The organism is Cellulophaga geojensis KL-A, from assembly GCF_000568425.1.
GTDB lineage: Bacteria > Bacteroidota > Bacteroidia > Flavobacteriales > Flavobacteriaceae > Cellulophaga > Cellulophaga lytica.
The window spans coordinates 1-57,082 of record NZ_ARZX01000018.1; the positions used below are offsets into that span (position 1 = coordinate 1).

Annotated in this window: 66 protein-coding genes (1 of these 66 cut by a window edge); 29 read left to right on the top strand and 37 right to left on the bottom strand. The window is 31.4% G+C overall.

Features of this window, described 5'->3' with window-relative positions; genetic code table 11:
• Positions 1 to 161: 161 nt before the first annotated feature.
• Complete coding sequence (locus tag KLA_RS12795; RefSeq protein WP_034646281.1) at positions 162 to 677, top strand: shikimate kinase; 516 nt, start codon at positions 162 to 164, stop codon at positions 675 to 677.
• On the opposite strand, the gene KLA_RS12800 is transcribed toward KLA_RS12795, so the two are convergent.
• Entirely contained in the window at positions 669 to 1,166 is a 498-nt protein-coding gene (locus KLA_RS12800; RefSeq protein WP_034646282.1) for a phosphoribosyltransferase domain-containing protein, read from the bottom strand. The genes KLA_RS12795 and KLA_RS12800 overlap by 9 nt on opposite strands.
• A gap of 49 nt (positions 1,167 to 1,215) precedes the next feature.
• Positions 1,216 to 1,599 (bottom strand): RNA-binding S4 domain-containing protein, encoded by a 384-nt coding sequence (locus KLA_RS12805; protein ID WP_034646361.1) that lies wholly within the window; start codon positions 1,597 to 1,599, stop codon positions 1,216 to 1,218.
• Between the two features lie 78 nt (positions 1,600 to 1,677).
• Here KLA_RS12805 and KLA_RS12810 point away from each other — a divergent pair, with 78 nt between their 5' ends.
• The gene (locus KLA_RS12810) at positions 1,678 to 2,652 is read left to right on the top strand and encodes an FKBP-type peptidyl-prolyl cis-trans isomerase (protein WP_034646283.1); all 975 of its coding nucleotides are present in this window, start codon (positions 1,678 to 1,680) and stop codon (positions 2,650 to 2,652) included.
• A gap of 72 nt (positions 2,653 to 2,724) precedes the next feature.
• Here the strand turns inward: KLA_RS12810 and KLA_RS12815 are convergent, their stop codons facing one another.
• From KLA_RS12815 to KLA_RS12825, 3 genes are all read right to left on the bottom strand, one after another.
• Positions 2,725 to 3,309: a porin family protein gene (locus KLA_RS12815; protein WP_034646284.1), complete on the bottom strand. Its 585-nt coding sequence runs from the start codon at positions 3,307 to 3,309 to the stop codon at positions 2,725 to 2,727.
• Positions 3,310 to 3,414: 105 nt separating this feature from the next.
• Complete coding sequence (locus KLA_RS12820) at positions 3,415 to 4,368, bottom strand: transketolase family protein (RefSeq protein WP_034646285.1); 954 nt, start codon at positions 4,366 to 4,368, stop codon at positions 3,415 to 3,417.
• Between the two features lie 51 nt (positions 4,369 to 4,419).
• Positions 4,420 to 5,265, bottom strand: coding sequence for a transketolase (locus KLA_RS12825; protein ID WP_034646286.1), 846 nt, complete (start codon positions 5,263 to 5,265; stop codon positions 4,420 to 4,422).
• A 170-nt stretch (positions 5,266 to 5,435) separates the two neighbouring features.
• Between KLA_RS12825 and tgt the strand changes: the two genes are divergently transcribed.
• The 11 genes from tgt (at position 5,436) to pyrF (ending at position 15,399) form a co-directional block, all read left to right on the top strand.
• On the top strand, positions 5,436 to 6,566 hold the full coding sequence (gene tgt / locus KLA_RS12830; protein ID WP_034646287.1) for a tRNA guanosine(34) transglycosylase Tgt: 1,131 nt from the start codon (positions 5,436 to 5,438) through the stop codon (positions 6,564 to 6,566).
• A 3-nt stretch (positions 6,567 to 6,569) separates the two neighbouring features.
• The gene (locus KLA_RS12835; protein WP_034646288.1) at positions 6,570 to 7,649 is read left to right on the top strand and encodes an LptF/LptG family permease; all 1,080 of its coding nucleotides are present in this window, start codon (positions 6,570 to 6,572) and stop codon (positions 7,647 to 7,649) included.
• On the top strand, positions 7,636 to 8,550 hold the full coding sequence (locus KLA_RS12840) for a DMT family transporter (RefSeq protein ID WP_013619978.1): 915 nt from the start codon (positions 7,636 to 7,638) through the stop codon (positions 8,548 to 8,550). Before KLA_RS12835 ends, KLA_RS12840 begins: the two co-directional genes overlap by 14 nt.
• Positions 8,551 to 8,646: 96 nt before the next feature.
• Positions 8,647 to 9,825 carry an AIR synthase related protein gene (locus KLA_RS12845; RefSeq protein ID WP_034646289.1) on the top strand — a complete coding sequence of 393 codons (1,179 nt, stop codon included), beginning with the start codon at positions 8,647 to 8,649 and terminating at the stop codon, positions 9,823 to 9,825.
• Positions 9,826 to 9,875: 50 nt separating this feature from the next.
• Complete coding sequence (locus KLA_RS12850) at positions 9,876 to 10,316, top strand: ubiquinol-cytochrome c reductase iron-sulfur subunit (RefSeq protein ID WP_034646290.1); 441 nt, start codon at positions 9,876 to 9,878, stop codon at positions 10,314 to 10,316.
• Positions 10,317 to 10,345: 29 nt separating this feature from the next.
• The gene (locus KLA_RS12855) at positions 10,346 to 10,780 is read left to right on the top strand and encodes a thioredoxin family protein (protein ID WP_034646291.1); all 435 of its coding nucleotides are present in this window, start codon (positions 10,346 to 10,348) and stop codon (positions 10,778 to 10,780) included.
• Entirely contained in the window at positions 10,777 to 11,769 is a 993-nt protein-coding gene (locus tag KLA_RS12860; RefSeq protein ID WP_034646292.1) for an FAD:protein FMN transferase, read from the top strand. The genes KLA_RS12855 and KLA_RS12860 overlap by 4 nt, the downstream gene beginning before the upstream one ends.
• 9 nt (positions 11,770 to 11,778) lie before the next feature.
• Entirely contained in the window at positions 11,779 to 11,988 is a 210-nt protein-coding gene (locus KLA_RS12865; protein WP_013619973.1) for a DUF4266 domain-containing protein, read from the top strand.
• A gap of 11 nt (positions 11,989 to 11,999) precedes the next feature.
• Complete coding sequence (locus KLA_RS12870) at positions 12,000 to 13,280, top strand: DUF3570 domain-containing protein (RefSeq protein WP_034646293.1); 1,281 nt, start codon at positions 12,000 to 12,002, stop codon at positions 13,278 to 13,280.
• A 90-nt stretch (positions 13,281 to 13,370) separates the two neighbouring features.
• A complete protein-coding gene (prfA, locus tag KLA_RS12875; protein WP_013619971.1) occupies positions 13,371 to 14,447 on the top strand; it encodes a peptide chain release factor 1 in 1,077 nt (358 codons plus the stop codon).
• A 130-nt stretch (positions 14,448 to 14,577) separates the two neighbouring features.
• A complete protein-coding gene (pyrF, locus tag KLA_RS12880; protein WP_034646294.1) occupies positions 14,578 to 15,399 on the top strand; it encodes an orotidine-5'-phosphate decarboxylase in 822 nt (273 codons plus the stop codon).
• Here pyrF and KLA_RS12885 read toward each other — a convergent pair.
• Positions 15,391 to 15,585, bottom strand: coding sequence for a hypothetical protein (locus KLA_RS12885; RefSeq protein WP_034646295.1), 195 nt, complete (start codon positions 15,583 to 15,585; stop codon positions 15,391 to 15,393). The two genes, pyrF and KLA_RS12885, sit on opposite strands and share 9 nt — an antisense overlap.
• 199 nt (positions 15,586 to 15,784) lie before the next feature.
• Between KLA_RS12885 and KLA_RS12890 the strand changes: the two genes are divergently transcribed.
• The gene (locus KLA_RS12890) at positions 15,785 to 16,564 is read left to right on the top strand and encodes an alpha/beta fold hydrolase (RefSeq protein WP_034646296.1); all 780 of its coding nucleotides are present in this window, start codon (positions 15,785 to 15,787) and stop codon (positions 16,562 to 16,564) included.
• A 217-nt stretch (positions 16,565 to 16,781) separates the two neighbouring features.
• On the opposite strand, the gene KLA_RS12895 is transcribed toward KLA_RS12890, so the two are convergent.
• From KLA_RS12895 to KLA_RS12985, 19 genes are all read right to left on the bottom strand, one after another.
• A complete protein-coding gene (locus KLA_RS12895; RefSeq protein ID WP_013619967.1) occupies positions 16,782 to 17,486 on the bottom strand; it encodes a DUF4197 domain-containing protein in 705 nt (234 codons plus the stop codon).
• A 94-nt stretch (positions 17,487 to 17,580) separates the two neighbouring features.
• A complete protein-coding gene (locus tag KLA_RS12900) occupies positions 17,581 to 18,183 on the bottom strand; it encodes a short chain dehydrogenase (RefSeq protein WP_013619966.1) in 603 nt (200 codons plus the stop codon).
• Positions 18,184 to 18,215: 32 nt separating this feature from the next.
• Complete coding sequence (locus KLA_RS12905) at positions 18,216 to 18,464, bottom strand: hypothetical protein (protein ID WP_013619965.1); 249 nt, start codon at positions 18,462 to 18,464, stop codon at positions 18,216 to 18,218.
• A gap of 43 nt (positions 18,465 to 18,507) precedes the next feature.
• The gene (locus tag KLA_RS12910; RefSeq protein WP_013619964.1) at positions 18,508 to 18,810 is read right to left on the bottom strand and encodes an ArsR/SmtB family transcription factor; all 303 of its coding nucleotides are present in this window, start codon (positions 18,808 to 18,810) and stop codon (positions 18,508 to 18,510) included.
• Positions 18,811 to 18,871: 61 nt separating this feature from the next.
• A complete protein-coding gene (locus tag KLA_RS12915; RefSeq protein ID WP_034646297.1) occupies positions 18,872 to 19,762 on the bottom strand; it encodes a hypothetical protein in 891 nt (296 codons plus the stop codon).
• A 51-nt stretch (positions 19,763 to 19,813) separates the two neighbouring features.
• Positions 19,814 to 22,072: an FUSC family protein gene (locus KLA_RS12920; RefSeq protein WP_013619962.1), complete on the bottom strand. Its 2,259-nt coding sequence runs from the start codon at positions 22,070 to 22,072 to the stop codon at positions 19,814 to 19,816.
• An 85-nt stretch (positions 22,073 to 22,157) separates the two neighbouring features.
• A complete protein-coding gene (locus KLA_RS12925; RefSeq protein ID WP_013619961.1) occupies positions 22,158 to 22,922 on the bottom strand; it encodes an aspartate/glutamate racemase family protein in 765 nt (254 codons plus the stop codon).
• 59 nt (positions 22,923 to 22,981) lie between these two features.
• Positions 22,982 to 23,650 carry a haloacid dehalogenase type II gene (locus KLA_RS12930; protein WP_034646298.1) on the bottom strand — a complete coding sequence of 223 codons (669 nt, stop codon included), beginning with the start codon at positions 23,648 to 23,650 and terminating at the stop codon, positions 22,982 to 22,984.
• A 6-nt stretch (positions 23,651 to 23,656) separates the two neighbouring features.
• Complete coding sequence (locus KLA_RS12935; protein WP_034646299.1) at positions 23,657 to 24,736, bottom strand: L-dopachrome tautomerase-related protein; 1,080 nt, start codon at positions 24,734 to 24,736, stop codon at positions 23,657 to 23,659.
• A 3-nt stretch (positions 24,737 to 24,739) separates the two neighbouring features.
• Complete coding sequence (locus KLA_RS12940; protein ID WP_034646300.1) at positions 24,740 to 25,384, bottom strand: DsbA family oxidoreductase; 645 nt, start codon at positions 25,382 to 25,384, stop codon at positions 24,740 to 24,742.
• 3 nt (positions 25,385 to 25,387) lie between these two features.
• Positions 25,388 to 25,702, bottom strand: coding sequence for an EthD family reductase (locus tag KLA_RS12945; RefSeq protein WP_034646301.1), 315 nt, complete (start codon positions 25,700 to 25,702; stop codon positions 25,388 to 25,390).
• Between the two features lie 191 nt (positions 25,703 to 25,893).
• Positions 25,894 to 26,445, bottom strand: a complete 552-nt coding sequence (locus tag KLA_RS12950; RefSeq protein ID WP_034646302.1) for a carboxymuconolactone decarboxylase family protein — start codon at positions 26,443 to 26,445, stop codon at positions 25,894 to 25,896.
• A 77-nt stretch (positions 26,446 to 26,522) separates the two neighbouring features.
• A complete protein-coding gene (locus tag KLA_RS12955; RefSeq protein WP_034646303.1) occupies positions 26,523 to 27,086 on the bottom strand; it encodes a TetR/AcrR family transcriptional regulator in 564 nt (187 codons plus the stop codon).
• Positions 27,087 to 27,299: 213 nt separating this feature from the next.
• Positions 27,300 to 28,136, bottom strand: a complete 837-nt coding sequence (locus KLA_RS12960) for a phosphatase PAP2 family protein (protein WP_034646304.1) — start codon at positions 28,134 to 28,136, stop codon at positions 27,300 to 27,302.
• A gap of 162 nt (positions 28,137 to 28,298) precedes the next feature.
• Entirely contained in the window at positions 28,299 to 28,820 is a 522-nt protein-coding gene (locus KLA_RS12965; protein ID WP_034646305.1) for a GNAT family N-acetyltransferase, read from the bottom strand.
• 15 nt (positions 28,821 to 28,835) lie between these two features.
• A complete protein-coding gene (locus KLA_RS12970) occupies positions 28,836 to 29,813 on the bottom strand; it encodes a glycosyl transferase family 90 (protein WP_034646306.1) in 978 nt (325 codons plus the stop codon).
• A gap of 173 nt (positions 29,814 to 29,986) precedes the next feature.
• The gene (locus KLA_RS12975; RefSeq protein WP_034646307.1) at positions 29,987 to 30,454 is read right to left on the bottom strand and encodes a hypothetical protein; all 468 of its coding nucleotides are present in this window, start codon (positions 30,452 to 30,454) and stop codon (positions 29,987 to 29,989) included.
• Positions 30,455 to 31,198, bottom strand: a complete 744-nt coding sequence (locus KLA_RS12980) for a YoaK family protein (RefSeq protein ID WP_034646308.1) — start codon at positions 31,196 to 31,198, stop codon at positions 30,455 to 30,457. It abuts the gene before it with no gap.
• Between the two features lie 161 nt (positions 31,199 to 31,359).
• On the bottom strand, positions 31,360 to 31,872 hold the full coding sequence (locus KLA_RS12985; protein ID WP_034646309.1) for a VOC family protein: 513 nt from the start codon (positions 31,870 to 31,872) through the stop codon (positions 31,360 to 31,362).
• A gap of 157 nt (positions 31,873 to 32,029) precedes the next feature.
• Between KLA_RS12985 and KLA_RS12990 the strand changes: the two genes are divergently transcribed.
• Positions 32,030 to 32,314, top strand: coding sequence for a winged helix-turn-helix transcriptional regulator (locus tag KLA_RS12990; protein ID WP_051456107.1), 285 nt, complete (start codon positions 32,030 to 32,032; stop codon positions 32,312 to 32,314).
• Positions 32,315 to 32,323: 9 nt separating this feature from the next.
• Here KLA_RS12990 and KLA_RS12995 read toward each other — a convergent pair whose 3' ends face one another.
• The gene (locus tag KLA_RS12995; RefSeq protein ID WP_034646311.1) at positions 32,324 to 32,842 is read right to left on the bottom strand and encodes an NUDIX hydrolase; all 519 of its coding nucleotides are present in this window, start codon (positions 32,840 to 32,842) and stop codon (positions 32,324 to 32,326) included.
• 91 nt (positions 32,843 to 32,933) lie between these two features.
• Positions 32,934 to 33,965: a serine hydrolase domain-containing protein gene (locus KLA_RS13000; RefSeq protein ID WP_034646312.1), complete on the bottom strand. Its 1,032-nt coding sequence runs from the start codon at positions 33,963 to 33,965 to the stop codon at positions 32,934 to 32,936.
• Between the two features lie 382 nt (positions 33,966 to 34,347).
• Between KLA_RS13000 and KLA_RS13005 the strand changes: the two genes are divergently transcribed.
• The 7 genes from KLA_RS13005 (at position 34,348) to KLA_RS13040 (ending at position 40,583) form a co-directional block, all read left to right on the top strand.
• The gene (locus KLA_RS13005) at positions 34,348 to 35,232 is read left to right on the top strand and encodes a helix-turn-helix domain-containing protein (protein WP_235183575.1); all 885 of its coding nucleotides are present in this window, start codon (positions 34,348 to 34,350) and stop codon (positions 35,230 to 35,232) included.
• Positions 35,233 to 35,297: 65 nt separating this feature from the next.
• Complete coding sequence (locus KLA_RS13010) at positions 35,298 to 36,371, top strand: family 16 glycoside hydrolase (RefSeq protein ID WP_034646313.1); 1,074 nt, start codon at positions 35,298 to 35,300, stop codon at positions 36,369 to 36,371.
• 217 nt (positions 36,372 to 36,588) lie between these two features.
• Positions 36,589 to 37,314, top strand: a complete 726-nt coding sequence (locus tag KLA_RS13015) for a hypothetical protein (RefSeq protein ID WP_152536849.1) — start codon at positions 36,589 to 36,591, stop codon at positions 37,312 to 37,314.
• Between the two features lie 533 nt (positions 37,315 to 37,847).
• Positions 37,848 to 38,030 (top strand): hypothetical protein, encoded by a 183-nt coding sequence (locus tag KLA_RS13025; protein WP_034646316.1) that lies wholly within the window; start codon positions 37,848 to 37,850, stop codon positions 38,028 to 38,030.
• Between the two features lie 63 nt (positions 38,031 to 38,093).
• Complete coding sequence (map, locus tag KLA_RS13030; RefSeq protein ID WP_034646318.1) at positions 38,094 to 38,858, top strand: type I methionyl aminopeptidase; 765 nt, start codon at positions 38,094 to 38,096, stop codon at positions 38,856 to 38,858.
• Positions 38,859 to 39,036: 178 nt separating this feature from the next.
• Positions 39,037 to 39,933, top strand: a complete 897-nt coding sequence (locus KLA_RS17640; protein WP_051456108.1) for an energy transducer TonB — start codon at positions 39,037 to 39,039, stop codon at positions 39,931 to 39,933.
• A 200-nt stretch (positions 39,934 to 40,133) separates the two neighbouring features.
• Complete coding sequence (locus KLA_RS13040) at positions 40,134 to 40,583, top strand: hypothetical protein (RefSeq protein WP_152536850.1); 450 nt, start codon at positions 40,134 to 40,136, stop codon at positions 40,581 to 40,583.
• Between the two features lie 114 nt (positions 40,584 to 40,697).
• Here the strand turns inward: KLA_RS13040 and purU are convergent, their stop codons facing one another.
• Positions 40,698 to 41,543: a formyltetrahydrofolate deformylase gene (gene purU, locus KLA_RS13045; protein WP_034646320.1), complete on the bottom strand. Its 846-nt coding sequence runs from the start codon at positions 41,541 to 41,543 to the stop codon at positions 40,698 to 40,700.
• 144 nt (positions 41,544 to 41,687) lie between these two features.
• Between purU and KLA_RS13050 the strand changes: the two genes are divergently transcribed.
• Positions 41,688 to 45,137, top strand: a complete 3,450-nt coding sequence (locus KLA_RS13050) for a methylmalonyl-CoA mutase family protein (RefSeq protein ID WP_034646322.1) — start codon at positions 41,688 to 41,690, stop codon at positions 45,135 to 45,137.
• Positions 45,138 to 45,218: 81 nt separating this feature from the next.
• On the opposite strand, the gene KLA_RS13055 is transcribed toward KLA_RS13050, so the two are convergent.
• Positions 45,219 to 45,608, bottom strand: coding sequence for a hypothetical protein (locus KLA_RS13055; protein ID WP_034646324.1), 390 nt, complete (start codon positions 45,606 to 45,608; stop codon positions 45,219 to 45,221).
• 114 nt (positions 45,609 to 45,722) lie between these two features.
• Here KLA_RS13055 and KLA_RS13060 point away from each other — a divergent pair, with 114 nt between their 5' ends.
• The 3 genes from KLA_RS13060 (at position 45,723) to KLA_RS13070 (ending at position 48,606) form a co-directional block, all read left to right on the top strand.
• Entirely contained in the window at positions 45,723 to 46,175 is a 453-nt protein-coding gene (locus tag KLA_RS13060; RefSeq protein WP_034646326.1) for an Lrp/AsnC family transcriptional regulator, read from the top strand.
• Positions 46,176 to 46,246: 71 nt separating this feature from the next.
• Entirely contained in the window at positions 46,247 to 47,080 is an 834-nt protein-coding gene (locus tag KLA_RS13065; RefSeq protein WP_013619933.1) for a mechanosensitive ion channel family protein, read from the top strand.
• 116 nt (positions 47,081 to 47,196) lie between these two features.
• Entirely contained in the window at positions 47,197 to 48,606 is a 1,410-nt protein-coding gene (locus KLA_RS13070; RefSeq protein WP_034646328.1) for a hypothetical protein, read from the top strand.
• Here the strand turns inward: KLA_RS13070 and KLA_RS13075 are convergent.
• On the bottom strand, positions 48,596 to 49,357 hold the full coding sequence (locus tag KLA_RS13075) for a DJ-1/PfpI family protein (protein ID WP_034646329.1): 762 nt from the start codon (positions 49,355 to 49,357) through the stop codon (positions 48,596 to 48,598). The genes KLA_RS13070 and KLA_RS13075 overlap by 11 nt on opposite strands.
• Positions 49,354 to 50,556: an MDR family MFS transporter gene (locus KLA_RS13080; RefSeq protein WP_034646330.1), complete on the bottom strand. Its 1,203-nt coding sequence runs from the start codon at positions 50,554 to 50,556 to the stop codon at positions 49,354 to 49,356. The genes KLA_RS13075 and KLA_RS13080 overlap by 4 nt, the downstream gene beginning before the upstream one ends.
• A gap of 224 nt (positions 50,557 to 50,780) precedes the next feature.
• On the opposite strand from KLA_RS13080, the gene KLA_RS13085 reads away from it, so the two are divergent.
• Positions 50,781 to 51,431: a DUF1684 domain-containing protein gene (locus KLA_RS13085; protein ID WP_034646331.1), complete on the top strand. Its 651-nt coding sequence runs from the start codon at positions 50,781 to 50,783 to the stop codon at positions 51,429 to 51,431.
• Between the two features lie 70 nt (positions 51,432 to 51,501).
• On the opposite strand, the gene KLA_RS13090 is transcribed toward KLA_RS13085, so the two are convergent.
• From KLA_RS13090 to KLA_RS13110, 5 genes are all read right to left on the bottom strand, one after another.
• Positions 51,502 to 52,518 (bottom strand): outer membrane beta-barrel protein, encoded by a 1,017-nt coding sequence (locus KLA_RS13090; RefSeq protein WP_034646332.1) that lies wholly within the window; start codon positions 52,516 to 52,518, stop codon positions 51,502 to 51,504.
• 116 nt (positions 52,519 to 52,634) lie between these two features.
• Positions 52,635 to 53,915 carry an ammonium transporter gene (locus KLA_RS13095; protein WP_013619927.1) on the bottom strand — a complete coding sequence of 427 codons (1,281 nt, stop codon included), beginning with the start codon at positions 53,913 to 53,915 and terminating at the stop codon, positions 52,635 to 52,637.
• Positions 53,916 to 53,947: 32 nt separating this feature from the next.
• Positions 53,948 to 54,286 carry a P-II family nitrogen regulator gene (locus tag KLA_RS13100; protein WP_013619926.1) on the bottom strand — a complete coding sequence of 113 codons (339 nt, stop codon included), beginning with the start codon at positions 54,284 to 54,286 and terminating at the stop codon, positions 53,948 to 53,950.
• A 253-nt stretch (positions 54,287 to 54,539) separates the two neighbouring features.
• A complete protein-coding gene (gene crcB, locus KLA_RS13105; RefSeq protein WP_013619924.1) occupies positions 54,540 to 54,911 on the bottom strand; it encodes a fluoride efflux transporter CrcB in 372 nt (123 codons plus the stop codon).
• Between the two features lie 19 nt (positions 54,912 to 54,930).
• On the bottom strand, positions 54,931 to 55,110 hold the full coding sequence (locus KLA_RS13110; protein WP_013619923.1) for a hypothetical protein: 180 nt from the start codon (positions 55,108 to 55,110) through the stop codon (positions 54,931 to 54,933).
• 344 nt (positions 55,111 to 55,454) lie between these two features.
• On the opposite strand from KLA_RS13110, the gene KLA_RS13120 reads away from it, so the two are divergent.
• The gene (locus KLA_RS13120) at positions 55,455 to 55,841 is read left to right on the top strand and encodes a nucleoside triphosphate pyrophosphohydrolase family protein (RefSeq protein ID WP_034646333.1); all 387 of its coding nucleotides are present in this window, start codon (positions 55,455 to 55,457) and stop codon (positions 55,839 to 55,841) included.
• Between the two features lie 52 nt (positions 55,842 to 55,893).
• Here the strand turns inward: KLA_RS13120 and KLA_RS13125 are convergent, their stop codons facing one another.
• On the bottom strand, positions 55,894 to 56,964 hold the full coding sequence (locus KLA_RS13125) for a branched-chain amino acid aminotransferase (protein WP_013619920.1): 1,071 nt from the start codon (positions 56,962 to 56,964) through the stop codon (positions 55,894 to 55,896).
• Between the two features lie 107 nt (positions 56,965 to 57,071).
• On the opposite strand from KLA_RS13125, the gene KLA_RS13130 reads away from it, so the two are divergent.
• Positions 57,072 to 57,082, top strand: the 5' portion of a protein-coding gene (locus tag KLA_RS13130; protein WP_013619919.1) for a DUF4920 domain-containing protein. 493 nt of this gene lie beyond the right edge of the window; only the first 11 of its 504 coding nucleotides appear in the window; it begins with the start codon at positions 57,072 to 57,074; the stop codon falls past the right edge of the window.

A 57,082-nucleotide genomic window follows, 5' to 3' on the forward strand; every position in this document is an offset into this window, starting at 1 on the left:
CTACCAACTGAGCTACCAGGTCATTATTCCAGCAAAACAGCGTATTGTTGTTTGCGGGTGCAAATATATGACCTTTATTTAAATTCACAAGTACTTTTGTAAAATTTATTTTATTTTTTTTATTTCGATGTAAAATAGACCATCTTTGTATAAAAAAATAGATGCAAATAGTACTTGTTGGTTATATGGGGAGCGGAAAATCTACAGTAGGAAGAGAGCTTGCCAAGCGTTTGAAAATCAATTTTTTGGATTTGGACTCTTACATAGAAAAAAAGTATGAGATGTCTATTTCAGATCTTTTTTCTATAAAAGGAGAAATATTTTTTAGAAAAGCGGAAATTTTATGTTTAAACGAAATTTTTGCAACAAATGATGATTTTGTGCTCTCTACAGGGGGCGGAACACCTTGCTACGGAGACAATATTAATGTTATGACTAATAATACTAGTAATGTTTTTTATTTAAGCGTGCCAATACCAGAACTTATAAAGAGGTTAGTAAAAGAAAAAGAAAACAGACCTTTAATAGCAAACATACCAGAAAACGAACTGCCAGAGTTTATAGGAGCACATTTGTTTGAGCGTAGTTACTTTTACACAAAAGCTCACCATACTATATTAGTACAGCAAAAGAAAGCCGCTGAAGTGGTAAATGATATTGTAGAAAAGTTAGTTTAAGTACACAGCATCATCATTATCTTTAAATTCTACCTCTATATGTTCTTGTAAAGATGTAGATAAAGACAATCCTTTATAATCTGCTTTTACTGGATATTTTTTATGGTTTCTGTTTACCAAAACAGCCGTTTTTAATTGGCGTAAGGGTACTTTTAAAAAATGAAAAACACCGTATATTAAGGTTGTTCCGGAGTTTAAAACATCATCTATTAAAACAACAGATTTATTGGTGTATTCTTCTTTAGAAATAGAAGTTGTAACTCCGCTGTTTAGCGGGTTTTTTTTATCCATTTTTACTGTACACAATGTAATTTTAGCAGTGGTAATGTCTTGTAAAACAGCACTTAGTTTTTTTGCAAATTTTAATCCGCCACCATCTATACCAGCAATTACAATCTCTGTTTCTTCTACATTAGCCTCGTAAATTTGGTAAGCAATACGCTTAACTTTATGCTGAATTTGGTTGTGAGATAATATTTTGTTCTGCATTGTGTATTGTAATTTTATATAGTCAAAGATACTAAACACTTTTTAAGTGTTATTCCTCTTCAGTAGAATTTGTAGTTGTGTAATCATCAATTTCTCTACGGTCTTTTTTTGTAGGTCTTCCTGTGCCTTTTTTTCTATAATAGTCCTTAGAGTATTTAAGTAGTTCAGAGTGCTCAAAAGCTTCTTTAGGTGTAGTATCTTTACGGTACATATCTACTAATTTAGCGCCAACTCTGTTAGGTGGTACATCTAAAATAGTAAACTGGTAATTTATTTGGTTTTTACGTACCGTTATTTTGTCCATAGGAAAAACATCTCTAGACGGTTTTACCACTTTATCATTAACTTTAATGTGTCCTTTTTTACAGGCTTCAGTAGCAATATTTCTTGTTTTAAAATAACGTGTACACCATAAATATTTGTCTATCCTCATATTAACTCCAAATTCTTTGTTAACTACTTCTGCAAAAATAGTGGAAAATTGTATCTTGCGGCTCATAAATTAGAATAGATGAAATTTAAGAACGTTTTTTTAGTTGCTATACTGGCCATAATAGTATGGGCTTGTAATAGTGATGATAATGGCTTTTCTATAGAGCCACCAAAGGCATTAAGTGAAATAGTAGACCAAGATAAAGACTCTATAGTTAAATACTTAGAGACACACTTTTACAACTATGAAGATTTTCAAGATCCACCAGCAGATTTTGACTATAAAATTGTTTTAGGAGAAATTGAGGGGGAAAATGCAGATAAAACACCGTTAATTGATATGATGACGGCAGTTAAAACAACTGTACGCTCTGAAGAAATAGGATTAACTGATAATAAAGAAGTAGAACATACTTATTATTACCTTGTAGCAAGACAAGGGGTAGGAGCACAGGCTAACACAGCAGACTCTACTTATGTCCGTTATGAAGGTTTGTTGTTAGATAATACTGTTTTTGATGCGTCAACTGCTACTCCTAGATGGTTTGACCTAGCTACACTACAAGCTCCTCTTCAAGGAGCGCGCGGGTTTTCTTTGGGAACACAATTTTTAAAAGCAGGTAGGGCTATAACAGATGATGATATTAACGAAGATGGGACATTTGAAGTTAGTGATTATGGAGTAGGTATGATAATTTTTCCTTCTGCTTTGGGTTATTACAATAATGCTACTGGTTCTATATCTGCCTACAGTCCTTTAATTTTTAAAATTGATTTAATAGCAGTAAATAATGCAGACCATGATAATGATGGTATTCCTTCTTATATAGAAGATTTAAATGGAAATGGTTATTTGTTTGATGATAATACAGATGAAGTATCTGAAGATGGTTCTAGTTCTATAGCTACAACTCCAAACTATTTAGATGATGATGATGATAACGACGGGATATTAACTAGAGATGAAATTAGTGATGAAGATGGTAATATAATTTTACCTTACCCAGATGCTGATGGTGATGGTATTCCAAATTATTTAGATCCAAATAACTAATATAAAATTACGTCTATATAAAAAGCCCTAGAAATTAATTTCTAGGGCTTTTTGTTTGTTGTGTGTTAAAACTTATAGTTTTAGAGATAAACTTAAAATAAGTTGATCTGGCCTAGTGTCTATTCTGTCTTTTTGTACAGACGTAATATCAGCATTTATAATATCAACTTCATTATCGCTAAATCCTCTTTCATACCTAATGTCAACTCCTAATTTACCTAAGTTAACACCTATGCCTACGTTAAGGCCTACGGTAAAGTCGTTCTCTACATCACCAATAGTTATACCATCATAATCTGTATCTAAAATGTACTGAAAAGCAGGACCTGCAAATACGTTTAACGGACCAATTACCTTTGCGCCAACTAAAACAGGTAAGTCTAACTTATGCATTTTAAAATCTTCTGCATAACCAGATTTTAGAGATGTATACACTAATTCTGGTCTAAGATATAAATTGCCGCCAGTTTTTGCATAAAGTCCAATGTGGTAACCTACATTTTTATCAGGGTCATTATAAGCATCTTTTGCAGAGTCATAATAATCTCCATTACCACCATAGTTTAAACCTCCTTTAATACCAAAACCAGCATCAGTTTGGGCAAAAGTTGTTAAACTTGCCAAAGCCATTGTAATTACTAAAAGTGTTTTTTTCATTTTAAAAGTGTTTTAAACAATAAGAGAGCGACTGTAAAAAAACAATCACTCTCAATATGTTATTAATTAATATGTAAGTTAAGTATCAAAAACGATACCATTTTCTTACTTACGTTCTATAACTTTTAAAACGGCTTTTTCTATAGCTTTATTGTCTAAACCGTATTTTTCCATTAATTGTGCAGGAGTACCACTTTCACCAAAAGTATCGTTAGTACCAATAAACTCTTGCGGAGTTGGTTGGCTAGTTGCTAAAACACGAGCAACACTTTCTCCTAAACCGCCTAAAACATTATGTTCTTCTGCAGTTACAATACAGCCTGTTTTTTTAACAGAATTAATTATAGCATTAGCATCTAATGGTTTAATAGTGTGTATATTAATTACTTCTGCAGAAATCCCTTGACTCTCTAAGTTTTCGGCAGCAATTAAAGCTTCCCATACCAAGTGGCCAGTAGCAACAATAGTAACGTCTGTACCTTCTGTTAAATGTAGTGCTTTGCCTATTTCAAATTTTTGATCTACTGGAGTAAAGTTAGCTACTTTTGGTCTTCCAAAACGTAGGTAAACAGGACCTTCATAATCAGCAATAGCAATAGTAGCTGCTTTTGTTTGGTTGTAATCACAAGGGTTAATAACTACCATTCCTGGTAACATTTTCATTAAACCTATATCTTCTAAAATTTGGTGTGTTGCACCATCTTCACCTAAAGTTACCCCAGCATGCGAAGCACAAATTTTTACATTTTTACCAGAATAAGCAATAGACTGGCGTATTTGATCATAAACTCTTCCTGTAGAAAAGTTAGCAAAAGTACCTGTGAAAGGTATTTTTCCTCCAATGGTTAAACCTGCGGCAATCCCCATCATGTTAGCTTCTGCAATACCTATTTGAAAGAATCTCTCTGGATTTTCTTCAATGAATTTATCCATTTTAAGAGAACCAATTAAATCTGCACATAATGCAACAACGTTAGGATTTGATCTTCCTAATTCTGCTAAACCTGCACCAAAACCACTTCTAGTATCGTTTTTTCCTTGATCTGTGTATTTTTTCATATCCTTTATGATTTTTCTCTTTTGTATAAGAGAAGGTAGATTTAATTTTTATTAGTAGTCTCCTAAAGTTTCAGGGTTTTGTGCTAGTGCTGTCTCTAGTTGTTTATCACTAGGAGCTTTACCATGCCATGCGTGTGTGTGCATCATAAAATCTACACCATTACCCATAACTGTATGTAATAAAACACAAATTGGTTTTCCGTTACCTGTCATAGATTTAGCTTTTTTAAGACCAGCTATTACTGCTTCAAGGTTGTTTCCTTCTTCAACATCTAAAACATCCCATCCAAAAGCTTCAAATTTAGCTCTTACACTACCCATATTTAATACAGTGTCAGTAGAACCGTCAATTTGCTGACCATTTAAATCTATAGTAGAAATTAAATTATCAACCTTATTGGCAGAAGCATACATCATAGCTTCCCAATTTTGACCTTCTTGTAACTCACCATCACCGTGTAAACTATACACAATGTTGCTGTCTTTGTTTAGCTTTTTTGCAAGTGCTGCACCAATAGCTACAGACATTCCTTGTCCTAATGACCCAGATGCAATACGCACACCAGGTAAACCTTCATGTGTAGTTGGGTGTCCTTGTAGTCTAGAATTAATTAGTCTAAAAGTATTAAGCTCGTCTACTGGAAAGTATCCGCTACGTGCTAATACACTATAATAAACAGGAGAAATATGACCGTTAGATAAAAAGAAAAGGTCTTCACCTTTACCATCCATGTCAAATCCTTCATTTAGTTCCATTAATTCATTGTACAGGGCAACAAAAAATTCTGCACAACCCAAAGAACCACCTGGGTGGCCAGAGTTTACTTTGTGCACCATTCTTAAAATATCCCTTCTCACTTGCGTGGTCAAATCTTGTAATTCTTCCAGTCTTGGCATTTTATATGTTGTGTTAATTCGCGTGTAAAAATAAGTCCTATCTTTTGCGTGTACAAGGCTAGTTGTTATAATTTATTAACTACTTTACAATTAATACCTAACTTTATTTTTTTGTTAGCAATTTTTTGTAGATGAGTTGATTATATTTGCGGTCATAAATACTATAGTTTTTGAAATTTACATTAGAAAAAAAGGACCCACAGAGTAAGGCACGTGCTGCTACAATGGTAACAGATCATGGTGTTATAGAAACACCTATTTTTATGCCTGTAGGTACAGTTGCGTCTGTAAAAGGGGTTCATCAGAGAGAATTAAAAGAAGAAATAAATCCAGATATTATTTTAGGAAATACATATCATTTGTATTTACGTCCTAAACTGGATATACTTGAAGCAGCTGGTGGTTTGCATAAATTTATGGGCTGGGATCGTAATATTTTAACAGATAGTGGTGGTTACCAAGTATATTCTTTATCTGCTAATAGAAAAATAAAGGAAGAAGGTGTAAAGTTTAAATCTCATATAGATGGATCTTACCACTTTTTTACTCCAGAAAACGTAATGGAAATTCAGCGTACTATTGGTGCAGATATTATTATGGCTTTTGATGAGTGTACACCTTACCCTTGCGATTATAATTATGCAAAGCGCTCTATGCATATGACGCACCGTTGGTTAGACCGTTGTATGAACCACTTAGAAAAACTACCTTTTAAATACGGATACGAACAAACTTTTTTTCCTATTGTACAAGGTTCTACATATAAAGATTTACGTAAACAATCTGCTGAATATATTGCAAACGCAGGTGCAGAAGGAAATGCTATTGGTGGTTTGTCTGTAGGTGAGCCAGCTGAAGAAATGTACGCAATGACCGAGGTTGTTTGCGATATTTTACCAGAAGAAAAGCCAAGATATTTAATGGGTGTTGGTACACCAATTAATATTTTAGAAAATATTGCTTTAGGTGTAGATATGTTTGACTGTGTTATGCCAACACGTAATGCACGTAATGGTATGTTATTTACAGCACACGGTACTATTAATATTAAAAATAAGAAGTGGGAAGCAGATTTTTCTCCTATTGATGAAATGGGAATTACATTTGTAGATACTGAATATTCTAAAGCATACTTACGTCATTTGTTTGCTGCTAATGAATATTTAGGTAAACAAATTGCTACCATACATAACTTAGGTTTTTATTTATGGTTGACTCGTGAAGCTAGAAAGCATATTATTGCCGGAGATTTTACCGAATGGAAAAATATGATGGTAAAACAAATGGATAAAAGATTGTAATAGTTGAGTATATTAGATAAATACATATTAAAACGCTACCTGCTTACCTTTGCGGTAATGCTATTGTTATTTGTGCCAATTGGTGTAATGCTAGATTTGGCAGAAAAAATAGCTAAAATGGTACGTAATGAGGCCCCAACCTTAGAGATTTTAGAGTATTATATGAACTTTATTATCTATATAGGTAGTTTGTTATTTCCTATATTTTTGTTTTTATCTATCATCTTTTTTACATCTAAACTCGCCTCAAATACAGAAATTGTTGCAATATTAAGCTCTGGTGTTTCTTTTGGTAGGTTTTTAAGGCCTTATTTTATGGGTGCTACCATTATTGCAATACTAATGTTTGTAATGGCAATGTTTATTGTCCCCAAAGCCAGTTTAGACTATCATGAGTTTATATTTAAATACCTTAAAAAAGGTAAAAAGTTTCAGGAGACCACTAACATATATAATCAATTAAACGAAAACGAGTTTTTATATATCAGTAGTTTTGACCCTAACAGGCAGCTGGGTAGTAATTTTGTTTTAGAACATTTTGATAATGATGATAAATTAGCATACAAACTTACTGCATCTAGTATAAGGTGGATACCTAAAGATACCATATATAGGTTAACAGGTTTTACTTCTAGAACCGTTAAAGGGAATGTAGAGGTAATTGAAAAAAAGAGTAGGTTGGACACTATTTTTGATTTTAAAATAGATGATTTAACTCCTGTTAGTTATGTAGCAGAAACTAAAAATATTTTTGAGCTAAATAAGTTTATTGAAGACCAGCGTAAAAAAGGAGCATCTAACATAAATACGTATGTAATGGCTAAATACAAGCGTTGGGCTTTGCCAGTTAGTGCTTTTATATTAACACTAATAGCGGTATCTGTTTCTTCAATTAAGCGTAGAGGAGGTATGGGGCTTAATTTAGCATTTGGAATTGTAATTGCCTTTGTGTACATATTTTTTGATAGAGTTTTTGCTATTCTTGCAGAAAAGGCTGGTTTATCACCCTTAATAGCAATTATTATTCCTAACGCAATATTTGCAATCATTGGCTTATACTTGTTAAAAAATGCTAAGCGATAAATTTAAAAATTACCTGCATTTACATTTTATAGTTTTTGTTTGGGGCTTTACTGCTGTATTAGGTAAATTAATAACTATAGACGCGTTACCGTTAGTGTGGTATCGTATGTTATTTGCAGCTCTTTTTGTATTGCTGTTTATAGTAGTGCGTAAAAACAAATTACAAGTTAACCGCAAAACATTATTGTTATTGCTTGGTACAGGTGTAATTATAGCTTTGCATTGGGTAACTTTTTTTTCTTCTATAAAAGTGTCTAATGTCTCTGTAACCTTAGCAACCATATCATCTGGAGCTTTTTTTGCTGCTATACTAGAACCAATTTGGTACAAACGAAAAGTTATTTGGTACGAGATTATTTTTGGACTTATAGTTATTGGCGGTTTAGGACTAATATTTAATATTGATGCATCATACAAAGAAGGTATTGTACTAGCATTAATTTCAGCATTTTTAGCAACAGTTTTTTCTTTAATGAATGGTAAGCTTATTAAAGAACACAAGCCTTCAATTATTTCTTTTTATGAGCTTGGTGCTGGTGTAGTGTTTTTATCAATTTATATGCTTTTTCAAGGAAATTTTAGTCAAGTAAATTTTCAACTATCAGTGTCAGATTGGATTTACATTTTAATACTAGCTTCATTTTGTACTGCATATGCCTTTATTGCATCGGTTAAAATAATGAAATTTTTAAGTCCGTATACCGTAATGCTAACTACAAACTTAGAGCCTGTTTATGGTATTCTATTGGCATTTATAATTTTTGGAGATAGTGAAAAAATGGACCCTATGTTTTATTTAGGAGCATTTATCATTTTAATTACTGTTATAGCAAATGGTATTTTAAAAAACAGAACAGCCAAAAAGAATTTAAAAGCGGCTAATAAGCAAGTGGTTGTTTAACTTTTTTAGGTTATAAACTATTATTGTTGATATCTACCAAAGTTTATTGCTGCTAATTTTATGGATTACATTATTTTTGCCTCAAAGTAAAAAAGTATGAGTTCATCTAATAGCGAAAGGTATAACCAAAGAGGAGTTTCTGCATCTAAAGAAGATGTGCATAATGCCATTAAAAACATAGATAAAGGGCTTTTTCCTAAAGCTTTTTGTAAAATTGTTCCAGATTATTTAACTGGTGATAATGACTATTGTTTGGTAATGCATGCAGATGGTGCAGGTACTAAATCTTCGTTAGCATATATGTATTGGAAAGAAACAGGAGATATTTCTGTTTGGAAAGGCATAGCGCAAGATGCTTTAATAATGAATATTGATGATCTTATTTGTGTAGGTGCTACAGATAACATTATGTTGTCTTCTACCATAGGAAGAAATAAAAACTTAATTCCGGGTGAGGTTTTATCTGCTATTATTAATGGTACAGAAGAACTTATAACTGATTTAAAAGAACACGGTATTGTAATACACTCTACAGGCGGTGAAACTGCAGATGTAGGCGACTTGGTGCGTACTATAATTGTAGACTCTACCGTAACTGCTAGGCTTAATAAAAAGGATGTTATAGACAATGCTAATATTAAAGATGGTGATGTTATTGTAGGCTTAGAGTCTTTTGGACAAGCAACATACGAAACAGAGTATAATGGAGGTATGGGAAGTAACGGACTTACTTCTGCAAGACATGATGTGTTCTCTAAATACTTAGCAAAAAAATACCCAGAGAGTTTTGATGCTGCCGTACCTGAAGATTTGGTATATTCTGGTGCTGTTAAATTAACAGATAAAATAGAAAACTCTCCAATAGATGCAGGTAAACTGGTATTGTCACCAACTAGAACGTATGCGCCAATTATTAAAAAAATATTAGAAAAATACAATGCTACAGACATACATGGTATGGTACATTGTAGTGGAGGTGCGCAAACAAAAATTCTTCATTTTGTAGACAACTTACATATTGTAAAAGACAACCTTTTTCCGGTTCCTCCTTTATTTAAGCTAATACAAGAACAATCTAAAACAGATTGGAAAGAAATGTACCAAGTTTTTAACTGTGGTCACCGTATGGAATTGTACGTAAATCCTGCTGTAGCAGAAGATTTAATTGCTATTTCTAAAAGTTTTGGTGTAGCAGCTAAAATAGTAGGTAAAGTAGAGGCAAGTGCTACAAAAAAACTAACTATAACTAGTGAGTACGGAACTTTTGAGTATTAATTAACAACAATTTTCACCTTTTAACCGTTGTACTTATAAAACAACTTATTATGGAAAGAAAACAGTTTTTAAGAACTTTAGGTGTAGGTGCGGCTTTTGCTTTAACATTTCCTTGTTTAGGTGGGTGTTCTAGTGATAGCGAAGAAGGAGATAAAAAAGAAGTGCCAACAGGTGTAGATTTCACAGTAGACTTAGAGTCAGATGAAGCATCTAATCTGCAAACCAATGGCGGTTTTATTTTGAAGAATGATGTTGTTGTGGTTAAAAATTTAGAAGGTGAGTTTGTAGCTGCCAGTCAAATTTGTAGCCATGAGAGTTATGACCAAGTACGTTTTGCAAATGTAGATGGCGGTATTTTTTATTGTGATGTTCACCAATCTAGATTTAGTCAAACTGGTACGCCTTTAAACCAAGTAGATAGTAAAGCAGCAAAACCATTAAAAGTATACCAAACAACACTTACAGGTACTATGTTACGAGTATTTGAATAGTTTGGCAGTGTTTTTGGACTTAAAATAATATGAAAAATTTAGTTTTAGCATTATTCATTTTCTGTACATACACTAGTACGGCACAGGAGTGGAGTAGTAGTTTTAGCAGTGCAGTAGAAAAAGCCCATAAAGAAAATAAATTGGTTTTATTGGTTTTTTCTGGGTCAGACTGGTGTGCACCTTGTATAAAGCTAGATGCCGAGATTTGGCAATCGTCAGAATTTAAAGAATACGCAAAAAAAAGCTTAGTCCTTTACAAAGCAGACTTTCCTAGAAAAAAGAAAAATAAACTTTCTAAAGCTTTAAGCTTGGCAAACAAAGAGTTAGCAGATACATATAATCAGCAAGGTTATTTTCCGTTGGTTGTGTTGTTAGATGGCGACAAAAATATTTTAGAAAAATCAGGATATAAAAACATTTCTCCTTCAAAATATATAGCGCATTTAACTACTTTTGTTAAGTGAAAAAAATAATATTCCCCCTGTTTTGTTTTTTTGTATTGCTTACAGTTGCACAAGAAAAACACATAACTGCCCATAGAACTGTAAAATTAATGGGCAATAGATTTGATTTTACCATTGTTGCAAAAGAAACAGCAACAGCAAATGCTTATATAGATGAATGTATTGCAGAGGTAAAACGTATAGAGACAATAATATCTTCTTGGAACCCAAATTCCCAAACAACAAAAATTAATAAAAATGCAGGTATAGCTCCAGTAAAAGTTGCTCCAGAACTTTTTGGTTTAGTAGAGCGTGCCATACAAATATCTAAAGTAACAGATGGCGCTTTTGATATTACTTATGCAGCATTAGACAATGTTTGGAAATTTAATATAAATATGGAGTACTTGCCTACCAATGCACAAGTAGAAAAATCTATTGAAAAAGTAGGTTACCGCAACATTGTTTTAGATAAAGAAAAACAAACCATTTTTTTAGCAAAAAAAGGAATGAAAATAGGGTTTGGAGCTATTGGCAAAGGTTTTGCAGCAGATAAAGTAAAGGAATTAATGATAAGCAAAGGTGTTGTTGGTGGTATAATTAACGCATCTGGAGATTTAACTACTTGGGGAACGCAAGTTAGTGGCAAAAAATGGCTTGTAGGTATTAGTAACCCGTTAGATGCAGATAAAATATTTTCATGGCTACCAATTGTAGATTCTTCTGTGGCTACGTCTGGTAATTATGAAAAATACATCATTTTTAAAGGAGAAAAATATTCGCACATTATAGATCCTAGAACAGGTTGGCCATCTAAAGGAGTAAAAAGTGTTTCTGTTTTTGCAAAAAAAGCAGAATTGTGTGATGCCCTTGCAACATCAATATTTGTAATGGGAGTAGAAACAGGTATGTCTGTTATAGAGCAGTTAAACGGAGTAGAGGTTATTATTGTAGATAAAAATAACCAAATACATAAGAGTAAAGGCATAACCTTTCAAAATAATTATTAATTTTAGACTATGAGAAATTTAATACTTCTTTTTGGTTTAATAATTACTGCTACATCTTGCGTTACTGTAAAAGGGTATGATAAGGTATACCTTAATGATGACGAAATGATTCTTGCAGCAAAAAATATAGAACGTTATGAAACCAATTTTCAGGTGTATAGAGAGTCTGCTTCTGGTGCAAACGGAGGTAAAACAGGTGGTGGCTGTGGCTGTAATTAAAAAATAAAGTAATGCAAAAGGTTTTAATACCAATAGCTTTATTGTTTTCTGTTTTTATATACGGACAAGAAGAGGCTACTTACACAAAACGCGTTTTAGAAGATACAGAAGTAGATTTACTTTTTAGTTATTATGACCAAGATGGTAAAAATGCAGCAGTAACTGGTGGCGAGGGAACACAAGAGTTAACAGATGTAACCTCTACCATAGTAGTAAAAATGCCTTTAAATAATGATGATGTACTAACTGTAGATGTTGGTATATCTGCGTACACATCAGCTTCATCTAGTAATGTAAATCCTTTAGATGGTAATTTTAATAAGGCTGTAAATCCTTTTAATGCTTCTTCAGGAGCATCAAAAAGTGATAAATTAATACATATTAAAGCCAATTACGAGCATAGTTCCAAAGATCGTAATAAAATAATAGGAGCAAGTTTGTATGCAGCAAATGAGTATGATTACAGCTCCTTGGGATTGGGAGTAAATTATGCCTATTTGTTTAATGAAAAAAACACAGAACTATCTATCTCTGGTCAGGTGTATTTTGATACTTGGAAACCGCAATATCCGGTAGAATTAAGAGATGGTTTTTTTGATAGTAGAGTTACAGGTAACGGAACTTATAGTCCTAATTTTACAGCATTTACAGATAAAAATAGAAATACTTATTCAGTTTCTTTAGGCTTATCACAAATACTAGGTAAAAAAGTACAAGGATCATTATTTGCAGATGTTATTGTGCAAAGTGGTTTGTTAAGTACACCTTTTCAGCGTGTATATTTTGGAGACGTAAACGACTTTTTTATTGATGATTTTCAATTAGCTGATGATGTAGAAATTTTACCAGACAATAGAGTTAAAATTCCAATAGGTGGTCGTTTAAATTATTATGTAAACGATGCTTTAGTGGTACGTACATATTACCGTTATTATACAGATGATTGGGGAATTAATTCTAACACAGCAAGTGTAGAGCTGCCTATTAAGCTTAATACCGTTTTTACGTTGTACCCAACATATCGGTTTTACAACCAAACAGCTGCAGATTATTTTTATAAGAAAGAAGAAGCCTTATCTACACTAAATTATTATACGTCTGATTATGACTTAAGTAAATTTACAGCTCACCAGTACGGAGCAGGTTTACGTTACAAAGATATTTTTGCAAAACAACGTGTTTTTGGCTTTGGTTTAAAGGCTTTAGATGTTAGAGGTACAATGTATAATAGAGATAATGGTTTAGACTCTTTTATAGTTAGTTTAGGAGCAACATTTGTTAATGTTAACTAATAAATAGCTCTTTTTTCTTGTCAAGATAGTTTTGTTGTTTATAAATCTTTAAAAATATCGTAAATTCGCAGTCCAAGCGAAGCACGGATTATGATTGACAAATTAAATATAGTAAAACAACGTTTTGATGAGGTATCGGATTTAATTATCCAGCCAGATATTATATCAGATCAAAAACGCTATGTAGAGCTCAACAGAGAATACAAAGATCTTAAGAAGTTATGTGACAAAAGAGAACTTTATCTTGAGTTTACAAACAATATAGAAGAAGCTAACGAAATTATAGCAGACGGAAGTGATGCTGAAATGGTAGAAATGGCCAAAATGCAGCTTGAAGAAGCTAAAGCAGGTTTACCACCGTTAGAAGAAGAAATTAAACTATTGCTTATACCAAAAGATCCAGAAGATTCTAAAAATGTTGTGGTAGAGGTTAGGGCAGGTACTGGTGGAGATGAAGCTAGTATTTTTGCAGGAGATTTGTTTAGAATGTACACTAAGTACTGTGAGTCTAAAGGTTGGAAAACCAATGTTATAGATTTAAGTGATGGTACCAGTGGTGGTTATAAAGAAATTCAGTTTGAAGTTACCGGTGATGAGGTTTACGGTACATTAAAGTTTGAAGCTGGTGTACACCGTGTACAGCGTGTGCCACAAACCGAAACTCAAGGTAGAGTACACACAAGTGCAGCAACAGTAATGGTATTGCCTGAAGCTGAAGATTTTGATGTGCAAATAGATCCTAAAGATGTACGTATAGATTTCTTTTGTTCATCTGGTCCAGGTGGGCAGTCTGTAAACACAACATATTCTGCCGTACGTTTAACACACGTGCCAACAGGTTTAGTAGCACAATGTCAAGATCAAAAATCACAACATAAAAACAAAGAAAAAGCATTTAGAGTATTGCGTTCTAGATTGTATGATTTAGAATTGGCTAAAAAGCAAGAAGAAGATGCGGCTAAACGTAACTCACAGGTGAGTAGTGGAGACCGTTCTGCAAAAATTAGAACCTACAACTATCCGCAGGGTAGAGTTACAGATCATAGAATTGGTTTAACACTTTATGATTTGCAGAATATTATAAATGGTGATATTCAAAAAATTATTGATGAATTAAGACTAGTTGAAAATACAGAGAAACTAAAAGAAGCATCTGAAATTTTCTAGTAAAACATAATTCTAAAAACAAGAAGAGATTTTGTACGTTGATATATTGATGAATGAAGAAGTTCAGATTCAAAAAAAATCAATTACAAAATCTTTTTTTATACACTAAAGTCAAAAAAATAATACACAAATGACAACAGAGCAGTTAGTAGCGCAAATACATAAAAAGAAATCTTTTTTATGTATAGGGTTAGATGTAGACTTAGCTAAAATTCCTGAACACTTATTACAAGAGGAAGACCCTATTTTTACTTTTAACAAACAAATTATAGACGCTACACACCATTTATGTGTAGCTTACAAACCTAATACCGCTTTTTATGAAGCATATGGTATAAAAGGTTGGATGGCTTTAGAAAAAACAATTAAATATCTGAACACTAATTATCCAGAAATTTTTACAATTGCAGATGCTAAACGCGGAGATATTGGTAATACGTCTACAATGTATGCTAAAGCATTTTTTGAGGATTTAGCGTTTGATTCTGTTACTATTGCACCATATATGGGTAAAGACTCTGTAGAGCCTTTTTTAGCCTTTAAAAACAAACATACCATACTTTTGGCCTTAACATCTAATGCTGGTGCTTTTGATTACCAAACAAAGCTTGTAGACGGTAAAGAGTTGTATAAGCAAATTTTAGAGACCTCTAAAGCATATAAAGGAGCAGAAAATTTAATGTATGTTGTAGGAGCAACTAAAGCAGAATATTTATCAGAAATAAGACAAATAATACCAGAGAGTTTTTTACTTGTGCCAGGAGTAGGGGCACAAGGAGGTAACCTTGCTGATGTTTGTAAATATGGGATGAGTAGTAACGTAGGTTTACTTATAAACTCATCTAGAGGTATAATATATGCTGGCGCCGATTTAAATTTTGCCGATAGCGCAGCAGAAAAAGCATTAGAGTTACAACAGCAAATGCAGATAGAGTTAGAAAAACTAAGCTAGTTTTTCTAACGTTTTTCTAGTTTTAGAAGCTTTTACTTGTAAAAACTCAGCTAACTTAGTATTACTATTTCCTATTTGTGCAGCCATCTCAATAAAAGAGTTATATCTGCGTTCTAATAGAGAAACCATATTTTTTTCGTTAGTTAAAGGAGTAGTAGCACCTACTTTGCAATATTGATTTTTCATAGCTAATGTTTTGTTCTTTACAAAGATACGTTTCAATTAGCAGTTTTGGTTCACTAGAAATGGGGTGTATGGCTAATATATTGGTAATTTATCTTTTTTTTAACTTTAATTGCTTAAAATCCTAACATTGTGATACAGACAATACATATAATTCATATTTTTACGCACTTATTACATCATCAATCAATACAGAAATATATTGCTTAATTACACAACTTATAGGCACAAAACTTCAAAAAAATGGGTTACGTTTATACACGGAGCAGGAGGTAGTTCTTCAATCTGGTTTAAACAAGTAAGAGCATTTAAAAGCGAGTTTAATATTTTACTAATAGATCTAAGAGGTCACGGAGGATCTAAACATAGTTTTAAAGATGTGTATGATAAAAAATACACCTTTAATTTTTTAACTGAAGATATTGTACAAGTTTTAGAATTTGAAAAAGTTGAAAAATCACATTTTATTGGTATTTCTTTAGGAACCATTTTAATTAGAAACCTTGCTGAAAATTACCCAGAAAAGGTAGAGAGTATGGTTTTAGGCGGAGCTATTTTAAAATTAAACTTTAGATCACAGGTTTTAATGCGTTTAGGAACCATTTTTAAATCTGTAGTACCTTATTTATGGTTGTACAAGTTTTTTGCTTTTGTAATTATGCCAAATAAGAACCACAAAGAATCTAGATCTCTTTTTGTGCGTGAAGCAAAGAAATTGTACCAAAAAGAGTTTATACGTTGGTTTAAGTTAACTGCTGATATAAACCCATTATTGCGTTTTTTTAGAACTAAAGATATTAAGATACCTGCTTTGTATATTATGGGGCAAGAAGATTATATGTTTTTACCCTCTATAAAAAAAGTTGTACAACAGCATACAGCTTCAGAATTGGTAGTTATAGAAGATTGCGGACACGTTGTAAATGTAGAGCAGCCAGATGTTTTTAACGAAAAAGTAATAAACTATATAGCATCGTTTTAAATACAAACTACTGTAAAAAATAAAAACCGGTGCTCCCACCGGTTTTAAACTAACTAACTCAAAAAAATACTAACTCAATTTTTTTACAAAAATCGAAAATTTTGTAATATCCACGGTTAACTAAACATTAATAATAAGTTAGATAACGCGTTTCATATTTACATAACGTCCTTATTTTTAGATTATTGTAAAATTGTAATAAAAATTAGTAATATTTTTAATCTTGTAGGGCAAATACTTTTTTAAGAAGATCTGTAGACCTAGAAGATACCTTGTTTCTTATTTCTTTTTCTTCAACAGCAATCATTGTAAAAACACCTTCTAAAGCCTGTTGTGTAACGTAATCTGTTAAATCTGGATTTACAGGTTGTACCAATGGTATGTTGTTGTATTTAGTAATTAATTGTGTCCAAATTTTATCTGCACCAACTTTAGAAAAAGAGTTTTTAATTACAGGATTAAATTTATTGTATAGTGCAGTTTCTGTATTTGCAGTTAAATATTGTGTAGCGGCATTATCTGCACCAACTAAAATATTTTTAGCATCTGTAAAACTCATATTTGTTATAGCATTAACAAAAATAGGAGTAGCCTCACCAACAGCATCTTCTGCAGCTCTGTTAATAGCTTTTAAACCTTCATCTGCTAAGTTGCCTAACCCAATTTTACGTAAAGTGTTGTCTACTTTCTGTAATTCTTCTGGTAGTAATATTTTTACCAGTTCATTTTTATAATAGCCATCTTTTAGGGTAAGTTTGCTAACTTGTTTTTGTACGCCTTGGTTAAGTGCTGCGGTTAAGCCATTTGCAATTTCTTGGTTGCTTAAAACGGCACCACTTTGCGGTAATTGATTTACTACTTGTTGCAACTCTGCACAACTAACTAAGTTAAATAAAACAATTACCAATAGTAATTTTTTCATAATGTAATGGTTTGTGTTTATAAAATACCTTATTAGGTACTGCAAAAGTAGTAAAAGCCCCGAGTTTTTAAGCGTATTTAATTTTTTTTTAACCTTAATTATATAATCTTATTATTTCTCCGTTGCGTTTGCCTTTTACGCTTCTAACATAAGCGCCAATAAGCCTGTTCATTGATATTGGCATATTTCCTGGAAAAAAATCTTTATACTTTTCATATGCATCCTCTACAACATTAGCAGACACGGCATTAACTCTTATTCCGTTTTCTATTTCTAATGCAACGGCCATAACAAAACTATGTATAGCCCCATTAACCATTGCAGCACTAGTAGTTTTAGCTACAGGATCATCTGCTAAAATACCAGTAGTTAAAGTTATAGATCCATTTGTGGTTAAATAATCCTTGCCAATACGTACCAGGTTTACTTGTCCCATTAATTTACTATTTAGGCCTATATGGTAGTCTTCTTCAGTTAAATTATTAAAAGTGTCCCATTTGGCTTCGCCGGCAATAGATATAATTGCATTGAGTTTACCAGTTTTAGCAAACATTTTTTTTATAGATGTGCTATCTGCTATGTCTACTGTTAGATCTCCACTTGTTCTTCCTGCAACAAGTACTTCAGCTTCATTTTTAAAGTGGGCTGTTACTTTTTTTCCTATGGTACCATTACCACCAATAATTAAAATTTTCATATCAATATATTTTATAGTTAAACGTATAAGTTTTAAATGGTTTTTCTTCTATTTCGGTTTTTATAAATGGTTAATGTGGCAATTATACTCCACAATAAATTGGTTACAAAAGGCGGAATAGCATTGTAGTAATAGCAATTTATGGCAATAAATAGTCCGCCAATTAGGTTAAGGTATTTACCGTAATTTAAAAACTTTTTGTTTTCAATAAGTGTAAAGCCATATGCTATTATAATAAAAGCAGATCCAGACCAACCCAAAATATCAATAAGTGTTTTCATATTGTTACATCTAAATATGTCTATATATAAAGTAAAAAAAATACTAACTTATAAAACTAGTATACTCTTTAATAATTTTTTCGTTTCGTTTAAAATAAGACCATTTTCCGTGTTTGGTAACCACAAGCAATCCGCATTTTTCCATATTAGTTAAATAGGTAGAAATGGTAGATTGAGAAAGTCCAGATTTTTCTTGAATATATGTAACACAAACTCCATCATTAAAATGTTTTAAAGTTTCGTGTGGCGGAAAATTAGCTTCAGGTTTTTTTAACCACTCCATAATTTGAACTCTGGTTTGGTTAGATAAACATTTTCCTATTTCTGTTGCTAATTTAATATTCATACTTCAAATATATCTATAATTCTAGATATATAAAAACGTAAAAATCATATTAACTTATAATTTAACAAATAGGTTCCCAATAATTTGCGTGAAGTAGAAAATTTTTAAAATTAATAGCTTTTGGTTTATCGCCTTTTTCTTTTATAAAAAAGGAACCCTTTTCTTTGTTCCATCCTAAAATTATGTAGCTATGTTCTATAGTTAAATAAGTGTTGTAAATATTTTTTAGCTCGGTAAAAATAGCAGACAACTCCTTAGTACTACTAAAAGCTTTATTAGTAATGCTAGTTTTAATAACCTTTAAATCCTTTGGAGAAATACTATCTATAGCTCCAGAAATTAAATAAGTTATAGTTTCATTATTTTCAATACCAGTTACAATTTTTTTTATGTCAGATATAGATTTTGGTTCTGCTTTGTTTTGGCTGTAGCTATATACCCAAGCGCTTTTTTGTTTGGCGTTTAACCCAAAAGGAATAAGCTCTGGAGTTACTTTAGTATCTGTGCCCTTAATAGGAATAGTAAAATTAAGGTAAAAAGCAGGGTTTTTTAAAAAAGGAATTATTTGTGTTGATGAAAAAGAATTAAAGCCAAAACCTTTTGGTAATACTTCATTTAACTCTTGGTTTATTTTTACATTTTTGGTCCAACTGCAATCATTTTCATTAGTCTGTAGTAAAGTATAGTTGTTTTTATCATCTTTGTAAGCAGCAACTTTTGCACTACAATAACAACCACAAGTAGGGTATGTACCACAAACTTCTAGATATCCATTTTTGTTATCCTCTATAATTTCTAAATTATTTTTATCTTTTTCATCTAAGTCATTAAAATTTGAAAAACAGCTTTCTACGTTCTCCCAAAGCAATTTTTTTAACTCATTATTTTCTTGCGCCAAAATAGCATTAGAGAATAGTATAACGCAGCATATACTGAAAACAATTTTTTTCATATATCAATGTTTTGTGATTGTAATTTATTTAAAAATAGCAAATTAAAATCACTATTTAAAAACGTCTGTATATTTAGCTGTTACCTTGCTTAGATTTTCTGATAAGGTTTTAAGCCACACTAATTGGTTAGATATTAGGTGAGATTCTTGTAAATTTAGCAAAGTATCTTCATCAATTTCTGTTTTACCTGCCTCAATATCTTTATCTCTGGCCAAAGCTAAAGCATCAAAATCTTTTAATAGTTTTTGTTGCGCTTTGTTTACATGATGTTCTTCTTCATCTGCAGTAAAATTCACCTGCTCTAAAGTTAATGCAGAGTTTTTTAAAGAGTTATTAATGCTAAACACAATAATATCAAACTCTTTAGATGCAGGAGTAGTTTTATGGTTTAAAATATAGCTGCCTATAGATGCTATTGCAGATAACATTGTGTGGTTTAAGGTAACAATATCATAAATTAAAACAGATTGTTTTTGTTTAGATTTTGGGTCTTGAGTTAATCGTTGAAAAGCCGCATTTAAGTTGCTCATTGCTAAAAAGGCTTCTTTTCTATAAACTTTATATTCTAAAGAATTGTGTTCTTTATCATGATAGAGTTTTTTAGTGGCTTCCAAATAATCTCTATTACTAAGGATAACTTTTAATATAACAGTATCTAAATTTTTATACTCCCAACTAGGAAAAATAATATAGTTAGCAAATACTGCTATACCTGCACCAATAACGGTATCTATTACCCTATACTGAATTACAGAAAAAGCATTAGGATCTAATAATGCATATACAAAAACAATATTAAGAGTAATAAAAGCAGCGCCAGCTTTGTAACTTTGCTGTATTAATGAAAAAGCAAAGGTTAAAGATAGTACAGCCAAAACCATATAAACAATAGTGTTTTGTGTAATAAGTACTATTATAGTGGCAATTACGGCGCCAATAATAGTACCTATAATACGGTTTTTAGAGCGCTCTTTGGTTAAACCATAATTAGGTCTCATAATTACTATTATGGTAAGCACAATCCAATAGGCATTTTTAATATCTAAAATACTACCAATTACAAACCCAAAAATAATAGCTAATGATAATCTTAGTGCGTGCCTAAGCATAGGCGATTTTAAGCTAAAGTGTTGTAAAAGAATATTAAACTTATATTCCTGTAGCGTTAAAAACTGTTTAGATTCTTGTGTTTTTAGTAAAACTTTTGATACATTTTCTGAATTATTTAAAACACGTCTAATAGCTTTAATTTCGGCTAAAAGTTGTTTTTGGTAATCATGCAAGTTGCGCAATGTAATAGCACCATCTCTTGCTTTTGGTAGTTTTACTTCTTCTATATAAGCATTAATAGATTTGTTACATTCTTTAAGTGTTTTATTGAGTAAAGAAATATCTGGTAATTCTCCTTTTTTTAGTAATAATTCTGATAAAGCAATAAGGTGGTTACCCATTACTTTATTCATTTTTTTAAACGATTTTAGATGGTGTTTTTGTAGCTCAAAAAGAGAATCTATTTTAGAATAATCTAAATTATTGGCTAAAGCGAGCTCAAAAATATCTACCAGAGAAATAAAAATAAGTAGTCTTTTTTCATTAGATAAAGACCTACCAGAACGCTTACGATCCTTTAATAGTAATTCCCTTAGTGTTTCGTGTTTATCGCTTATTTGCGTTTGTATAACCAAGGCTTTGGTAGAAAACTTATCTCTTTTAGCAGGTTTGGTTAAAATTTTAGCTCTAATTTTTAAATACTTTCCAGTAAGCGCAGAGGTGTCAGACAATAGTTGGTCTACATCTTTTTTAGGAGAAATCCATCCAGAGACTAATGAAACAACCAAATACCATAAGCCACCAACACCTAGTAAACCTATATGTTGCCAAATTTCTGTAATCTCTGTTTTTTTAACAGCCAAGCCAAGTACAATAGCTAATAAGCCAGAGAAAGAAACCAAAGAGGCTCTAAACCCATAGGCAGAAATTAAAGCTATTAAAAAGCTTAAAATAGCAATGGCTATAAGTAATAAGGTAAAAACTGGTTTGGTAAAAAGGATTACAGTAGTTACAATTAAGGTTAATGCAATACCAATTAAAATACCATTTATTTTTCGTTTTAGGCTGCCAGGAACATCACTTGGTGCATTTAAAAAAGCACCTAAAACTATAGAAGGAGCATACTCTATTTGTCCTATTAAATAAAAAAAAGCTAAAGGTATAACAACAGATATTGTAAGTACAATACCTCTATAAAAGCTAGACCCTTTTAAAAAGAGCTCTATAGTTTTTAAATATGTAGTAATTTTTTTTTGCATTGTTGGCAAAGATAGGCTAATTGTTTTTTAGCTATTTTGCCCTTAATGTTAATTAAAATGCAATTAATTATTAGGTTTTAGACACTTAATATATAGCTGTTTTTGAAGCTTCAGTTTTTTTAGACTCCCTAATTAATGCACTAGCTAAAACTGTTGTAGCATCTATAATTAAACTATCTTCTATTTTTTCAGACTGTATGGCAAGCGGAATTTCTGTGCATCCTAAAATTACAGCCTGCGCACCTTTTCTAGACAAGTATGTTGCTGCCATACTAAGGTTTTCTTTTGCTTTTTGATTAACAGGATTAGAAAAAGCTTTAATACCATAGTTGGCATCATATATAGAAGGATGAACAAACAAATTTTGAATATCTTCTGAAGGTTGAATAACTTCTATATTATACTTGGCCAAAACATCTGGATATACTTTTGCCAAAATAGTACCTGTTGTACCTAAAACTCCAACCCTTGTAATTTCTGGGTGTTTTGTAGCTATATATAAGCCAACTTCTTCAATAAGGTTAACAAGTATGCAAGACTCTGGTATGCTTTTTTCTATTAAATTAAAAATTGGTTTAGCATGAGCAGTGTTACAAGGAATTGCTATAATATTAGAACCACTAGCTATTAATGTTGCTATAATTTCTGATATGGCTATACCAGGATTAACATCTGTTTCTCCTAATAAATATTTAGTGCGATCTATTATTTTATGAGGTACAGATAACATAGAAACAGGTAAATGTTCTTGGTCTGATTTTGCCTCTGTAAGGTCATAAACCTTTTTAATTAAGTCTATGCCTGCATAACTACCAACACCACCTACTATACCAATTGTTTTATTTATCATAGCCAAAAAATTAAGGGTGTAAAATAACAGTAAAATTTAATGAGTTTGTTCTAAAAAAACTATAAATTTTTAACTAATTCTGTTAAGTTGTGTATTGTAGTAGTAGGCTCTATTCCCCAAGGATCCATAATAGCATCTGGTGTACGTTGTACCCAAGCAGAGTGCATACCAAACATTTTAGAACCAATAACATCAAAATTATTACTAGATATTAACCAGCTTTCTTCCTTTTTAGCATTAGTACTTTCTAAAAAATAGTCATATACAATAGGACTAGGTTTAAACATTTTTACATTTTCACCACTAATTACGTCTTCAAAATAATTAAAAATACTAGCTGTTTTAAGCAGTTTAGTAACGGCTTCTTTACTGCCGTTAGAAAAAGCAAATAACCTGTGTCCTGCAGTTTTTAAATCTTCCAATGCATCTTTAACATCATCAAAGGCAGGTAACACAGTGTATTCATTTAAAAGAGCCTCTTTTTGCTCACAGCTTAAAGTAACATTAAACTTTTTGCAAGCAAAATTTAAGGCATTGTCTGTACATATTGAAAAATCTGTGTACTTATCCATTAAACCTCTTCTAAATGAATACTCTAATTGCTTATCTCGCCAAGTATCCATAAATGGTTTAGCGGTATCTTTCCCTAATAGTTTTTCTAAAGATACAAGTACAGAAGAGGTATTTATTAGTGTACCATATACATCAAAAGCTAAGGTATATTTCATATTTTTTTATTTAGGTAGTTTAATTTTATAAACTGTAAAATTCATTGCAGATATATCTGCACTAACTTCATTAATTCTAGAGTTGGTATAGTATAAATAGTTGTTGTAAATACTAAATGTATCTGCCCATTTTACAGCGTCTCCTTCTAGTAAAATATATGTGCTGCCATCTGGTTTACGGTACATAATTTTATCATTTTCTAAATCTGCATAGTATAGGTAGCCTTTATTGTCAAAAATCATTCCGTCTGGAGCACTAGTTTTAGCTTCAAAAGTGACTTCTTTTTCTAAAGCAATACTATCTTTTAACGTTAAAGCAGCAGTTGGTATGCTATACAAACTATAACCAGTAAGTGCGTGGTAGTATAACTTATCATTTTTTGTGTCTAATGCAATACCATCAGAATGTACAGTATTTGTCCATTTTTTAGAGTTAAAGGTCAAAAAATCTACTTCTGCTTTTGTAGAAGAATGATTGTCTAAAACTCTGGTAAACTTTTCTGTTTTTAAATCTAAAATTACCAAGCCCGAATTGCCGGAGTCTGTAAAGTATATTTTATTTTTTTTATGATCTACTCTTAAATCATTAATATAGGAGTTAGGGTGATAAGTGCCATTATTTAAAATATAAGCGTGTTCTAAGTTTTTGGTTTTTATATTAAACACAAATACTCTTGGCGCATCTAAAACCTCTTGAAAAAGTGGACTTCTAGTATCTAAAACGTATAAAAAATCATTAGAAGCAACAACAGATTGCACGCCTACAAATTTGTTAGGAGAAACAGGATCTCCAATTTTCCAAGAATTCCATTCTTTGTTTGGAAAAGGGGAGTGGTTGTTTCCACTAATTTCCACTACAGAATTGGTAACACCTTTTCTCCATCTGGGAAAGTTTACAAAAATACGCCCCTTGTTACTTACCGTAACACCAGTAACTTGTTGTCCTTTAAAAGAGGCAACTTTAATAGGTGTATTGGCAGTAGTGTTGGTTGTGTTTAATAAACTATCATTGGTGGTATTAGATTTTTTTTCTTTACAGGATATAAATAAAATACAAATTACAATTATGTAGCTTAGTTTTTTCATTGCTTAAGATTCTAATAACTCAGTTAATACTTGTTTATAAACAGCTACAGGTTGCGCACCTGTTAATGCACTTTTACGGTTAAAAACTACGGTAGGTACAGAGTTTACACCTAGACTTTTCCAATAATCTTCATCAGACTTAACCTTAGTTCTTTTGTCTTGGCTGTCTAATAAAGCAAAAGCTTCACTGGTATTTAGGCCAACAGTCTCTAGCTCTTGTTTAAGAATGTCCCTGTTAGAAACATCTTTGCGTTCGCCAAAAAAGGCATTCATTAAACGCATTTTTAATTGTGTTTGCTTTCCGTTTTCTTTAGCATATTCTAACAATACGTGTGCATCAAAAGTATTTGCCATACGCATTCCCTTAAAATAATCAAATTTAAACCCAAGTTCAGCTCCAAAATCTGTCATACGTTCTTGTGACTCTTGTTGCTGTTCTGGAGTAGAGCCATATTTTTCTGTAATATGCTCTTCTAAATCCTGACCATTAGTAGGCATATTAGGATTTAATTGAAAAGGTTGCCATTCTAGTTCTATCTTATCTTGAATACCCATTTCTGTAATAGCCTGTTCTAAGCGTTTGTATCCAATGGCACACCAAGGGCAAACAACATCAGAAACAACATCAATCTTTATTTTATCACCCATAATTTAAAATGTAATTAGTTCGCTAATTTGCAACTCTCCTTGTACGTTACTATAATTTACTACGTCTGCAGCAAATGTTTTAGCGTGTGGTGTAAAAGAAGCCTGAAAAGATTCAATATCATTAAATTTTAAGTGAGCAATAGCCACATAAGGTGCAGGTTCTCCGGGAACTCTACTTGCCATACCTAGGTCTAATTCTAGCCCTTTTAGAGCATCTCCTAGCGCATTTACAACCATTGGTAAATGTTTTGTTTTGTAATAGTTGGCATTAAACTCTACGTCTTTGCCATTTGGGTACATTACAGATACTTTTATCATAACTTTTTATTTATTTTAAACACCAAAACAGTGTCACACATAAAATTACAAATTGTAAATATGTGTGCATACTTATTTGTGTTTTCTTTAAGTTTTATTATTGATAAAAAATAACCTTCCGCAGGGGAAACGGAAGGTTAAATGTCGCTATCTTCTTCATTCTAAAAAAAACAACATATTGCGACAATTTTTTATTTTTTAGACCAAGCAAATTTTTGGAAAGCTTCATCTACAGGTGTATTAGCAATGTGGTTTGTGTAATTACTAATTACTTTTTGAGATAAACCTAAAATTATTTCTAAAACATGCTGTTCTCCATAACCAGCAGCATAAAAAGCATCTAACTCTTCTTTAGAAACATTACCACGATTTTTAACAATAGCTAAAGTCATTGTACGCAAAGCTTCTAATTTTGCATCTTCTAACGGAGTTTCATCACGTAAGGCATCAATAATTGCATCATCAACCTTCATCATTTTAGCAATACCTGTATGTGCAGGAACACAGTAATGACAAGCGTGTTCTACATTAATTGCTTGCCATACAACAGTTAGCTCAGCTTCGTTAAAAGAAGTCTGAGTAAATAACTCATGCAATGTTTGGTAAGCTTCTAAAATTTGTGGAGAACTAGCTAATACCCCGTGTAAACCAGGTATCATACCATACGCTTTTTTAGATTTTTCTAGTAATGGTTTTGCAGCTTCTGGTGCAGACTCAATGTTGTGTACTTTTAAAGTTGTCATAATTTTAATTTTTATGTTATTAATTTTTGTTTGAATTTAAAACTAAGCAGTTGCTTAGTTATATTGTAAAAAAAATGTTACAGGTTTGTAAATGTAACTTCTATTATATTATTTAATTGCTCTTTAGTAAACACTTTAGATGCTATAGACAAGCCTAAAATTGCATTCATTAAATAATCTGCTTGTTGTTGTACTAAGGTGTTACTCTTTTTGTCGTCTTGTTTTAAATTGCTTACAAATAAATCTCTAATTTCATTGGCAAACTTTTTAAGCTCTATTATTACCTCAGGTTCTTCCTCTTCTTTAACCTCATTTACTGTATTGGTTACAAGGCATCCTTTGCGTAGTTTTCCTTCGCTTGAAAACTCAATAAAATCATAAAAATATTGCTTAATGCCAACAATACCGTTGTTAGATGCTTTAAGTTTATCTTTAATAGTATTAATTTGTTTTTTGTAGTATTTAACGCTTTCTAAAAACACTCCTTGTTTGTTTTTAAAACTAGAGTAGATAGAGAATTGGTTTATACCCATTTCTTTTTCTAACATACGAACAGTAGTAGACTCATAGCCATTACGCCAAAAAAGGCCCATAGCTTTTTTTATTACTTCTTCTTCGTTATATTGTTTTTTACGTGCCATTATTAATATAACTACAATGCAAAGCTAAGCAGTTGCTTTGATATAAAAAACTATTTAAGATTATTTAACACATTTACTAAATAAACAGTTACATAATTCTGCTTACTAACCATCATATATAGGCTTTACAATAGTAAGCTTACTATACAAGACAGCTGTTTACAGTTAAATTTAATATGCGTAAAACAGGTTAATAAGAAAAAAGTAATATTTTTAAAAAGTACCAACAATACCAATTTGACTACCAGAAAATTTTAAATTCCAGGTAACTAGTTTTGGTTTAATAGGGTAGTCGTACAACTTTTCTTTAAACAAAAATTTATCTATACCATCTACAACAAAAATGCTAAATGCAGCACCAAAGGCAACATCACTTAACCAATGAGATCCGTTTACCATTCTAGATATTGCAGGCAAACTACCAACAGAGTAAATACCAACTTTTGCCCAAGTATTGTTTACCTGTTTAGCAATAGAATGTGCTACCGTCATCCCCAAAACTGTATGTCCGGACGGAAAAGAAAAGTATTCTTCTGTACCCTCAAAAGGTTTAAAAGTATATGGATCTTTACCAGAATATGGCCTTGCGCGCCCAAAGGCAGAACGCGCCATAATTTGTAAATACCCAGCAGTAATAGATGAAGAAATAATTAAAACACCTGTTTTACGTATTTGTTCATTTTTAGTAAATAAGCCAACACCGTAAACACCTGCATTTAACGCAAAATAGTATTGTGGCTTAGCAAAGTAAAAACCAAATTCTTTTACAGCGTGTGGTAAGTGTTGTTCTTGATTTATAAAAAAGTCACTAGTTTGCCTGTCTGCAGTTGCAATTATAGCAGTACCAACAAATAGGCTTCCAAACTTAGCAAAGTCCTTTCCTTTCCAATGTAATGGTCTAGTTACAGAGTGTTTTATACCACGCCATGATGAGTTGGCATCATACTTAAAAGTTTTCCAGATAGTGGTACTATCTGTAGGTTTGTTTAGTTGCTGAGCAGAACCAGTAAATGAACATAAAAGTAACAATAGTATAAAACCTAAACGCATAACTTGTGGTTTTTGTAATAGTTAATAATACTAATTTATGCTTTAAAATTACCTTAGTAATCTGCTGTATTAGTATAGAATTAGCCGGCGAAATTAGCACTATATATTTATAGAAACAATGTAATTTATCTAATTTATTAAGTTTAGAGGCTTTTTAAACGCTTAATTGTTACTTATTTTAAAAAGTAACAACACTTCATCATCATTAGGTAAGGTTGTGGTTCCTGTTAATTTAAAACCTAATTTTACCAGTAAATTTTGAGAATTGATATTATCTTTAGTGGTAATAGCACTAATTTCTTTTAAATTAAATGTAGAAAAAGCAGTATGTTTTAGAGCATTGGTAGCTTCATAAGCATACCCTTTTTTTTCATATTCTGCTAAAAAGGCAAAACCTATATCTATACCCTCTAAACCGTCTCTGTTATACAAACCACAAGAGCCAATTTTAACGTTGTCTTCCCTTCTAATAACGGTATAGTTAGAGAAGCCCAATTGGTAAAGCTGAGGTAGCATTTTCTCTTTTATATACGTTTTAGCATCAGAAATATTGGTTACGTTTCGGTTACCAATGTATTGTAACCACTTAGGAGAATTTAAAAGTTGAAAAATAAATTCAGCATCTTCTTCTGTAGTAGGTTTAATGTATAACCTGTCTGTTTCAAATGCCTTATAATTTTTCATCTTTTAGCAACTGCTTTAGTACTGATTGGTTTTTTCAAAATATTTATTCATAACAAGAAGAGATATTAAATCTTCTCTCTTTTTGTTTTTAAATTTTTGAACATATTCATTAGCATTTTTTACAATTTCTTGTGCCTTATCTGGGTTATCTATATAAAATTGTAGTCTTTCTTCTAAATCAGAAAAATCTTCTTTTATAGCAACATAATGGTAATCTGGTATAAGAGTACCTTCCATAAACCAAGTCTCAAATTTAGCTTTAGGCATAACAGCTAATGAGCCAGAAGACATTACCCATTTTAAATTACTAGCAACATCATTACCCTCTAGACACAGAATAAATTTGTAGTGAAGTTTTTCAGAAATAGTCATTCTATTCACTTTCCATTTCTCTATAATTTTATGAGTATTTACCATACCAATATCACACATAGGATGATTAAAATACATTTCTAAAAATTTAATTCTATGGGGCTGTGATTTAAAAATTTGACCACGACTAACTAATATATTCTTCTTTTTAGCAAAAGGTACTTTATCTTTTTTAACAAACATAAAGTGTCTAACCTTATTCCATTTTAATAAAATAGAGTTTTGGTTAGTATTACTAACAGGTCTACTTTTAACAAAAGCGGGTTCTTTATATACCTTTGTTATATCACCAAATAAAAAATGGGCTTTTAAAGACTGTTTAAAATATCTCCCATATTCATACACATCAAAAAAATATTCTTTAGAACCTTTTTTTAGCTCTAACTCATCAAATCTTTTTGCTTCTTCAGATAAATTAAAAGGAGTATCTAACTTATTGTAATAGTTTACTCTAGTATTAATTTCTTCAATTTCATCTTTACTTAGGCTATTAATACTATTCAGTTTTTTTTGTAACTTTTTCTGATAAAAACTTACAGGCATAAGCTGTCTTAAATAGTTTTTTCCGTAGTATTTTATTTTACTATTCTTGTGTTTGTAAGACAACCTTTTTAATTCCATTAGTTTAATTTTAATTTAAGATTTAACTTAATGTTACTATTAGTAACCAATAAATTATTTTACAAATATAAAAGACTAGTTTTATATGAAGTTATAATTTGAAGTAAACCATAAAGAAACTTTTTTGGCTATTTAAAATACAGTAAATATGCTTTACATAGCATATAGTTTTATTAATATAACTCAACTTTAGAAATACTACCATTTTTTACTGCTATACTTATTGTAGGATACTCTTGGTTTTGTTTAGACTCTAGGTTTAGCTCAAAATCTAGACCTTTATCGTTATTTGTGTATATAGCAGCAAGAAAAAACTCATTTTTCCAGTTTTTTAACTCTTGTTTTTTTAAAAAATCTTGGTTGCTTATTTTATTTTCAATTTTAAGTAAGTAGTCGTTTTTCCAGTTTTTAAGTAAATCGGATATAAAATTTAATTGGTTAGGGTAGGGGCTAGTATTATTTCCGTTTATAAAAATAGATGTCACACAATCAGCGCTATCATTGTAATATAAATTAGTTTTTCCAATCCAGTAATAAGTTTTAGAAGTATTGTTACCCTTTATTCTTTGACTAACAAATTCACCTAAATAAGGATGATTAAAAACTTTTTTACTGCCAAATATGTAACTGATTAAACCCATTTAATTTTTAAGTTTCTTTTGATTATACTTTCTTTTTCTTTTAATTAATTTGTATCTAAAATCGTCATAAAACAAACTAATTAATAAAATAACAGCAGCAATACTAAGTGTATTTAATCTAAAATTCAATTTAGAAAAAAAGAAACCACCAATGAGTCCGCCTCCAAAAAAGAATAAAATAATGTAGACTCTTAGTTTAATAGTAGATTTTAGGTTTTGTTTATGTGGAGCAGATTTTATAAAAAACAACTGAGAAATTTCTATTCCCAAATCTGTAAAAAGTCCTGTTAAATGTGTGGTCCTAACTATGGCATTAGATATTTTGGTAACATATGAGTTTTGTAAACCCATTGCAAATAGTAATAAGCAGGCAATAGCATTGGGGTGTTTTATTGCTATAAAGTTGCTAAAAAGCGCAATAGAAATTAAAATTACAGATTCTATGACCGTAGGAATAACAAAAACATTTAGTTTTTTATTTGCTCTGTACTTTTCAATAAGAAAACTAGATGTAAAGGAGCCAAACAAAAACGAGAAAATATATAAAAAGTAAATAGTTCCTTTCCAAAAATCAAAATTAGTAAGGTCATATATAAAAAGCGCAAAATGTCCGGTAACATTTGTTGTTAGTTGCTTAAATTCTAAAAAACCAGAAACATTTACCATACCAGCAACTAATGATAGTACTGTTGCAATTTGTAAATTGTGTTTAAAAGTTCTGTTTTTGTTCTGGTGTCTTAACATCAAATTTTATTTAGTGAACTACAGTAGTAAATAGTGTTAAAACAAACTATTTTGAGCCACTAAATTACTAAATACAGACAGTATAACATCATTATAAACATAAAAAAGCAAAGAGCCTAAATAACTAGTTCTTTGCTTGTTACAGCATATTTTTATAATATTTATTTGGCATACGCTCCAGAGGAGTAAGTTAACTCATAGCTATGGGTATATATTTCAAAAACAATTCCAAAAGGGTCTTCTACATAACACATCTTAAAAGGTTTGTCTTCTGGGTAATATTCCCTAACAGGCATTCTTTGTTTACCACCGTTTGCTACAATTTTAGCAATTAGTTCTTCAATATTTGGATCTTGAATACAAAAGTGAAATAAACCAGTATTAAAAGGATTAAATTCTGGAGCTTCTTTAATTCCGTGTGGGAAAGAAAACAATTCTACACCAATGCCGTCAGATGTTGCTAAGTGAGCAATCTCAAACTCTGTCCAATCCTCACCAAAAACATCTATGCACATTTGCCCAATAGCTGTTTCTGCTTCTTTTTTTACTTTTGATGGAGGCATAATTATGTACCAACCCATTACATTAGAGTAAAATTCTACAGCTTTGTGAATGTCAGGAACAGTAATTCCTATATGTGAAAATGATTTAGGATAATCTTTGTTATTTTTCATAAGTTCTAAATTAGACCGCAAAATTAAATTATATTTGCCTTGTTGGCAATAACTTACTAAAAAGTAATATAGTTACCTAAAAGAGTAAATTGCTGATTTTTAATATAATAAAATTTTAATTTTGAATAAAGAAATTAGCTGTCCGTTAAATTATACAATGAATTTAATAGGAACAAAGTGGAAACCATTAATCCTTTTTCATTTACTAGATGAAGATTTAAGGTCTGGTATACTACAAAAGAAAATTTCTGGTATCTCTAACAAAATGTTTACACAAACAGTAAGGGAATTAGAGAAAGATGAATTAGTTTTTAGAAAGATATACCCAGTAGTACCGCCAAAGGTAGAATACGGATTAACACCCAGAGGAAAATCTTTAGAGCAAATTTTAAGGAGTTTAGACCAATGGGGTTTAAAAGATTATACTAAAATAAAAGAGTAGAGGCAATCACTAAATTAACTGTGCAGCAATGTGCTTTAGTAAAAAAGTTTCTCGTTCTATAGACATTCCTTTTTTGTCACTAGTAGCCATAGTTTTTTCATTGTGTTTAATAGCATCAAAAATGTTAACCCATTTGGCAGACATACCATTTTTTATTTCGTAAGATTCCATTTTGGAAACTCCCAATACCTCATTTACAGAGCAAGTGTAGCAGTAAGATATCACATGCTGAATATCAAACTCTGGTTTGTGCCAAGGTCTGTATTCCTCATAAACACCAAATGGCTTAATATCTGTAATGTCTTTGGCTCCAGTTTCTTCAACAAGCTCACGTATCATACCATTTACGTAGTCCTCATCCTTATCTAAACCACCACCAGGCAAACTATAATCCTCATACCTTTCTGTGTAAAGTAGTAAAATATTAGCTCCTTTAATAGCAATACTTCTGGTAGCAAGTCTGGTAAAAACAGATTTGTTTTCTAGTGTTTTAACATCTGGGTGGTAATGCGTTTTTAAAATTTGCATATAGTAACTTCTGTTTTTAGCAAAGGTAAGGCAACGTACCGTTTAGTTTAGGTGTTTAAATGTAAATACGTTTTCTTTATTTTTAATAGGACTATTTACCATTATTTTGTTCAATAATTTTTATAATTCTGTTGTATGATATTTCAGATAAGTTCCAGTTGTAGCCACTAAAATCTGTAGTATTGGTAAACTGCACAACAACAGCGTCTATATTTTTATGGTACTCTGCAATACTTTGGTAGCCAGGTATAAGGCCGGTATGGTTGTACTTGTATATTGAAGCGTAAATTTCATTTTCATTACCAGTAAATAAGCTACCATTATTTAAAGCACGTAAAAATATACCAACATCTTCTGCAGTAGCAATCATAGAGCCATAATTTGTGGTTTTTATGTCCTTTTGTATACCAACGTAATAACCACTCATTAAGTTATCTAAGTTAATATCTTTAATAGAGTTATAAGTGTTTGTAACACCTAACGGATCTAAAATAACTTGCTTTATATAATTAAATTTTGATTGTTTAGATGCTTTTTCTATAAGCAAAGAAAGTAGCAAATAATTGGTATTGCTATACTCGTAATCTGTATTGGGTTTAAAGTTAGCAGGTAAACCTTTTATTAACTCAAGAGCTTCTTGAGCATTTTGTGTGGGGTTGTTCCAAAAATTAGGAGTATTAGTATAATTAGGGATGCCACTGCGGTGTTGTACCATCATTTTTACAGTAATTTTATCTGCATACTCAATTTTGCCATTAAGCTCAGGAAAATAATAAGCTAAGCTTTTGTTTAGGTCTAGTTTATTTTGTCCAATAAGTTTGGTAATGGCAACAGCAGTGTACAATTTATCTATGCTAGCAATTTTAAATAAAGCATTTGGTTTAGCAGCAATTTTTTGTTCTTTATTATGCCAACCATTGGCATAAAAAGCAGGCGGTTTACCAGCAACATCTACGTATAGTATAACACCATCAAAACCATAATTAATAGTTTGGTTTAGTTGCTGCTGTATAGTATTTGGTATAGGTTTAAGCCAAGCGGTTACAATAGGCCAAGGCACATAAAATAAAGACACTACTGTAGAGACAAGCAGTAGTGCTCTAAAAATATTTTTTTTGCTCATTGGTATACCTCTTTAAATGTGAGTAAACAACCAGTATATAATTTTAGCAATTAGTAATGTTAAAATTATACCACCAGGAGCAAAAATATAATTATACCATTTTACTTTTTCTTTGGTGTTTTTCATATTGTTTTATGTTTATAACATAAAGTGCGTTTAATAGCTAAGATAAAAAAATACAAACTAACAGCCAATTGGTACCATTTATAAATTATTTTAATGTATTTACACATATCTGTAATTCTACAACAAAAAATGTTTTTATATTGTAAGAAAATTAAGCACTAAGAATAGAAAATGTGCATTTATTACGCCAATAGGGGTGAATAAACGCAATTAATTGCGTTTATATATAGTTGTAAAGCATATAAAAAACTAATAATTGAAAATTTCGATTTTGCGAAAATTCATTTTTGAAAAATCAAAGTACGGCTTTGAATTGCTAATGGACTTAAACAAGTTCGAAGGTAATCCAAATGTTTTCTTTGACCCCAATCCACAGACCACCGATTTTTTTGAGATTATGGTTTTTGAAAAAGCGAATGGAAGCATAGAATTAAACGGGCAATTGTTGGAAATTAAAAAGAATAGCTTTTTTTTTATTTCCCCCTTCCAAAAAAAATGCTGTATGATTGACCTATCTGGCATTAAAGGTTTTCACCTTGTATTTCAGAGTGATTTTTTATCCGACTTTTTTGGTGATAAACTGTTCACTTACCGGCTACAATATTTTTATAATTCTCAGCACCCTCAATTTTTGCAACTGAAAAAAGATGATTACACTTTTATACGATTGGCCTTGAACGAAATTATCTCCGAGATAAAAAATTATCAAAATGATAGCCCCCATATCTTGCGTTCGCTATTGTATTTTTCTTTGTCAAAGCTCAATCGATTGTATTCAAAATGCTACAATATTTCGCCAAACACACAATCGAATTCAATAATTTATAAATTTAAAGAACTACTCGAACTAAATGTTCGTTCCTCGCATACAGTTGAAGCATATTGCAACTTATTAAATGTAACCCGCCATCAACTTAATGCTTTGGTCAAAGACCACACTAGATATACAACAAAGGAAATTATCAGCAATAGGCTACTACTTGAGATAAAAACTGAACTCCGCTATTCCGATAAAACAATATCGGAAATAGCCCATGACTTAAATTTTAGTGAGCCAAATAACTTGACAAGATTTTTTATGAAAATGGAAGATATCAATCCTTCCGATTATAGAAAAAAATACCAAAATGATAGTATTTAATATTAAAGTGATACGGTGATAAGGCTATTAAATCGGATTTTTGTCCTAAATAAAAATTAAAAATCATGACAAAAATAATTTGTTCAATCATTGCTTTTTTGAGTTTTCAACTAGCTATTGCTCAAGGCTCTGAAATAAAAGTCGACATGGTCGCTTCGAATTGGAATGTTTCAGAAGAAACTACGTTTGAAAAATTTGACAATAGGGAAACCTTGGTTTTAAACGGAGGAAGAATTACGGTTAAAAATCAAAAATTTGCAAACGGCACCATTGAGGTGGAAGTATATGCAAACACCATTAGAAGTTTTGCAGGGATTACGTTTAGAAGGCAAAATAACAATATGGAAGAAGTATATATGAGAATGCATAAATCGAACCAAGTTGATGCTGTTCAGTATACGCCCATATTTAACAATGAGTCGAATTGGCAATTATTTAGAGAAAAACAAGCAAGGGTTTCATTTAAGAAAACAGGTTGGAACAGCTTACGAATCGAAGTAAACAACCAAAGTGCCGAGGTTTTTGTAAACGATAAAAAAGTCATGACAATTGACAAACTAAGAACAGAACATACTACTGGAGAAATTGGGCTTTTTGCATTGTTCTCAAATCGGTTCTCAAACTTTAGATTTACACCCAAAGATGCCGTAGAAGGTGCCAAAAAAGACAGCATTGTCGCTGTTGACCCTGCAATTATTACAAAATGGAAAATAACGAAATCAAAACCATACAAGGCAGAAGATATACAATTTGAAAATTTATTAAAGGAAGAATACATTACCGTTGAAACTGAGGCGACAGGTCTTTTACCTATTTCTAAATACATAAAAAAGTCTTCTTCTGGCAACTTCGAACAGAATGAAGAAGATTATATCGTAGCATCAACCACGGTAAATTCCGATAATGATGAAACAAAACTTTTCTCATTTGATTATAGTGACAGAATAATAGTCTATTTAAACGGGAAAGCAGTTTTTAAAGGCAATAATGCCTTTAGAGCAAAAGGAATTCAATACATGGGACATATTAATATCAATACCAATAAATTATACCTGCCCCTTGAAAAAGGAGTAAATAAAATTCATTGTGTTGTTATGGATAAGGCAAACGGTTGGGGTTTAATTGCAAAATTGGAATAAAAATACGCTTTACAACAACACCTATAAACAATACGGGCTTCGGGCTTAATCGAAAGTTCTGTGTTTATTTACAAAGTCCGCTAAATATAAAATTTAGCGTTTTATAGTAACAAAGATAAAAGCAAAATATTTATATTTAGCTAAGTAATAAACTGAAACGATAGTGCTTATTTATTGCCCTATGTTTCTTATACTAGACGTTAGCACACATAAAAAAATGGGGATATTTAACAAATTATTTAAAAAGAAAAAGGAAGTAAAAGTTAAAAAAACTACTATAATTAAAGATAGTGTTGAAAAAAAAGAGCAAATTATAGAACCCAAAATAAATTCAGATTTAGAACACTTAAAAAATGTTCTTCCAAAACTAAAATTCGGATGGGAATTTGAATCTACAAAAACTACTATTAATGGAGAGGTTATTGAAACACCAAAAGATGAACTTCCGGTATCTACAAGAATTGTCCAGACTTCACTATCTGTTATCTTAATGAAAGATGAAAACCAAATAGTTCAATGGATAAAAATCCAGGACCTAAATGGTGTTGAAGTTAATAAAGCTCTTGAAACTTCTTTTAAAAATTTATTAGACCAACACCCTGAAATAGGTATTGGAGGAATTGACACTAAAAATTCTGAAATTGGAAAAGTTGGAATGATAATCAATGCTTCTATGTATTCAGGAAGCCTTATTGTATTAGAACAGATTTGGGAACAAATATTTCAATTCATTGGCTCAGAAGAAATTCATTTTATTGTTCCTAATTCTCAATTAGTAATTTTCTGCGACTCGAAAGATTTGAAAGGTAATGGATACCTATATGGTAATGCAAAACATCACTTTAACAATTCTTATGACTCCATATCGGAATTTGTCTATTTTAAGAAAAAAGGAGAAAGCATAATTGAGTTAAAAGATGAAGAATTAGAATATGACGTATAAAGAAACGTTTGCTAAAAATGGCTATAGTTAATACGGGTTTTGGTGCTTAAATCTAAGTTTAGAGCATTAAACCAAATCTGCCAAATCGTTGATTTGGTTTTAGAACAAAAAAAGTTAAAACAAAATAAATCCCGAAGCGTTGGGATGGCTAAGTACTTAATCGGAAATTAATTGCTTGCTTTTTATTCAACGTCACATAATATTTAGAGTTGTGTAGCATAAAAAAATATAAAAATGGAAGAAGAGCAATTTTGGAAAATAATAGAGCAATCTTGGGAAGATTCTCCACAAATAAAAAAACTACGAGATGAGGCTAAAGACAACGAAGCGTCTTTAGAATAATTGAGTTATAAATTAGAAGAAGATATTACAGAAAACTATATAAAAAGGTTATCTAAACTTGGTAAAGAAGAATTAACTGAATTTATTCATTTCTTAGAAGAAAGAATTTACCATATAATAGGAAAGAAATACATACCTATACAGATGGTTCTGATGATGGATTTTTATACTGTAGGTGTTTTATTTTAGGAATGGGTAAGGATTATTATAACTCAATTGATAACAACCCTTCTAAAGCTAAATTTGACTTAGAAGCTGAAGGATTTGGATTTTCAGCATATCAAGTATATGAAGAATTATTTAATGAAGAATTTGATAGATATTCTAGCCACTCAATGGAGTCTTGTTCAAACTCAAATGGTTGGAGCGAATAATACCAATAACGCTGTAGAATAACGTCCATAAGCAAACTCTTGTAACTCATAAGAAAAATAAAAATGTCTATAACAACAGAATCAGAATTACTAGGAATGATAAAAGTTAGTGAAGTTGTTGGTACTACACTAAAATTAATGAAAGAGTATGCTAAAATTGGTATGTCTACCAAAGAACTAGATGCATATGGAGGAGAAATATTAAAAAGTTTCGGCGCTAAATCTGCTCCTTATGAAACCTATGGTTTTCCTGGTTATGCTTGTATAAGTGTTAATAAAGAAGCTGCTCACGGTATACCATCTAAAAATAAAATACTTAAAGATGGTGATTTAATAAATATTGATGTTTCTGCTGAGTTAAATGGATTTTGGTCAGACAATGGAGGTTCTTTTGTTCTTGGTGAGGATATTCATAATCATCAACCTCTTGTAGATGCTTCTAAAAACATCTTAAAAAAAGCTATTATCAACATAAAAGGTGGTGTAAAAATAGCAGACATTGGACACTTAATAGAGTCCGAGGCTAAGAAATCTGGTTTTAAAGTAATTAAAAATTTAGCAGGTCATGGAGTTGGTAGAAGTTTGCATGAAGAACCTGAAAATATTTTAAATTACAGAGTTAGAACAAATAGAGAACGATTTAAAAAAAATACTACAGTTGCAATAGAGACTTTTATTTCTACAAAATCTACCGTTGCCGTAGAGTTAAAAGATGGCTGGACTTTGGTTGGCAATAAAGGAGGATACGTAACACAGCATGAGCAAACAATACTAATTACAGATAACACTCCAATAATTTTAACAGAATCTAATGGTATGTGGAACTAAAACTGATTACAAGATTGTTAATATAAAAGCTTAACAAAAAAAGGATATTTTTATTTACCTCTCCTAAATATATTTTTAATATCAAATATTACTTAATAGCTAACAAATATACATTGGTGCATACATTAGTCTTTAAAATTTTTAATATTTGAATTGTTAACTATACAATAAAACCATTATGAAATTTGAATTAAAAACAACCTACCTTACTTTTTTTACCATTTTTAGCTTTGTATTTTTATTAAGTGCCCAAGACTACCAAGTAGATGGTCAGGAAATAACATCTTACAGACCTTTTGAAGTGGCTACCGATTATGCCAACTTTAGTAAATGTATAATGCCTGGTGCAGGAGCACAAAATGCTTGTTTTACAGACAATTTACAAGAGCTTTTTAATGAGAACTTAAAGATGCCTAAAGATTCTATTTCTCAAAACTTTAATGGAAAAGTATATTTTAACTTTTTTACAGATGATAAAGGAGAACTAGAGTCTACAGAGATTTTTAGTAGGCCGGAAACTAAATTTATTGAAGAAAAAATAGATTTGGTCTTAAAAAAGCTACCTACACTAAAAGTGGTTCAATTAAAAGATACGGCTGTTAGCACAGGTTATGTGTTGTATGCCAAATTTAACCCAGGAAAAAGTGTTCGTTTAAAGGTTGTAGATATTAAGGTAAGTAAAGAGAACTTAAAAAAAGAAGAAAAAAAAGAAGCAGGTGAAGGCGATTTTAGCTTTCAAATAGTAGATGATGTACCCGTATTTCCTGGTTGCGAAGAAGTGGCCAAAAGTAGTAGAAGATCTTGTTTTCAAAAAAAAATAGGTAAACACATTGTTAAAAATTTTAGGTACCCAGAAGAAGCTCAAGAATTGGGAATAGAAGGTAGAGTAAACATTATGTTTGTTATTGATAAAGATGGATCTGTAAAAAATATTAAAACCAGAGGGCCACACCCTTTATTTGAATTGGAAGGGCGAAGAATTTTTGCTAAACTTCCTCAGATGACTCCTGGTAAAGTAAAAGGAAGACCTGTAAGAGTACCATTTAGTATACCTATGACATTTAGACTTAACTAATTACAAAAAACTTAATATTTTAGTCCTACTTTATACTTAAAGATTGTTAATTGCCATTACGCATTAGCAATCTATGAATAGCTAATTCATTAAGGATAAATACTTAAGGTCTTTGTGTTGTAAAATATTTACTACATTTGGTAGGTTTTATTTGTATAATAAAATGTATAAATACTACTAAATTATTTAAAGTGAATTTTATGAAGATGAATAAACAGCTTGGGAAAAGTATTCTTGTATCCTACCTGTTAGGAGTTCCTATTGGGATACTTACAATAATGGCAACTATTTTAATACCTGTTCTTTATATGGGTAAAGGTTTAAGTTCAATGTCTGTAGTTTTTGGTAGCGGTTTTGAAACAATTGGGCTTGTTGTAGCTTTTTTAATAGCACTTTGGATAGGAGCAAAACTAGCTTTTTTAAATATAAAAAATGGAAAATCATTAATTTCAACTTCAATTAAATATTCAACATTAGTGAATTTGATGATTTGGATTATTTTTTGTTTAATTGTTGGCAGGTCTACAGGTAATTATTATTTTTTATTTACACTTCCTGCAATTACAGCTCTTTTTGTAAGTACAACAATTACAACATTTACAATTGGACTTCTTATTTCTTACCTCATAAAAAAAATAAATAACTTGTAAAAAAACACATTCTTTTTAATTTATTAAATAATGTCATTGGTGTAGCTAAATGGCTAAAAATGTTACAGCTATAAAAACTTTATAATAAGATTTTGTATTCTAGAACACATCAACCTATATAAAAACAATAGTCTTATTATTAAATACCATTGTTTTGCGTTCTATATGTAATTTTACACCTCTTGCAAGTACAATTTTTTCTAAGTCTCTACCTTTTGCAATTAAATCTTTAATGCTGTGTGTATGAGATACCGTGGTAACATCTTGTTCAATGATTGGACCTTCGTCTAAATCTGCTGTTACATAGTGGCTAGTTGCTCCAATAATTTTAACACCTCTTTTATAGGCTGCGTGGTACGGTTTTGCACCTGCAAATGCTGGTAAAAATGAGTGGTGTATGTTTATTATTTTATTAGGATATTGGTCTATTACAGTCTGGCTCACAATTTGCATATACCTCGCTAAAACAATAAAATCTACCTTGTATTCTGCCAATAATGCTAATTGTTTTTCTTCGGCTTCTATTTTAGTTGCTTTGGTTACTGGTATGTGGTAAAAAGGAATATTAAATTGCGCAGCAATACTTTGTGCTTTATCGTGGTTGCTAATAATTAAAGGGATGTCTACATCTAGTTCACCAGAGCTATATCTGCTTAATAAATCATACAAACAATGATCATACTTGCTAACAAAAATTGCCATTTTAGGTACGGTAACTTCTTTGTGTACCTCCCATTTCATTTGGTAAGTAGGCGCTAAAGTTTTAAAACCACTATTAAACTCATTAAGGGTAAGTGCATTACTAAATTCACTCTCTAACCGCATAAAAAAAGTAGCACTTTCTTTATCAACATATTGGTCTATATATACAATATTACCGCCTTTAGTATGTATAAAATTAGTTACTGTGCCTATAATACCAGCTTGGTCTGGGCAATTAATAAGTATGGTTAGCTTCATAAATAATAAAATTAAGCTAACTAATTTAGGGTATTATCAAATAAGCACCCTAGCTTTCTTATATTTTTATAATATTGAATGTTTTTGGTGTAGATTTTTGCAATTTTCGTAAATTGCAAGTCTAAAATTAGCTATTTAATACGAATGGAACAACAGAAACCATATACACCAAAACATAAAATAAGAATTGTTACAGCAGCAGCTTTGTTTGATGGGCATGATGCAGCAATTAATATTATGCGCCGTATTATACAATCTACAGGCGTAGAGGTAATTCACTTAGGTCATGACCGTAGTGTTGCAGAAGTAGTAGATTGTGCTATACAAGAAGATGTAAATGCAATTGCAATAACATCTTACCAAGGTGGTCATAATGAGTATTTTAAATATATGTATGATTTGCTTCAAGAACGTGGAGCTACACATATTAAAATATTTGGCGGCGGTGGCGGCGTAATTCTACCGGAAGAAATAAAAGAATTAATGGACCACGGTATTACTAAAATTTATGCGCCAGACGATGGCCGTAAATTAGGGTTACAGGGTATGATTAATGATTTGGTAGAAAAGAGCGATTTTCCTGTGCCAGCTTTAAAATTACCAGAAAGCACAACGGTTTCTGATTCTTTAAAAAATAAAGATATAAACACCATTGCACGTTTAATAAGCTTAGCAGAGAACAGACATGAAGAGTTTGTAGAATACTTTTCTAAGGTAGAAAAATCTACAAAAAATGTGCCAGTACTTGGTATAACTGGTACTGGTGGGGCTGGTAAATCTAGTTTAGTAGATGAGTTGGTTAGGCGTTTTCTTTTAGATTTCCCTGACAAAAAAATAGGGCTAGTTTCTGTAGATCCGTCTAAAAGAAAAACTGGTGGTGCACTTTTAGGAGATCGTATTCGTATGAATGCTATTAATAATGAGCGTGTATATATGCGCTCTTTAGCAACAAGGCAGTCTAACCTTGCACTGTCTAAATATGTAGAGGAAGCTGTAGAGGTATTAAAAGCTGCTGAGTACGATTTAATTGTGTTAGAAACATCTGGTATTGGACAGTCTGATACAGAAATTATAGAACACAGTAACGTATCTCTTTATGTAATGACACCAGAATTTGGTGCCGCTACACAATTAGAAAAGATTGATATGTTAGACTTTGCAGATTTAGTAGCTATTAATAAGTTTGATAAACGTGGTGCTTTAGATGCAATTAGAGATGTAAAAAAACAATACATGCGTAACCATAATTTATGGGATACGCCACAAGAAGATATGCCAATTTTTGGTACAATGGCAAGTCAGTTTAATGACCCTGGAATGAACAGGTTATACACTAAAATAATGGAAACATTGGTTACAAAAGCTAATGCAGACCTAAATTCTACTTTTAAATTTGGTAACGAAATAGAAGAAAAGGTGTTTGTTATACCACCTGCTCGTACACGTTATTTATCAGAAATTGCAGAAAATAATAGAGGGTATGATGCTACTGTTGCTGTGCAAACTAAAGTTGCTCAGCGTTTGTATGGTGTTTACCAAACAATATTATCGGTTTCTAATACGCCAAAAACAGCGGCAGATCTGCTGCTTAAAAATGGCTTAGATACAGCTGCAATTTTAGAAGGGGTAAAAGAAGATGCAGATAAAGACTTTTTAAACTTGTTATTTAAGGAGTTTGATAGGGTTAAAATGGATTTAGATCCTTACAACTGGGAAGTTATTACTACCTGGGATGCCAAAGTAAATAAGTATAAACAGCCTGTTTATAGTTTTAAAGTAAGAGATAAAGAAATTAATATAAATACACATACAGAGTCGTTATCTCATTCACAAATACCAAAAGTAGCTTTGCCTAAGTACCAAGCTTGGGGAGATATTTTAGGTTGGTGTTTGCAAGAAAATGTACCAGGAGAGTTTCCTTATGCATCAGGTTTATATCCGTTTAAAAGAACAGGTGAAGATCCTACTCGTATGTTTGCTGGTGAAGGTGGTCCAGAGCGTACCAACAGACGTTTTCACTATGTTAGTTTAGGTATGCCAGCAAAAAGGCTTTCTACTGCTTTTGATTCTGTTACTTTGTATGGTAATGATCCAGATCATAGGCCAGATATTTACGGAAAAATTGGTAATGCAGGGGTTTCAATTTGTTGTTTAGATGATGCAAAAAAATTATATTCTGGTTTTGATCTAAGTCATCCAATGACATCGGTTTCTATGACTATTAATGGTCCGGCTCCTATGTTATTAGGTTTCTTTATGAATGCTGCCATAGATCAAAATTGTGAAAAGTACATTAAAGAAAATGGCTTAGAGGCACAGGTTGAAGCTAAGTTTAAAGAAGTGTATGATGATAAAGGTTTAGAAAGACCTAAATACAATGGAGATTTACCAGAGGGTAATGATGGGTTAGGGTTAATGTTACTTGGCTTAACAGGTGATATGGTTTTACCTGAAGATGTATACGCAAAAATAAAAGCAAATACATTGGCACAAGTACGTGGTACAGTACAAGCAGATATTTTAAAGGAAGATCAGGCACAAAATACGTGTATATTTTCAACAGAATTTGCATTACGCTTAATGGGTGATGTACAGGAATATTTTATAGAAAAACAGGTTAGGAATTTTTATTCGGTTTCTATTTCTGGCTATCATATTGCAGAAGCTGGAGCAAATCCAATAACACAACTGGCTTTTACACTGGCTAATGGTTTTACTTACGTAGAGTATTATTTAAGCAGAGGAATGGACATTAATAAGTTTGGTCCAAACTTATCGTTCTTTTTCTCTAATGGTATAGATCCAGAATATGCAGTAATTGGTAGAGTTGCACGTAAAATTTGGGCAAAAGCACTAAAGTTAAAGTATGGTGCAGATCCAAGAGCACAAATGCTAAAGTACCACATACAAACATCTGGACGTAGTTTACACGCACAAGAGATAGATTTTAATGATATTAGAACAACTTTACAAGCATTGTACGCTATAAATGACAATTGTAACTCTTTACATACCAATGCGTATGATGAGGCTATTACCACACCAACAGAAGAGTCTGTTAGACGCGCAATGGCAATACAGTTAATAATAAACAAAGAGCTAGGACTTGCTAAAAACGAGAATCCAATACAAGGGGCTTTTATTATAGAAGAGTTAACAGAACTTGTAGAGGAAGCTGTTTTAAAAGAGTTTGATAGGATTACTGAACGTGGTGGAGTTTTAGGAGCAATGGAAACTATGTACCAGCGCTCTAAAATACAAGAAGAAAGCTTGTATTATGAAACCCTAAAACATACAGGGGAGTTTCCTATTATAGGTGTAAATACGTTTTTAAGCTCTAAAGGATCACCTACAGTATTACCTGCAGAAGTAATACGAGCAACAGAGGAAGAAAAACTTGCGCAAATAGATACATTAAAAAGTGTGCAAGCCAGAACAGAGGATGCAGATAAATTGTTGGAAGATTTACAACAAGCAGCCGTTAAAAATGAAAACATTTTTGAGAAGTTAATGGAGGTTTCTAAAGTCTGTACATTAGGGCAAATAACGAGTGCACTATTTCAGGTAGGTGGTCAATACCGTAGAAATATGTAATATTATTAAAGTTCATAAATAAAAAATCACCTAACGTAATGTTAGGTGATTTTTTTATGTTTTAAATAAACAAGCTGTAAGCTAGCGTAAAGACTTGCGCCAGTTTTTATATGACTTTCTAAAGCTTGTAATTTCTGTACGTAAAAGATTTAAGTATTCTTTTTCCTTAACACCGTGGTGCTCTAAGCCATTGCAATAACTTAATATGTTTCTGGTAATAGTATTAATAAATTTAATGCTATGCAATTTAGTATGTTTACAGTCGCTACGTTCTGCTTGTTCTATTTGTATAGGTAACAAAATAGCATCTGTTAGTATAGAGTTGGCCATTATGTCTCTAAGGCTACTAGACTTGTATAACTGCAATAAATCCTTATTATAGCTAAAATAAGATGCTAGCTCTCTACTAGTATGGCAAAGCGATAATGCTTTTTTATAAACTGGTACTGTACTAAGATTTCTGTATGGCATTGTGTCTACTATTATACTATAAAATTACATCCTTATTGCTATTGGTTTAATTATGATTGTAAAGTGATTTTTTATTTTTACTTTTGATTCTAAAAATTTTAAACAATAAAGGCTTTGAATAACAAGATAGATGCTATTAGCTGGAAAATTTTAAACTATTTACAAAAAAACGCAAGAGAATCCTTTGCACATATTGGTAGGCAAGTGGGCTTATCTGCACCGGCAGTGGCAGAGCGCGTTAAAAAAATGGAAGATTTAGGTATTATTACAGGCTACAATGCAATGGTGTCACATACAGAAACGGGTTACCAATTAAAGGCAATTATTACATTACGTGCTTTTATGGGAAAATTAAAACCTTTTTTAGAGTTAGTTGGTACTTTTGATGAGGTTATAAATTGCTACAGAATTACTGGTAATGAAAATATTATAATGGAAGTAGTTCTTAGAAATCAGTTTCATTTAGAGCAATTTATAGATAGGTTAATACAATATGGTGAGGCACGTACGCATATAATTTTATCAGATGTAGTCTCTAATGCGCCCATTAAAAAAATAGAAGGCTAAAACATAGGTTTTAGGAGTAAATTTGTAATTTGCGCTTTTAAATAAAAATATCATTTTTTAGTATCGTTAAAATGCAAGCAGAAGATTTAGACACTATTGGAAAATACATACAAATAGCTACAGATAAGGCAGTATTTTTTCTGCCTCGTATTATTGGTGCTGGTTTAGTAATTTGGATAGGCTTTAAACTGGTAAAAAGGGTACTAAAAATGGTTGGTGTTGCCTTAGAAAAAACAGGCATATCTAAAACACTACGTCCATTTGTTTCATCCTTAGTAGGAGTAGTTTTAAAGGGGGCAGCTTTATTTATAGCAGCATCTATTGTAGGTGCAGATTTAACAGGGTTAATGGCTATTTTAGCAGCTGTTGGCTTTGCTGTTGGTATGGCTTTGCAGGGTAGTTTAGGTAACTTTGCTTCAGGTATTTTAATTTTAACGTTAAAGCCATATAAAATTGATGACTGGATTCAGTTAGAAGATAAATTTGGTAGAGTTTCTGAAATAGGAATTTTTAGTACAGATATTATAACACCAGGTAACAAAGTATTAATAATACCAAACTCTAAAATTACAGACTCTGTTGTTACTAATTTTTCAGAAAAAGGAATGATTAGGTTAGAGTTATTGGTGACAATGCCATACTCAGAGAGTTTTCCTAAGGTAGAAAAAATTATTATAGATGCTTTGTTAGAGCTTCCAAATGTATTAAAAGATCCAATTCCTGATATTGGTATACAAACTTTTGATACGCATAGTATACAACTATTAGTTAGGCCTTTTGTTCAGCCAGATGATTATTGGCCAGTTACATTTCAGGCTAATAAAGCCATAAAAAATGCATTTAGCAAACACGGTATACAAGTAGCTTACTCAGAAGGGGTAGAAATGGGTGCTATTGGTGATTAACTCTTAATTCACTTTTTTTGGCTAGGTTTTTGATGCTTTAATAAGAGTTAAAAACAAATATTAATAGTAATTTAGTTTATAACTATACCTAACTAAAAAACCAAAAGACAACGCTTGTGAAAAAATTAGTACTTCTACTGTTAGCATTTTTAAGTTTGCAGCTTTCTGCGCAAGAATTAAAATTAAAAAAAGGAGCTGTTGTAGACAATATAAAGGTAGGGGACTCTTTGCCGTATAGTTTCTCTCTTTTACTTCCATCAAACTTTACAGTTAATAAAAAATGGCCTGTTGTATTTATTGTAGACTATAACAATAGAGAAAAACAAGTAATACGCTTAATGGCTAGTATTGCAGAGGAAAAAGGCTATATTTTGGCGGCATCAAACAATTTAAACGATACCATTTCAATCTCTAAAAATATTTTAGCATTTACAAAAACATTTAATTCTGTGGTAGGAATGTTACCTATTGATGAAAATCAAATTTATACAACTGGCTTTAATAGAGCTGGTAGGTTAGCATCTACAATTCCTGCATTTATTTCTAATATAGATGGTGTGCTGTCTTACAGCTCTACTGTTGGTAATATTGAAATTATTAACGTTAAAAAGCCTTATCAGTACATTGGTATAGTTAGTGGTTATAATTTTAATTATACAGAAATGCTAGCTAATAAAGAGTTGTTAAATAAGTTGAAAATTCCAAACCAGTTATTAATAGAAGAATCTAGAAACAATTGGCCCTCTACAAATAATTTGGCTACAGCATTAGATTTATTTAAAATGTCTGCTATGGCTAAAGGTAATTTAGCTGTAGATAGTTTATTTATAAATAATAATTACAATACTACGCTTACTACAATTAATAAATTGGTTGCAGCAAATAAACTTAAAAAAGCAAAAAACTTAATAGACCAGACTATAATGGTTTATAAGCCTTTTAAAAAAATAGATTCTCTAAAGGATAAAAGCAATGCATTACGCAAAAACAAAATATACAAGTCGTTAAAAAGGGCAGAAAATAATGTGTGGTTTAAGGAGCAATCTTTAAAAAACGATTTTGCATATTATGTAGAAGAAGATGCTTACACACACAATTTTAATAACCTTGGTTGGTGGGCACACCAAACAAAAGAAATAGATAAGTTTAAAAATAGCACCAACCAAGAGCAACAAAAGATGGGATATAGGTTAGAAGGATACTTGGTTGCGCTAACAAATGACTATATTGATACTGTTTTAGCAGAAAAAAATACAGATTATGATGCTCTTAGCTTTTTGTATATGCTAAAAACAATAATTGCACCTAAAGACTATGATCCTTACCTAAAAATAATATCTTTAAGTGCAAAAAATAATGATTTTGGAACCTCTATTTTTTATTTAGAAGAGCTGCTTAAAAATGGATATACAGATGCAGATAAACTTTATAATTTAGAGTCTACTACATTATTAAAACTTACACCAGAATACAACGCTTTAATTGAAAAATATCTTAAGAAAGGACGTTATATCCTTAAGGAATAATAAGGTGTGGTACCTTAGTTACGTCCCAATCTATAACTAAGCCACCAGCTAAAGATTTAGCAACTTCTTTACCATATAAATATTCACACAAGTAGAGAGCCGCCTCAAAACTCTTAGCGCCTCCTGCAGAGGTAATGTATTTTTTGTCATGCACAAATAATACGTTATCTGCTACCTTTAAATTAGGAAATGTTTTTTTGTATAAATCTATATCACTAGGGAAAGTGGTAGATGTAACAGTGTTTAAAACTCCTGCTTTTGCAAGTACAAATGCACCATCACAGTGCGATGTAATAAATAACGCATCTTTATTTACTTTTTTTACAAAATTTAGCATTGTAGTATCTTTTAAATCGGAATCTAAATGATGCTCTGCACTAGGTACAACCAATATGTCTATTTTAGGAAGTTCATCTTCAATATAATTGTAGTCTGGTAAAATACGCACACCTTCAAACGTAGTTATAGGTTTTAGTGTGTTAGCAACCGTAAATACATTCATCGCTTTAATATTTTTTCTAAACTTTGTATGCTGAAAAATATCAAAAGGAGCAGTAAATTCGGTATTAAAAGTACCATCCATAATTAAAAACGCTACGTTATATCTTGTAGAATCTAATTCAGGATAAAAACGTTCTTTAGTTTCTACATCATTAAGGACTTCAGTTTTTACAGTTTCTTTTTTCTTGTCTGTACAGGCTAAAGCTAAAGTTAGTAGTATGCCTAAAATTATATTATTTATTTTTTTCATTTGTTTGCAATTGTAATTCGTTTTAAAATAAAGAGTAGTGCTATACCTATTACGGCTATAACGGTAATGCTATTCCATGTAAATATATAACCATTATTTGCAATAGAGTGCATACCGTAATTGTGAGCAAAAATGTGTGATATTGAAAAAGCTATACTATACAGTGCCATATATTCTCCTTGTTTGCCACGTTTAGAACGCTCCATAGCAATTGCGTTAGAAAACGGAAAGGCAATCATTTCGCCAATAGTCATTAGTAACATTCCAACAACTAAAATTCCAACCCATGAAAAAATATTTAGCAATGCAAAGCTTAAACCAACTAATATTAGCCCAAAAATTACATAAGTAACTTTGGAGTGGTTAAGTTTTTCTAGGTATTTAATTAATGGCATTTCAAAAGCAAAAATTAAAAAACCATTCATAGCAAGTAAAAGTCCTATTTTAAATTCGCTAAGTTTATAGGCATCACTGTAATATACTGGTACGGTAGAAAAATACTGTACAAAGCAAAATCCAAAAAGTACCATAGCAACAATAAATACCCAGTAGTAACCGTCTGTGTATGCAGATTTTGGACTTTCGTTTTTGGAACTATCCATAACTCGTGCTTTTTTAGGATTTAAAACAATAAGCAATAAAATACTGGCCAATACGCAGGTTATTCCGTCTACCCAAAAAAGACCAATATAGCCTAAAGATGTAATTATAATACCGCCCAAAGCCGGACCAGCAGAAAAACCAAGGTTAATGGCAAGTCTAATTAGTGTAACAGATCTAGTTTTATTTTCTGGTTTACTATAAGCAATTAAGGCAACAAAAGCAGCGGGTCTAAAACAATCTGCAACAATCATAAGTATAAAAATGCCTGCGCAAATACTATAATAATCGTGTAAAAATTGAAGACCAATAAATAATATACCACTCGTAAATAAACTAAAGAGCATTACTTTGTAGTAGCCAAATTTATCAGTTAATGTACCTCCAAGCCAAGAGCCAATTAATGAGCCAGCTCCAAAGCAAGACATTACAACACCAACATTTTCAAAAGTTAGTCCAACATCGTTTTTTAAATAAAGCGATAAAAAAGGAATAACCATTGTGCCTGCTCTGTTTATAAGGGTAATGAGTGATAGCCACCATACTTCTTTAGATAGCCCCTTAAATGAGTCTATATAGTTTGTGTAAAGTTTTTTCATTTTGGTTGGTATATAAAAAAAGCCTGGCGAAAAAATCGCCAGGCTTAGTATTAGTACAATATATCTATTTCAATATTAAATACAGCAGCGCTGGCACCTTTTTAAGGTACAGATAACCACAGATTTATACATTGAAAGTCTTTGCATTTTTCTTTTATTGTAAAACAAAGCTAAGTAAAAAAGTAATAAGTTGTATTTTTACTGTATTAATTTAATGTAATATAATGAGGTATACAGTATTTTTATTTGTAATGATGTTGTTAAGTTGTAATGGGCAAAAGAAGTATCATACAAATGAGGTTGAAGAAAAAATAGCAGCAACAAAATCTGACAAGCTAAAAGGTATTCTAGAGTATCATAAAAAGTTAAATGATGAGTATAAAGATGCAAAAACCTCTCCGTTGCCTAATAAATACAGAAAAGATTTTGAAGGACTAGATTTTTTTGAGCCAGATACAAATTATGTGGTAAAAGCAAGGTTAGAGTTGGCTTTAGGTGCAACTCCATTTTTAATGCCAACTACAACAAACCAAAATCAAGAATATAAATTATACGGTAGATTGTTTTTTAAATTAAATGGTAAAGATTTACAACTAGAAGTATATCAAAACCAACAATTAATAAAGCAAGAAAAATATAAAGATCATTTGTTTTTGCCTTTTTTAGATAATACAAACGGTAAAGAAACGTATGGAGGAGGAAGATATATAGAGTTATCTGAGCCAGATGAAGATTTTATTATGGTAGATTTTAATAGGGCATACAATCCTTATTGTGCTTATAGTAAAAAGTATTCTTGCCCAGTAGTACCACTTGTAAATACATTAGACACAGAGGTTAGAGCAGGGGTAAAAGCCTTTATCAAAGAGCACTAAAAAAGAAGAAAGCCTAGCGCACAAACTAGACTTTCTTCAACAACCAAACTATAAACTAAACTTAATTTTTTTAAAAAGAATAAACTGCTGCAATTAAAAAGGTAGATAAGCTTTTTGAAGGATCTCCGTCGTTATTAAAAAACGGTTCGTTATTACTCCAAGCATCTAATCTAACCTCTGGTTTAATTGTTAAATCTTCAACAGTGAAACTACCAGTTAAAGTAGTTGCAAATACGCTAGGCTCATCATCTAAACCATCAACAATTTGTGTAAAATACTCACCTCTTAATCCAAAAGAAGCAGTTTCTGATGCCTTAATTTGTGGGTATAATGCAACGCCAGCAAAACCATTACCATCATTATCAGCATAAGCACCATTTATACCTAGGTAAAAACTATCAGATAAATCAAAACCACCTGTATAGTCAATCTCAAAACCTAGGTTTGCTTTATCGTCATAATAAAGATTTAAATATTGACCAGCATAACCTAATTGTGCTCCAAGAGCATATTGGCTAGTTAAATTATTATCTACATCTGTAACATTCATTACAGCAAGCATTAAGCTAAAATCATCAGATAATGTAAAATCTGCTTTTAAACCAGTATGAGAAAAAGGCCCGCTAGAGAATAAGTGAGACGTGCTGTAGTTAAAATTACCTACAGGAGAAATAACCTCATATCCTAAATACGTATTAAAACGTCCCATTGTTAACTTTGTTCCTTCGCTTACATTCCAGTATGCATACAATTGGTTAACATTTAAACCGGTAATAGCTTGTTCTCCTCTTGGTCCAAAAACAAGATCTGCTACTGCTCCAGTTTTTTCACCTTCATAACTAGCAATAATGTTTGCCATACCAAGTGCAAAACCAGTTTCATTAGCAAAAGAAGTTAGAGGGCTTATTAATCCGTTAGCTTCTGCATTATCATCTGCGCTTAAATTTGTTCTAAAGTAAGCATCAACAGACCCGCTAATTTCTAATTTTTTTTCTTCTTCTTCCTGAGCAAATATTAATGCAGAGGATAACATCATTATTGAAAATGATAATTTTTTTAAGTAATTTGTTGTCGTATTCAATTTCATATCAAATAAATTGTAAACCCTTTATTATAAGGGGTTTGTTAGTGATTTTATTTTTTGTTGTTGAAACATTTTGTGACGGAGCGTTCTGCAAAACGCTCCGTTTTTGTTTCTTGTGTTTATTTTTCTGTAGTTGTAAACTCTGGATAAACTTCTATATCATGTTCATGCACATCTAAACCTTCTAATTCTTCTTGTTTAGAAACTCTTAATCCAATAGTTTTCTTTAATATAAATAAGACGATAAATGTTGTAATAACAGCCCATAATATGTAAGCTAAAGAACCGTAAGTTTGTACTAGTAATAAGCTAGCGCCACCACCATTTATTAGTCCGCCATCTATAGCAAATACACCTACTAACACGGTACCTATAAATCCGCATACTCCATGCACAGATATAGCTCCTACTGGATCATCAATTTTTAATTTTTTATCTATACCTTCTATAGAAAGTACTACGGCTATACCGCAAACTAAGCCTATTGCAAGTGCGCCCCAAGCGTTAACAGCTCCACAGCCAGCAGTAATACCAACTAAACCAGCTAGTGCGCCATTTAGTGTCATAGAAATATCTGGTTTACCGTATTTAATCCAAGTAAAAAATAAGGCTGCAACAGCACCAATAGCAGCCGCTAAGTTTGTGTTTATAATTACACTACCAGTAGCAACAGTATCAGATCCACCCCATGCAAGTTGAGATCCGCCATTAAAGCCAAACCAACCCAACCATAGGATAAATACACCTAATGCACCAAGAATCATATTATGTCCTGGAATTACGTTTACTTTACCATCTGTATATTTGCCAATACGTGGGCCAACCATAATTGCAGCAACTAAAGCTGCGCCACCACCAACTGCGTGTACTACAGAAGAACCGGCAAAGTCTACAAAACCAGCAACATTTAACCATGCATCATCATCAAATGGCCAGTACCAGCTACCAGAAATAGGGTATATAATTGTTGTTAATATGGCAGAATATATAAGGTAAGTAGAGAATTTAGTACGCCCTGCTATAGCTCCAGATACAATTGTAGCTGCAGTTGCGCAAAATACTGTTTGAAAAAATAAGTTGTACCAATCGTCTGCAGAAAAGAAGAAATACCCTTGTTCTGCTGGGCTTAATCTAAAAAATCCGCCTAAAACAGTATCGCTACCATACATAATTCCGTAACCTACAGCCCAGAACATTAAGGAACCTACGCAAAGGTCCATAATGTTTTTCATTATTATGTTACCAGAGTTTTTACTGCGTGTAAAGCCAACTTCTACTAATGTAAAACCAGCTTGCATAAAAAATACTAAAATGGCAGCTATTGTTATCCATAATGCACCCATATCACTGTTGATACTTTCAACAGCTTTACTTAGTGCTTCTTGTTGTTCGTTAATCATAATTCTAATTTTTTAATAGTGTCTTGGTTTGGTTAGTTTATTCCTGCGTGACCGTTTTCTTTGGTTCTAATGCGGTATGCATCTATAATTTCAGATACAAATATTTTTCCGTCACCTACATTGCCTGTGTAAGCAGATTCTAAAATTGTATTTACAGTTTTTTCTAAAAACTCATCTGAAACTATAATAGATAGGTATCTTCTTTGAATATCAGTTGTGCTGTAAGATATTCCTCTGTATACGTGTCCTTGTTTTTCATTTCCTACTCCAGTTACATCCCAGTAACTAAAAAAATTCACTTCAATTTGGTGTAATGCTTTTTTTACATCATCAAATTGAGATTTTCTAATAATTGCTTCAATTTTTTTCATATCGTTTAGTTAATTACAGGGTAAATGTATTTAATAATGAATTATACCCCGTATTTTTTATGGGTACTTATTTAATTTTTATGATATAAATAAAATAACCCCCATTTTAAATAGGGGTATTGTAATTATATTTTAATTTTTTGTTAAAATGATATTTGATAAATGAAAAAAAATAGGATATGACGGGGTATTACAGCAAAAAATATTGCTATTTACGTGTATTGTTGAATAAAAAAAGATTTTTTATGAAATATTATATGGATTTAGAAATCCATAAACCGCCTATTACGGCAAAAATACCAATAGAGATACTTAATAAGGTATAAAAAGTAAAATGCAAAAGATCGCCATTTTTTAATAGAGATTGGTTTTCTAATGCAAAAGTAGAAAATGTAGTAAAGCCTCCACAAAATCCAGTAGCTAATAATAATGCTTGGTTTTCTGTAAGGTAATTACCTTTTAAAGTTAGTCCTATTATAAAGCCAATAAGTAAACTGCCTAATATATTAACTAAAAAGGTTCCTAAAAAGTAGGGTTGAAATGAACTATTTAGTGTTTTGCTAATAAGAAAACGCAATACACTACCTACACCACCTCCTAAAAAAACAAGTAACAACTGTTTCATACCTTACAAAGGTAAAAAACTATATTGCTTTTTTGTATTTTGTAGAGATAATATTAAGTGGGTATACTTTAGCTGTTGTTTCTGCTGTAGGTTTGTTAACAGATTTTTTTGCTTTAGCATTGTTACGGTTAACGCTAAACACTAAAAGTAAGGCATTTACAGCCACTAAAATAAATAAAATGTTAAGAAAAATTGTCATTAAACAGAATTTGTTATCAATACAACGCAAAAATACGGTTTTTCTTACACTATAACGAAGAAAGCCTAGTTTTTGTTGTGTGTTGCTTGATTTTTGTGGTGAACGATAAAAATTCGTTAATTTTTTAGAAAATGCTTAATAATAAACAATGAAATTATGAAGATAATAAAGGTAATGGCTACCCATTTTACACCAGAATAGTTTTTTAAATGTAATTTTTTGTCTCTTTTATATGTAATTACAATAATAATAGTAAAAACAATAACAAAAAGAGCGGCAAATATATATTGTCCGGTGGTAAACATATTTCTATTTTTGTGCAAAACTAACGTAAAATTATACAAATGAAAAATAAACTTAAAGCGGTAGAGTTATTTCATAAATCTTTTGGAGCTGGGGTTTCTGAAGAATTAAAAGCAGATTTAGGACAGCAAAAAAATTTATTGCGCTTTAACCTTATGGATGAAGAAAATAAGGAGTACTTAGAAGCGGCTAATAATAATGATATGGTTGAAGTAGCAGATGCTTTAGGTGATATGCTGTATATTTTATGTGGTACTATATTAGAACATGGTATGCAGTATAAAATTGAAGAGGTTTTTGATGAAATACAACGTAGTAATATGAGTAAGCTAGGTGCAGATGGTAAACCAGTTTACAGAGAAGACGGTAAAATATTAAAAGGGCCTAACTACTTTAGGCCAAGTATAGAAGCTATTCTTAAAAAATAAAAAAAGTGCCTAATAAGGCACTTTTTTATTATATTATATAGGTAACATAAGGTTATTCAACCTTAAAACGCCATCCAAATTTATCTTCAGCTTTATTGTATTGTATGCTAGTAATACGGTCTTTTAATAAAGTAGCGTAACTGTTTTCTAGGTTAGTAGGTAACATATAGTCATTATCTCTAAAACCAAAACCTGCAATAGGAGAAATTACAGCAGCAGTACCTGCACCAAACATTTCTTTTAAACTACCATCTTTAGCAGCGTCTACTAATTCTTGTACTTTTATTTTACGTACTTCGGTTTTAATACCTTCGTCTTCAGCAATTTTTAAAATACTTTTACGTGTAATACCATCTAGTATGCGGTCACTAGTTGGGCACGTTAAAAGAGTATCATTAATACGTACAAAAACATTCATAGCACCAGCTTCTTCAATATACTCATGCGTATTGTCATCTGTCCAAATTACTTGTTGGTATCCTTTGTCCTGTGCAAGTTTAGTTGGGTAAAATTGTCCAGCATAGTTACCACCTGCTTTAGCAAAACCAACACCACCATTTGCAGATCTAGAGTAAGTTTCTTCAATAAGTACTTTTACTTCGCCAGAAAAATAAGATCCAGAAGGGGCGCCACAAATAACAAACTTGTATTCATCTGCAGGAGATGCGTGGAAGCCTAATCCGGTAGCAAAAATAAAAGGTCTAATGTATAAAGAGCTTCCTGGAGATTGAGGAATCCAATCACTATCTGTCTTTAATAAAGCCTTAAGGCCTTCCATAAAGTAGTTTTCAGGAATTTCTGGGATAGCTAATCTTTTAGCAGATAAGTTTAAACGTTTATGGTTGTCTAAAGGACGAAACATCCAAATGGTGTCTTGCTCATCCTTGTAAGCTTTCATTCCTTCGAAAATAGATTGCCCGTAGTGAAAAATTTTAGCAGAAGGGTCTAAAGAAATTGGCTGATAAGGCACAACTTTAGGAGCTTCCCAAGCGCCATTTTTGTAATCACAGACCAACATATGATCCATATAAATACTTCCAAACGAAAGATTATTAAAATCAACATCGTTAATTTTAGTGTTTTTTGTTTTTTCTACACTAATTTGGTTTGTAGTAACATCCATAGTATTCAGAATTTAAGTTCATAAAATTAATCAATTATCAGTACTAGTGCTTCTTTTTTAGATTAAAAATGTTCAAATTTGCAATCTATCACTAAATTTTATCAGATATGAAAAGTTT

Excerpts from the sequence above, each read along its gene's own strand:
- KLA_RS12885 (WP_034646295.1), bottom strand. The coding sequence starts at position 15,585 with ATGAAAAATCAATATTGCAAAGTAGGTGCTACTACTCCTTTAACTAAC.
- pyrF (WP_034646294.1), top strand. The coding sequence starts at position 14,578 with ATGACAACAGAGCAGTTAGTAGCGCAAATACATAAAAAGAAATCTTTT.
- KLA_RS12895 (WP_013619967.1), bottom strand. The coding sequence starts at position 17,486 with ATGAAAAAATTACTATTGGTAATTGTTTTATTTAACTTAGTTAGTTGT.
- KLA_RS17640 (WP_051456108.1), top strand. The coding sequence starts at position 39,037 with ATGAAATTTGAATTAAAAACAACCTACCTTACTTTTTTTACCATTTTT.
- KLA_RS12970 (WP_034646306.1), bottom strand. The coding sequence starts at position 29,813 with ATGGAATTAAAAAGGTTGTCTTACAAACACAAGAATAGTAAAATAAAA.
- KLA_RS13080 (WP_034646330.1), bottom strand. The coding sequence starts at position 50,556 with ATGAAAAAACTTTACACAAACTATATAGACTCATTTAAGGGGCTATCT.
- KLA_RS13100 (WP_013619926.1), bottom strand. The coding sequence starts at position 54,286 with ATGAAAAAAATTGAAGCAATTATTAGAAAATCTCAATTTGATGATGTA.
- KLA_RS12925 (WP_013619961.1), bottom strand. The coding sequence starts at position 22,922 with ATGATAAATAAAACAATTGGTATAGTAGGTGGTGTTGGTAGTTATGCA.
- KLA_RS13010 (WP_034646313.1), top strand. The coding sequence starts at position 35,298 with ATGACAAAAATAATTTGTTCAATCATTGCTTTTTTGAGTTTTCAACTA.
- KLA_RS12915 (WP_034646297.1), bottom strand. The coding sequence starts at position 19,762 with ATGAAAAAAATTGTTTTCAGTATATGCTGCGTTATACTATTCTCTAAT.
- KLA_RS12820 (WP_034646285.1), bottom strand. The coding sequence starts at position 4,368 with ATGAAAAAATACACAGATCAAGGAAAAAACGATACTAGAAGTGGTTTT.
- KLA_RS13085 (WP_034646331.1), top strand. The coding sequence starts at position 50,781 with ATGAGGTATACAGTATTTTTATTTGTAATGATGTTGTTAAGTTGTAAT.
- KLA_RS13000 (WP_034646312.1), bottom strand. The coding sequence starts at position 33,965 with ATGAGCAAAAAAAATATTTTTAGAGCACTACTGCTTGTCTCTACAGTA.
- KLA_RS13055 (WP_034646324.1), bottom strand. The coding sequence starts at position 45,608 with ATGCCATACAGAAATCTTAGTACAGTACCAGTTTATAAAAAAGCATTA.
- KLA_RS12910 (WP_013619964.1), bottom strand. The coding sequence starts at position 18,810 with ATGAATATTAAATTAGCAACAGAAATAGGAAAATGTTTATCTAACCAA.
- purU (WP_034646320.1), bottom strand. The coding sequence starts at position 41,543 with ATGAAGCTAACCATACTTATTAATTGCCCAGACCAAGCTGGTATTATA.
- KLA_RS13065 (WP_013619933.1), top strand. The coding sequence starts at position 46,247 with ATGCAAGCAGAAGATTTAGACACTATTGGAAAATACATACAAATAGCT.
- KLA_RS12800 (WP_034646282.1), bottom strand. The coding sequence starts at position 1,166 with ATGCAGAACAAAATATTATCTCACAACCAAATTCAGCATAAAGTTAAG.
- KLA_RS13050 (WP_034646322.1), top strand. The coding sequence starts at position 41,688 with ATGGAACAACAGAAACCATATACACCAAAACATAAAATAAGAATTGTT.
- KLA_RS13095 (WP_013619927.1), bottom strand. The coding sequence starts at position 53,915 with ATGATTAACGAACAACAAGAAGCACTAAGTAAAGCTGTTGAAAGTATC.
- KLA_RS13025 (WP_034646316.1), top strand. The coding sequence starts at position 37,848 with ATGGGTAAGGATTATTATAACTCAATTGATAACAACCCTTCTAAAGCT.
- KLA_RS13110 (WP_013619923.1), bottom strand. The coding sequence starts at position 55,110 with ATGACAATTTTTCTTAACATTTTATTTATTTTAGTGGCTGTAAATGCC.
- KLA_RS12870 (WP_034646293.1), top strand. The coding sequence starts at position 12,000 with ATGCAAAAGGTTTTAATACCAATAGCTTTATTGTTTTCTGTTTTTATA.
- map (WP_034646318.1), top strand. The coding sequence starts at position 38,094 with ATGTCTATAACAACAGAATCAGAATTACTAGGAATGATAAAAGTTAGT.
- KLA_RS12960 (WP_034646304.1), bottom strand. The coding sequence starts at position 28,136 with ATGCGTTTAGGTTTTATACTATTGTTACTTTTATGTTCATTTACTGGT.
- KLA_RS13015 (WP_152536849.1), top strand. The coding sequence starts at position 36,589 with ATGGGGATATTTAACAAATTATTTAAAAAGAAAAAGGAAGTAAAAGTT.
- KLA_RS12985 (WP_034646309.1), bottom strand. The coding sequence starts at position 31,872 with ATGAAAAATAACAAAGATTATCCTAAATCATTTTCACATATAGGAATT.
- KLA_RS12825 (WP_034646286.1), bottom strand. The coding sequence starts at position 5,265 with ATGCCAAGACTGGAAGAATTACAAGATTTGACCACGCAAGTGAGAAGG.
- KLA_RS12940 (WP_034646300.1), bottom strand. The coding sequence starts at position 25,384 with ATGGGTGATAAAATAAAGATTGATGTTGTTTCTGATGTTGTTTGCCCT.
- KLA_RS13125 (WP_013619920.1), bottom strand. The coding sequence starts at position 56,964 with ATGGATGTTACTACAAACCAAATTAGTGTAGAAAAAACAAAAAACACT.
- KLA_RS12845 (WP_034646289.1), top strand. The coding sequence starts at position 8,647 with ATGAGTTCATCTAATAGCGAAAGGTATAACCAAAGAGGAGTTTCTGCA.
- prfA (WP_013619971.1), top strand. The coding sequence starts at position 13,371 with ATGATTGACAAATTAAATATAGTAAAACAACGTTTTGATGAGGTATCG.
- KLA_RS12990 (WP_051456107.1), top strand. The coding sequence starts at position 32,030 with ATGAATTTAATAGGAACAAAGTGGAAACCATTAATCCTTTTTCATTTA.
- KLA_RS12920 (WP_013619962.1), bottom strand. The coding sequence starts at position 22,072 with ATGCAAAAAAAAATTACTACATATTTAAAAACTATAGAGCTCTTTTTA.
- KLA_RS12905 (WP_013619965.1), bottom strand. The coding sequence starts at position 18,464 with ATGAAAACACTTATTGATATTTTGGGTTGGTCTGGATCTGCTTTTATT.
- KLA_RS12975 (WP_034646307.1), bottom strand. The coding sequence starts at position 30,454 with ATGGGTTTAATCAGTTACATATTTGGCAGTAAAAAAGTTTTTAATCAT.
- KLA_RS12935 (WP_034646299.1), bottom strand. The coding sequence starts at position 24,736 with ATGAAAAAACTAAGCTACATAATTGTAATTTGTATTTTATTTATATCC.
- crcB (WP_013619924.1), bottom strand. The coding sequence starts at position 54,911 with ATGAAACAGTTGTTACTTGTTTTTTTAGGAGGTGGTGTAGGTAGTGTA.
- KLA_RS12955 (WP_034646303.1), bottom strand. The coding sequence starts at position 27,086 with ATGGCACGTAAAAAACAATATAACGAAGAAGAAGTAATAAAAAAAGCT.
- KLA_RS12900 (WP_013619966.1), bottom strand. The coding sequence starts at position 18,183 with ATGAAAATTTTAATTATTGGTGGTAATGGTACCATAGGAAAAAAAGTA.
- KLA_RS12950 (WP_034646302.1), bottom strand. The coding sequence starts at position 26,445 with ATGACAACTTTAAAAGTACACAACATTGAGTCTGCACCAGAAGCTGCA.
- KLA_RS13090 (WP_034646332.1), bottom strand. The coding sequence starts at position 52,518 with ATGAAATTGAATACGACAACAAATTACTTAAAAAAATTATCATTTTCA.
- KLA_RS12815 (WP_034646284.1), bottom strand. The coding sequence starts at position 3,309 with ATGAAAAAAACACTTTTAGTAATTACAATGGCTTTGGCAAGTTTAACA.
- KLA_RS13120 (WP_034646333.1), top strand. The coding sequence starts at position 55,455 with ATGAAAAATAAACTTAAAGCGGTAGAGTTATTTCATAAATCTTTTGGA.
- KLA_RS12810 (WP_034646283.1), top strand. The coding sequence starts at position 1,678 with ATGAAATTTAAGAACGTTTTTTTAGTTGCTATACTGGCCATAATAGTA.
- KLA_RS13040 (WP_152536850.1), top strand. The coding sequence starts at position 40,134 with ATGAAGATGAATAAACAGCTTGGGAAAAGTATTCTTGTATCCTACCTG.
- KLA_RS12850 (WP_034646290.1), top strand. The coding sequence starts at position 9,876 with ATGGAAAGAAAACAGTTTTTAAGAACTTTAGGTGTAGGTGCGGCTTTT.
- KLA_RS12795 (WP_034646281.1), top strand. The coding sequence starts at position 162 with ATGCAAATAGTACTTGTTGGTTATATGGGGAGCGGAAAATCTACAGTA.
- KLA_RS12945 (WP_034646301.1), bottom strand. The coding sequence starts at position 25,702 with ATGATAAAAGTATCTGTAATGTACCCAAATGGCAAAGACGTAGAGTTT.
- KLA_RS12805 (WP_034646361.1), bottom strand. The coding sequence starts at position 1,599 with ATGAGGATAGACAAATATTTATGGTGTACACGTTATTTTAAAACAAGA.
- KLA_RS12965 (WP_034646305.1), bottom strand. The coding sequence starts at position 28,820 with ATGAAAAATTATAAGGCATTTGAAACAGACAGGTTATACATTAAACCT.
- KLA_RS12865 (WP_013619973.1), top strand. The coding sequence starts at position 11,779 with ATGAGAAATTTAATACTTCTTTTTGGTTTAATAATTACTGCTACATCT.
- KLA_RS12930 (WP_034646298.1), bottom strand. The coding sequence starts at position 23,650 with ATGAAATATACCTTAGCTTTTGATGTATATGGTACACTAATAAATACC.
- KLA_RS13075 (WP_034646329.1), bottom strand. The coding sequence starts at position 49,357 with ATGAAAAAAATAAATAATATAATTTTAGGCATACTACTAACTTTAGCT.
- KLA_RS12995 (WP_034646311.1), bottom strand. The coding sequence starts at position 32,842 with ATGCAAATTTTAAAAACGCATTACCACCCAGATGTTAAAACACTAGAA.
- KLA_RS12840 (WP_013619978.1), top strand. The coding sequence starts at position 7,636 with ATGCTAAGCGATAAATTTAAAAATTACCTGCATTTACATTTTATAGTT.
- KLA_RS12980 (WP_034646308.1), bottom strand. The coding sequence starts at position 31,198 with ATGTTAAGACACCAGAACAAAAACAGAACTTTTAAACACAATTTACAA.
- KLA_RS12855 (WP_034646291.1), top strand. The coding sequence starts at position 10,346 with ATGAAAAATTTAGTTTTAGCATTATTCATTTTCTGTACATACACTAGT.